Annotated in this window: 49 protein-coding genes and 2 tRNA genes (1 of these 51 cut by a window edge); 19 read left to right on the top strand and 32 right to left on the bottom strand. The window is 30.9% G+C overall.

The annotated features are described in order from the left end of the window. Nucleotides 1-151: the end of a metallophosphoesterase family protein gene (locus CHB67_RS06550; protein ID WP_089380953.1), read on the top strand. 344 nt of this gene lie to the left of the window's left edge; the window shows 151 of its 495 coding nt (coding positions 345-495); its start codon lies beyond the left edge, outside the window; it ends in the stop codon at nucleotides 149-151. Nucleotides 152-225: 74 nt separating this feature from the next. Here the strand turns inward: CHB67_RS06550 and CHB67_RS06555 are convergent, their stop codons facing one another. After that, nucleotides 226-660: a DUF4293 domain-containing protein gene (locus CHB67_RS06555; protein WP_089380954.1), complete on the bottom strand. Its 435-nt coding sequence runs from the start codon at nucleotides 658-660 to the stop codon at nucleotides 226-228. A gap of 221 nt (nucleotides 661-881) precedes the next feature. Here CHB67_RS06555 and rho point away from each other — a divergent pair, with 221 nt between their 5' ends. Further along, nucleotides 882-2606, top strand: coding sequence for a transcription termination factor Rho (gene rho, locus CHB67_RS06560; RefSeq protein ID WP_089380955.1), 1725 nt, complete (start codon nucleotides 882-884; stop codon nucleotides 2604-2606). Nucleotides 2607-2825: 219 nt separating this feature from the next. On the opposite strand, the gene CHB67_RS06570 is transcribed toward rho, so the two are convergent. The 7 genes from CHB67_RS06570 to CHB67_RS06600 form a co-directional block, all read right to left on the bottom strand. After that, entirely contained in the window at nucleotides 2826-4988 is a 2163-nt protein-coding gene (locus tag CHB67_RS06570) for a peptidylprolyl isomerase (protein WP_089380956.1), read from the bottom strand. 114 nt (nucleotides 4989-5102) lie between these two features. After that, on the bottom strand, nucleotides 5103-6368 hold the full coding sequence (locus CHB67_RS06575; protein WP_089380957.1) for a hemolysin family protein: 1266 nt from the start codon (nucleotides 6366-6368) through the stop codon (nucleotides 5103-5105). A gap of 3 nt (nucleotides 6369-6371) precedes the next feature. Then, on the bottom strand, nucleotides 6372-6560 hold the full coding sequence (locus CHB67_RS06580) for a hypothetical protein (RefSeq protein ID WP_089380958.1): 189 nt from the start codon (nucleotides 6558-6560) through the stop codon (nucleotides 6372-6374). A gap of 2 nt (nucleotides 6561-6562) precedes the next feature. After that, the gene (lptC, locus tag CHB67_RS06585; RefSeq protein WP_089380959.1) at nucleotides 6563-7123 is read right to left on the bottom strand and encodes an LPS export ABC transporter periplasmic protein LptC; all 561 of its coding nucleotides are present in this window, start codon (nucleotides 7121-7123) and stop codon (nucleotides 6563-6565) included. A gap of 91 nt (nucleotides 7124-7214) precedes the next feature. Next, a complete protein-coding gene (locus CHB67_RS06590) occupies nucleotides 7215-8501 on the bottom strand; it encodes a tetratricopeptide repeat protein (protein WP_141119687.1) in 1287 nt (428 codons plus the stop codon). A gap of 26 nt (nucleotides 8502-8527) precedes the next feature. Next, on the bottom strand, nucleotides 8528-9814 hold the full coding sequence (locus CHB67_RS06595) for a hypothetical protein (protein ID WP_089380961.1): 1287 nt from the start codon (nucleotides 9812-9814) through the stop codon (nucleotides 8528-8530). A 3-nt stretch (nucleotides 9815-9817) separates the two neighbouring features. Then, the gene (locus tag CHB67_RS06600; protein ID WP_089380962.1) at nucleotides 9818-10540 is read right to left on the bottom strand and encodes a type III pantothenate kinase; all 723 of its coding nucleotides are present in this window, start codon (nucleotides 10538-10540) and stop codon (nucleotides 9818-9820) included. Nucleotides 10541-10638: 98 nt separating this feature from the next. Between CHB67_RS06600 and CHB67_RS06605 the strand changes: the two genes are divergently transcribed. Then, a tRNA-Phe gene (locus CHB67_RS06605) sits at nucleotides 10639-10711 on the top strand. 289 nt (nucleotides 10712-11000) lie between these two features. Here CHB67_RS06605 and CHB67_RS06610 read toward each other — a convergent pair. The 8 genes from CHB67_RS06610 to CHB67_RS06645 all read right to left on the bottom strand — a co-directional run bounded on the left by CHB67_RS06610 (nucleotide 11001) and on the right by CHB67_RS06645 (nucleotide 19843). Then, nucleotides 11001-13277 (bottom strand): hybrid sensor histidine kinase/response regulator, encoded by a 2277-nt coding sequence (locus tag CHB67_RS06610; RefSeq protein ID WP_089380963.1) that lies wholly within the window; start codon nucleotides 13275-13277, stop codon nucleotides 11001-11003. Nucleotides 13278-13494: 217 nt separating this feature from the next. Continuing rightward, nucleotides 13495-13782 (bottom strand): hypothetical protein, encoded by a 288-nt coding sequence (locus tag CHB67_RS06615; protein WP_089380964.1) that lies wholly within the window; start codon nucleotides 13780-13782, stop codon nucleotides 13495-13497. Nucleotides 13783-13985: 203 nt separating this feature from the next. Continuing rightward, on the bottom strand, nucleotides 13986-14849 hold the full coding sequence (locus CHB67_RS06620; protein WP_089380965.1) for a pseudouridine synthase: 864 nt from the start codon (nucleotides 14847-14849) through the stop codon (nucleotides 13986-13988). Between the two features lie 58 nt (nucleotides 14850-14907). Then, entirely contained in the window at nucleotides 14908-15843 is a 936-nt protein-coding gene (locus CHB67_RS06625; protein ID WP_089380966.1) for a geranylgeranylglycerol-phosphate geranylgeranyltransferase, read from the bottom strand. 48 nt (nucleotides 15844-15891) lie between these two features. Further along, nucleotides 15892-16818, bottom strand: coding sequence for a mevalonate kinase family protein (locus tag CHB67_RS06630; RefSeq protein ID WP_089380967.1), 927 nt, complete (start codon nucleotides 16816-16818; stop codon nucleotides 15892-15894). Nucleotides 16819-16823: 5 nt separating this feature from the next. Further along, entirely contained in the window at nucleotides 16824-17978 is a 1155-nt protein-coding gene (locus CHB67_RS06635) for a diphosphomevalonate/mevalonate 3,5-bisphosphate decarboxylase family protein (protein WP_089381114.1), read from the bottom strand. A gap of 88 nt (nucleotides 17979-18066) precedes the next feature. Next, nucleotides 18067-18780, bottom strand: coding sequence for a LytR/AlgR family response regulator transcription factor (locus CHB67_RS06640; RefSeq protein ID WP_089380968.1), 714 nt, complete (start codon nucleotides 18778-18780; stop codon nucleotides 18067-18069). Then, on the bottom strand, nucleotides 18773-19843 hold the full coding sequence (locus CHB67_RS06645; protein ID WP_089380969.1) for a sensor histidine kinase: 1071 nt from the start codon (nucleotides 19841-19843) through the stop codon (nucleotides 18773-18775). Before CHB67_RS06645 ends, CHB67_RS06640 begins: the two co-directional genes overlap by 8 nt. A 209-nt stretch (nucleotides 19844-20052) precedes the next feature. Between CHB67_RS06645 and CHB67_RS06650 the strand changes: the two genes are divergently transcribed. The 3 genes from CHB67_RS06650 (at nucleotide 20053) to CHB67_RS06660 (ending at nucleotide 21361) form a co-directional block, all read left to right on the top strand. Further along, complete coding sequence (locus CHB67_RS06650; protein ID WP_141119688.1) at nucleotides 20053-20442, top strand: MotA/TolQ/ExbB proton channel family protein; 390 nt, start codon at nucleotides 20053-20055, stop codon at nucleotides 20440-20442. 65 nt (nucleotides 20443-20507) lie between these two features. After that, nucleotides 20508-21116, top strand: a complete 609-nt coding sequence (locus CHB67_RS06655; protein ID WP_089380970.1) for a thiamine diphosphokinase — start codon at nucleotides 20508-20510, stop codon at nucleotides 21114-21116. Between the two features lie 11 nt (nucleotides 21117-21127). Beyond that, nucleotides 21128-21361, top strand: a complete 234-nt coding sequence (locus tag CHB67_RS06660) for a hypothetical protein (RefSeq protein WP_089380971.1) — start codon at nucleotides 21128-21130, stop codon at nucleotides 21359-21361. On the opposite strand, the gene CHB67_RS06665 is transcribed toward CHB67_RS06660, so the two are convergent. The 4 genes from CHB67_RS06665 to CHB67_RS06680 form a co-directional block, all read right to left on the bottom strand. After that, nucleotides 21358-22569, bottom strand: coding sequence for a BaiN/RdsA family NAD(P)/FAD-dependent oxidoreductase (locus CHB67_RS06665; protein WP_089380972.1), 1212 nt, complete (start codon nucleotides 22567-22569; stop codon nucleotides 21358-21360). The two genes, CHB67_RS06660 and CHB67_RS06665, sit on opposite strands and share 4 nt — an antisense overlap. A gap of 119 nt (nucleotides 22570-22688) precedes the next feature. Continuing rightward, nucleotides 22689-23618 carry a GYDIA family GHMP kinase gene (locus CHB67_RS06670; protein ID WP_089380973.1) on the bottom strand — a complete coding sequence of 310 codons (930 nt, stop codon included), beginning with the start codon at nucleotides 23616-23618 and terminating at the stop codon, nucleotides 22689-22691. Nucleotides 23619-23620: 2 nt separating this feature from the next. Continuing rightward, nucleotides 23621-24307 carry an HAD family hydrolase gene (locus CHB67_RS06675; protein WP_089380974.1) on the bottom strand — a complete coding sequence of 229 codons (687 nt, stop codon included), beginning with the start codon at nucleotides 24305-24307 and terminating at the stop codon, nucleotides 23621-23623. Nucleotide 24308: 1 nt separating this feature from the next. Then, on the bottom strand, nucleotides 24309-25598 hold the full coding sequence (locus CHB67_RS06680) for a hydroxymethylglutaryl-CoA reductase, degradative (RefSeq protein ID WP_262494281.1): 1290 nt from the start codon (nucleotides 25596-25598) through the stop codon (nucleotides 24309-24311). A gap of 136 nt (nucleotides 25599-25734) precedes the next feature. On the opposite strand from CHB67_RS06680, the gene CHB67_RS06685 reads away from it, so the two are divergent. The 5 genes from CHB67_RS06685 (at nucleotide 25735) to CHB67_RS06705 (ending at nucleotide 33623) form a co-directional block, all read left to right on the top strand. Next, nucleotides 25735-27918 carry a S9 family peptidase gene (locus tag CHB67_RS06685; RefSeq protein WP_089380976.1) on the top strand — a complete coding sequence of 728 codons (2184 nt, stop codon included), beginning with the start codon at nucleotides 25735-25737 and terminating at the stop codon, nucleotides 27916-27918. A gap of 42 nt (nucleotides 27919-27960) precedes the next feature. Beyond that, on the top strand, nucleotides 27961-29451 hold the full coding sequence (locus tag CHB67_RS06690) for a peptide MFS transporter (protein WP_089380977.1): 1491 nt from the start codon (nucleotides 27961-27963) through the stop codon (nucleotides 29449-29451). Nucleotides 29452-29545: 94 nt separating this feature from the next. Further along, nucleotides 29546-31000 carry an MFS transporter gene (locus tag CHB67_RS06695; RefSeq protein WP_089380978.1) on the top strand — a complete coding sequence of 485 codons (1455 nt, stop codon included), beginning with the start codon at nucleotides 29546-29548 and terminating at the stop codon, nucleotides 30998-31000. Nucleotides 31001-31010: 10 nt separating this feature from the next. After that, on the top strand, nucleotides 31011-33026 hold the full coding sequence (locus CHB67_RS06700; RefSeq protein ID WP_089380979.1) for a peptide MFS transporter: 2016 nt from the start codon (nucleotides 31011-31013) through the stop codon (nucleotides 33024-33026). A gap of 54 nt (nucleotides 33027-33080) precedes the next feature. Then, complete coding sequence (locus tag CHB67_RS06705; RefSeq protein WP_089380980.1) at nucleotides 33081-33623, top strand: thioredoxin family protein; 543 nt, start codon at nucleotides 33081-33083, stop codon at nucleotides 33621-33623. A gap of 2 nt (nucleotides 33624-33625) precedes the next feature. Here CHB67_RS06705 and CHB67_RS06710 read toward each other — a convergent pair whose 3' ends face one another. Beyond that, nucleotides 33626-35671 (bottom strand): ComEC/Rec2 family competence protein, encoded by a 2046-nt coding sequence (locus CHB67_RS06710; protein ID WP_089380981.1) that lies wholly within the window; start codon nucleotides 35669-35671, stop codon nucleotides 33626-33628. A 194-nt stretch (nucleotides 35672-35865) separates the two neighbouring features. On the opposite strand from CHB67_RS06710, the gene CHB67_RS06715 reads away from it, so the two are divergent. Beyond that, nucleotides 35866-36753 carry a hypothetical protein gene (locus CHB67_RS06715; RefSeq protein WP_089380982.1) on the top strand — a complete coding sequence of 296 codons (888 nt, stop codon included), beginning with the start codon at nucleotides 35866-35868 and terminating at the stop codon, nucleotides 36751-36753. Between the two features lie 166 nt (nucleotides 36754-36919). On the opposite strand, the gene lpxB is transcribed toward CHB67_RS06715, so the two are convergent. The 3 genes from lpxB to surE are packed head-to-tail and all read right to left on the bottom strand — an operon-like array spanning nucleotide 36920 to nucleotide 39104. Then, entirely contained in the window at nucleotides 36920-38020 is a 1101-nt protein-coding gene (gene lpxB, locus CHB67_RS06720) for a lipid-A-disaccharide synthase (RefSeq protein ID WP_089380983.1), read from the bottom strand. A gap of 6 nt (nucleotides 38021-38026) precedes the next feature. Further along, complete coding sequence (locus CHB67_RS06725; RefSeq protein ID WP_089380984.1) at nucleotides 38027-38332, bottom strand: hypothetical protein; 306 nt, start codon at nucleotides 38330-38332, stop codon at nucleotides 38027-38029. Between the two features lie 7 nt (nucleotides 38333-38339). Beyond that, nucleotides 38340-39104: a 5'/3'-nucleotidase SurE gene (gene surE, locus CHB67_RS06730; protein WP_089380985.1), complete on the bottom strand. Its 765-nt coding sequence runs from the start codon at nucleotides 39102-39104 to the stop codon at nucleotides 38340-38342. 330 nt (nucleotides 39105-39434) lie between these two features. On the opposite strand from surE, the gene CHB67_RS06735 reads away from it, so the two are divergent. From CHB67_RS06735 to CHB67_RS06750, 4 genes are all read left to right on the top strand, one after another. Next, nucleotides 39435-41549: a carboxy terminal-processing peptidase gene (locus tag CHB67_RS06735; protein WP_317045694.1), complete on the top strand. Its 2115-nt coding sequence runs from the start codon at nucleotides 39435-39437 to the stop codon at nucleotides 41547-41549. A gap of 35 nt (nucleotides 41550-41584) precedes the next feature. Continuing rightward, nucleotides 41585-42679 carry an ABC transporter permease gene (locus CHB67_RS06740; RefSeq protein ID WP_089380987.1) on the top strand — a complete coding sequence of 365 codons (1095 nt, stop codon included), beginning with the start codon at nucleotides 41585-41587 and terminating at the stop codon, nucleotides 42677-42679. A gap of 71 nt (nucleotides 42680-42750) precedes the next feature. Continuing rightward, complete coding sequence (locus tag CHB67_RS06745) at nucleotides 42751-43200, top strand: acyl-CoA thioesterase (RefSeq protein ID WP_089380988.1); 450 nt, start codon at nucleotides 42751-42753, stop codon at nucleotides 43198-43200. Further along, on the top strand, nucleotides 43190-43987 hold the full coding sequence (locus CHB67_RS06750) for a DNA/RNA non-specific endonuclease (protein ID WP_089380989.1): 798 nt from the start codon (nucleotides 43190-43192) through the stop codon (nucleotides 43985-43987). Before CHB67_RS06745 ends, CHB67_RS06750 begins: the two co-directional genes overlap by 11 nt. Nucleotide 43988: 1 nt before the next feature. Here the strand turns inward: CHB67_RS06750 and CHB67_RS06755 are convergent, their stop codons facing one another. From CHB67_RS06755 to CHB67_RS06765, 3 genes are all read right to left on the bottom strand, one after another. Then, the gene (locus CHB67_RS06755) at nucleotides 43989-44897 is read right to left on the bottom strand and encodes a glycyl-radical enzyme activating protein (protein ID WP_089380990.1); all 909 of its coding nucleotides are present in this window, start codon (nucleotides 44895-44897) and stop codon (nucleotides 43989-43991) included. After that, the gene (hypD, locus tag CHB67_RS06760; protein WP_217900257.1) at nucleotides 44898-47351 is read right to left on the bottom strand and encodes a trans-4-hydroxy-L-proline dehydratase; all 2454 of its coding nucleotides are present in this window, start codon (nucleotides 47349-47351) and stop codon (nucleotides 44898-44900) included. It abuts the gene before it with no gap. Between the two features lie 223 nt (nucleotides 47352-47574). Further along, the gene (locus CHB67_RS06765; RefSeq protein ID WP_141119689.1) at nucleotides 47575-47991 is read right to left on the bottom strand and encodes a hypothetical protein; all 417 of its coding nucleotides are present in this window, start codon (nucleotides 47989-47991) and stop codon (nucleotides 47575-47577) included. Between the two features lie 256 nt (nucleotides 47992-48247). Between CHB67_RS06765 and CHB67_RS06770 the strand changes: the two genes are divergently transcribed. Further along, complete coding sequence (locus tag CHB67_RS06770; RefSeq protein WP_089380992.1) at nucleotides 48248-50410, top strand: S9 family peptidase; 2163 nt, start codon at nucleotides 48248-48250, stop codon at nucleotides 50408-50410. Between the two features lie 45 nt (nucleotides 50411-50455). Here CHB67_RS06770 and CHB67_RS06775 read toward each other — a convergent pair. Continuing rightward, a tRNA-Leu gene (locus CHB67_RS06775) sits at nucleotides 50456-50537 on the bottom strand. Between the two features lie 124 nt (nucleotides 50538-50661). Here CHB67_RS06775 and CHB67_RS06780 point away from each other — a divergent pair. Then, nucleotides 50662-52050 carry a dipeptidase gene (locus tag CHB67_RS06780; protein ID WP_089380993.1) on the top strand — a complete coding sequence of 463 codons (1389 nt, stop codon included), beginning with the start codon at nucleotides 50662-50664 and terminating at the stop codon, nucleotides 52048-52050. A gap of 75 nt (nucleotides 52051-52125) precedes the next feature. Here the strand turns inward: CHB67_RS06780 and CHB67_RS06785 are convergent, their stop codons facing one another. Then, nucleotides 52126-52704, bottom strand: coding sequence for a PhnA domain-containing protein (locus CHB67_RS06785; RefSeq protein WP_089380994.1), 579 nt, complete (start codon nucleotides 52702-52704; stop codon nucleotides 52126-52128). Between the two features lie 294 nt (nucleotides 52705-52998). On the opposite strand from CHB67_RS06785, the gene CHB67_RS06790 reads away from it, so the two are divergent. Beyond that, the gene (locus CHB67_RS06790; RefSeq protein WP_089380995.1) at nucleotides 52999-54102 is read left to right on the top strand and encodes a DUF4407 domain-containing protein; all 1104 of its coding nucleotides are present in this window, start codon (nucleotides 52999-53001) and stop codon (nucleotides 54100-54102) included. A gap of 2 nt (nucleotides 54103-54104) precedes the next feature. Here CHB67_RS06790 and CHB67_RS06795 read toward each other — a convergent pair whose 3' ends face one another. The 3 genes from CHB67_RS06795 to CHB67_RS06805 form a co-directional block, all read right to left on the bottom strand. After that, nucleotides 54105-54311 carry a DUF6500 family protein gene (locus tag CHB67_RS06795; RefSeq protein WP_317045695.1) on the bottom strand — a complete coding sequence of 69 codons (207 nt, stop codon included), beginning with the start codon at nucleotides 54309-54311 and terminating at the stop codon, nucleotides 54105-54107. An 18-nt stretch (nucleotides 54312-54329) separates the two neighbouring features. Continuing rightward, nucleotides 54330-55652 carry a S28 family serine protease gene (locus CHB67_RS06800; RefSeq protein ID WP_089380997.1) on the bottom strand — a complete coding sequence of 441 codons (1323 nt, stop codon included), beginning with the start codon at nucleotides 55650-55652 and terminating at the stop codon, nucleotides 54330-54332. 185 nt (nucleotides 55653-55837) lie between these two features. Further along, complete coding sequence (locus CHB67_RS06805) at nucleotides 55838-57418, bottom strand: aldehyde dehydrogenase (NADP(+)) (RefSeq protein ID WP_089380998.1); 1581 nt, start codon at nucleotides 57416-57418, stop codon at nucleotides 55838-55840. Nucleotides 57419-57671: the final 253 nt, after the last annotated feature.

The following is a 57671-nucleotide window of genomic DNA, read 5'->3' on the forward strand; positions in this document are numbered from 1 at the left end:
AGTTCAATTTGATAAAAAATTAAATTTACTTCATATGAATCCTGGAGCTGCAGGAAAACACGGTTTTCACAAAGTAAGAACTATGTTGCGTTTTGAAATAAATGAAGACAAAATTTCAAACTTAGAAATTATAGAACTAGCAAAAAGATAACCTTTGAAATGCAAAAAACCATTTTAAATTAATAAAATGGTTTTCCTTGCACTAAATATACTAAGATGTTAGGTCTATCGTAATCTATCCACAGATTTTACAAGTTCCTCATCCTTTTTAATTGCTTTGTTAGCTAATACTACCAAAACAATTGTAAAAACAGGAATAAGCAACCCAATACCTTTCTCAGAAACGTTAATTTCTCCAGATAAATTTTGCGTAAAATATACGAGTATACCTAATAAAATAAAATTGATCAAAACTGATAAGCGTCCCAACACAAATTGTAATTTTCTATTTTTATATTTAAAAATAGCAATCAATGTCCAAGCAGCCGAGACAAAAAATAATACAGACATTGTTTTTAGTAAAACATTATCTGTAACAAAAGCATCCATTGCAAAAAATTCAACTCCGGCATCATCAACCCATAAATTCAACACAAAAACCAACGCTGACGAAAGTAATGTGGCAATTAATAGGTAAAGTGTTTGTATTCTTTGAATCATATAATTATTGTAATGAATCGCAAAAATACATTTTATTTTTAAAGATATAAAGAGAACTTATCTAAAATAATTTTATATATTTGCAATGTACTACAATAGAGTGGTATACATATACTACAACATTTCAACTTAATCACCCTTAGATTAATTTACACTAAAAAACTTAGTATAGTCGTAAGAAAATATATAATATACATTAACAAATTTTACACAATAACATAATGTTTGAAATTTCCCAATTAAAGGAGAAGACTCTTGTTGAATTGCAAGAAATTGCAAAAAATATTGGCGCAAAAAAATACAGTCAATTAAAAAAATTAGATTTAGTTTATTTAATTTTAGATATCCAAGCAACAGCTCCTTCAAAGGTTACAAAACCTTCACCTTCCACAGGTGAGCAAAAACCTAAACCAAAGCGCAAACGTGTATCAAAGCCAAAAGTAGCCGAAAACACTCCCGATCCACAACAAACAACTACAGCAGCTCCTGAAGAAAAAAAACCACAGCCAAAACAGCCAGTTCAAAAAAAATCTGTACAGCCCGTTCAAAAAAAGCCAGTACAGCCGGTTGAAAAAAAGCCTGTTCAAACAAAATTAAATATCAGCACACCTGATAAAGCTACTGTTGAAGTTACCTCTAAAGGTAGTGAAGACAAAACTGCTACTGAAAATACACCGAAGAAACCTCAACCAAAGAGGCCTGAAAACAATAATAAGCAGCAACCACAACAGAATAAACAAAACCAACAAAATAAACAACGTAACCAACAAAGAGATAATAAAGGACAACGTACTAATAGCGGCAACCGTTATAGAGATCCTGATTATGAATTTGATGGAATTATTGAAAGTGAAGGTGTATTAGAAATGATGCCTGATGGATATGGTTTTTTACGTTCATCTGATTACAACTACCTTTCTTCTCCTGATGATATTTACTTATCACAATCACAAATTAAATTATTTGGATTAAAAACAGGAGACACTGTTAAAGGTGTTATAAGACCACCTAAAGAGGGTGAAAAATATTTTCCTTTAATACGTGTTTCAAAAATTAACGGATTGAATCCAAATGTTGTTAGAGACCGTGTTTCTTTTGAACATTTAACACCTTTATTTCCGCAGGAAAAATTCAATTTGGCAGGTAAATCAAGCACCCTTTCTACAAGAATAATTGATTTATTTAGCCCTATTGGAAAAGGACAAAGAGGTATGATTGTATCTCAGCCAAAAACAGGTAAAACAATGTTATTAAAAGACATTGCGAATTCAATAGCTTCTAACCACCCTGAGGTGTATCAAATTATTTTGTTAATTGATGAAAGACCTGAAGAGGTTACTGATATGCAACGTAATGTAAGAGGTGAAGTTGTAGCTTCAACATTTGATGAACCTGCAGATAAGCACGTTAGAGTAGCTAATATTGTATTAGAAAAAGCGAAACGTTTGGTTGAATGTGGACACGATGTAGTAATTTTATTAGATTCTATTACACGTTTGGCGAGAGCTTATAACACTGTTGCACCTGCATCAGGTAAAATATTATCGGGTGGTATTGATGCAAACGCTTTACATAAGCCAAAAAGATTTTTTGGAGCGGCTCGTAACATTGAAAATGGTGGGTCTTTATCTATTATTGCTACAGCTTTAACTGAAACTGGTTCAAAAATGGATGAAGTTATTTTTGAAGAGTTCAAAGGAACAGGTAATATGGAACTTCAATTAGAAAGAAACATAGCCAATCGTAGAATTTATCCTGCTATTGATTTAGTAAAATCAAGTACTCGTAGAGACGATTTATTATTAGATCCTAAAACCGTACAACGTTTATGGGTATTAAGAAAGTATTTAGCTGATATGAACCCTGTAGAAGCTATGGAGTTTATTAAAGATAAAATTCAATACACCACTTCAAACGAAGAGTTTTTAATCTCTATGAACGGATAATAATCCTTTCAAATAAGTTATAAACAAAAACCCAGCTCAATTAAATTGAGCTGGGTTTTTTGGCTTTTGGCTTTTGGCTTTTGGCTTTTGGCTTTTGGCTTTTGGCTTTTGGCTTTTGGCTTTTGGCTTTTGGCTTTTGGCTTTTGGCTTTTAAAACTAAGCACAAAAAAATCCGAACATAAATGTTCGGATTTTTTTATAATTTATATCGTAAGATTCTTAAAAGAAAGTGGCTCTATTATCATCAATATCAGCAGTTTCTTGTAATACTTGATACAATTGATAAGTTCGTCCTTTTACACCAGTTTCAATGGTATTTCTAAAGGTTTCATAATTTTCAATATCAACAGGAAGATCACGCTTTGTAACTTTCACAAAGAAGATACCTTTAACACCGTTAATCATTTCAGAAATTTTTTCTAATTCAATTGTAGACATTGCTCCAACAACAGCAGGCTCGTTACCTACACCTGTAATAATTGGACTTCCTAAATTAATAGATGAAGCATTTCTAACAGAAGTATTTCCGCTAGCAGCAATTTCTTCTAAAGTAGAACCTGATAATTTATCTTGAATAAGTTCGGCTTTTTTCTCGTTCATTAATAACGGACGAACTTCAGCAATAATTTCTGGGCTAATAGCAACTTCATCTTTACTCGTTTTTTCAGAAAGATATACAACTGCATACCCTCTATTTCCGTTAACATCAATATCAAAACGCTTGTAGTCTCCTACATTTCTTTCAGCATTAAATGCCCAAGTTACAATTTGACGTTGGCTAGTTAATCCTGGAACTTCCTCATCTAAAGCTTTTAAATTTAAAGCAGATTTTAAGTTGTAACCCTTTTCAGCAGCAACATCTTCTAAGGATTTTCCTTCAGCAATAGCAGCAGCTAAAGTTTCAGCTTGTTCAAAAATATTATTTTCTGTTTCTTCTGAAGCTTCAATTAAACGTGCATACGTTGCTAATTTAACCGCCTTTTCAGCTTTAGTTTGCTCTTCAATTTTAATAATATGAAATCCAAAAGCCGTTTCAACAACTTGAATGCTTCCTACTCTATTTTTATAAATAAAATCAGCAAAATCTTTATCGAAACCAGGGCTGAAAGCTTGGTCTTTACGAATCCAACCAATATCTCCACCTTTACCTTTTGTTCCGTCAGAATTAATTTCGTCAGCAACTTCAATAAACTTAGCTTTGTTATTTTTAACTAAGTTAAAAATACTATCGGCTGTTTTCTTAGCTTCTTCTTTTGTTTTTAATGAAGTAGATCTTGTAGAACCAGCATAAGGAACAATAATATGACTTGATTTTACAGAATCAGGTAATTGTAAAACTTCAACTAATTTTGAAATTTTATAATAACCATTTTCTTTATAAGCACCAATAACATCTCCTATTTCAGCGTTAAAAACAGCTTCAGAAATATTTGATGGAACTTGACTTCTGTATTTGTAACCGTTATCAATGGCTAAATCAGATTTGTTATCATTTAAAAACTCTTCGTAGTTAGTTGCATTTTTTAAACCTGCAATTTTTACGGTAGCTTTTGCTGCATTACTATATTCTTCTCTATCGTTAATATAGCTTTCAACAACAGCTTTTACAGCCTGATCATCTGCTAATGAAGGTACAATATCAAATTTCACATACTCTAAAGAACGTGTAGCTTCAGGTTTGTATTTTTTTGTGTTGCTAGCTACATATTTTTTAATATCACCAATAGTAACTTCTGCAATACTATCAGGAATTGAAACATAAGGTACATACACAAACTGACCTGTTATGCTTGTATTGTTGAATAAGTAATTTTCTTTACCTTCTTCTAATGAAGCTCCAAGACCAGCTGTTACCAAAGAAGTATATGCTTGGCGCTCTAGATTTTGTTTGATACTTTTTTCAGTATTTAACCAATTGTACCAAGCTTCAGGATTACCTGCTTCAGCTTCGTCTTTTAAATTTGCTATATATTCTTTCAATTTTTCTTCATCAAACAGGTTTGCTTGATTTTTGAACATAGGCGAATTTTGAATTTCTGGCAATGCTACCATAGCATCCCAAATATCTTTTTCACCTACAACAATTCCAGCTTCTTCAAGCTGAGTTTTAAATATTTTTTCACCAATAAATGTATTCCATACCGTATTTACCGCCTGAATTTGAGTTGCTCTACCACCACTTTGGGCTCTATAAGCTTCAACCTGACGAGCAAATTCTTCACGATCAATTTCTTCACCATTTACGGCTCCAATTGAATTTACTTTACTAGCACTAAAAAAATTTTGAATAGAGCTTGGATCCAATACAAACGCAAAAAGCGCTAAACCTACAATTAGGATTAAGAACATTGAACGATCTCTAATTTTTGATAAAATTGCCATTATTATATTTAGTTTAATTACAGTGTGCGAAAATACAATTTAGTATTCAATTATAAAAGTGAATTGATTAATATTAACTGTAATATTAGTGAGATTTTTATGGAATGAAAAGTATTAATCTTCGGTATCTAAAACTTTTAAATACACTTCCATTATTTTTGAAGAATCAACCTTTAACATTTTAAAATAAAGATTGTTAATTTCTATAATTTCATCTTCTTTTGGAATGTCTTCATTGTGATATACTATAAATCCGCCTAAGGTTTCGTAAGCTTCATTTTCTTCTAAATTTAGATCATAGGTTTCGTTTAAATAATCTACTTCTAAACGAGCTGAGAGTTCAAATTCTCTTTCATTTATAGATTTTTCTAATAACTCAACCGTATCATGTTCATCAATAATTTCACCAAAAAGTTCCTCTACAATATCTTCAATTGTAATAATTCCAGAAGTTCCTCCAAACTCGTCTAACACAACACTGATGCTTCTTTTTTTCTTAATTAAAATATTAAGCACATTATTAATTAGCATACTTTCAGGCACATATTCAACCGGCAATAACATAGATTTAATATTTTTAGGCCTTTTAAACATTTCAAAAGCGTGTGCATACCCCACAACATCATCTAAAGAACCTCGATATACCAAAATTTTTGAATAGCCAGTGTCAATAAATAATTTTTTTAAATTATAAATTCGTTCGTTAATTTCAACCGCAACAACCTCAGTTCTAGGAATCATAATTTCTCTAGATTTCAAATTATCAAACTCTAATGCATTTTGAAAAATTTGGATTTCACTGTCTACCTCTTCACTATCTTTTGCATTTTCAAGCTGTTGAATAATATAATTCCCTAACTCTGCTTTACTAAACTCGGTTTGCACCACATCAGTTGCTGAATTAAAAAAACGCTTTAAGAAAAAGTCTGATATTCCAGTAATAAAGTCGGAAATGAAGTGGAAAATAATATAAAAAAAATAGGCGAAAGGTGCAAAAATCACTAAGGTTTCATTTGCATAAACTCTAAATAATGCTTTTGGGAGAAACTCTGCAGTGACTAAAATTAATAGGGTTGAAATAATAGTTTGAATGAATAAAACAGTAAATTCATTTAATGTTTCAGTAGGTAAAAAATCAATTATTAATTTACCCATAAAAAAACTATAAACCACCAATGCAATATTATTACCAACCAGCATTGTTGTAATAAACTTAGATGATTTGGAAGTTAATTTGGTAAGAATTCTAGCTATAAACCCTTCTTTTTTTTTCTCTAATTCAATTTGAAATTTATTTGCAGATACATATGCAATTTCCATCCCTGAAAAAAAGGCTGACAATAGTATTGAAACGAATATAACTACAATTTGAATTTCCATTTACTAATTTTTGTTTTCCATTTTTTTCCTAAAACGCTTTCTGAAAAAATACATAAAAATTGCCAAAACTGCAAAAAGAAGCATCATATACGCAGACTCTCTTTTTTCACTCCAATTTAAAAAGGTTTCTACTAAAAATATTACTGCTACTATTAAGTATCCAAATTCAAATATTTTTGATGCTCTATTCATTCTTATTCTTTTATAGTTATAACTCCTGTTTGGTTTTTAACCCACCATTTATCTAAATCTTCTGAGGCTTCAAAACCTGTTCCGTAAATAGTATCGCTAGCTGTATAAAATGCAAATTTTTCTTCTGTGAAAAAATAATGTGTTTTTTGATCCCAATAAATTTGATTGGTAAGTAATTTATTTTTTTGTGAATGATTTATAATTACTACATTATTTTTTATTTCTGAAACTTCTGTTTTCTTATAACTTTTTGCATAATCACCTTGAATTGTGGTAGAATCACCATTTACTTCAATGGTAGTAATTTTAATTCCGTTAGGAAATTCTGTATAAGGATGATTTTCACGATTGCTAAAATCGAGCATTAATGGCGCCTTCATTTTAACATCTATTCTTCCTGAGTCGGTATGTTTATGCACAACATTGAAAGACTCACCTATAGGCAAATTTTTATCTGCCAAAAAATCTCTCACTTCTTTAGCACTATTTGTACATGAAAAAAACATTGCTATTGACAATACAACAACAATGTTTTTTATTTTATTAACAACTGATTTTGTCATTCAACAAATATATCAATTATAATATTTTAATTCTAATTTAAGGAACAGTAACTGTTTCATTAATCCAACATCCAATTTTATGTTTAGAACCTCAAGCAATCCCTGCTACAAATAAATCTTTTTTAGTTGGCACATTATCAGCATAAGCTTTTATATATTTATTAGCCATACTTGAAATACTAGGATCAACAGCTTTGGCTCTTTTTGCTTTATTAACTGCAGCAACATAAACCATTCTTTTTGAAACCACATCAGTTCCACAAGAGTTTGCACTTGATGCATACATACTTGCTATTAATAAATATGCTTTACCGTTACTTGGAGCGTACTTTAACGCTTCATAGCATAATGATCTTGCTTCAGATTTTGCTCCTTTTTTCATTCTATTTTGAGCCACCTTTAATAAATAACCCGATTTTTTATAAGGATCTTGTTCTTGCTCAACAGCTTGCTTAAAGTACTCTGTAGCTTTAGTCGTTTCGCCATTTTTCATTAAAATACCTGCATAGAAAACTGATGCTTGAGGTGATGGATCAGCTTTTACATAAGCTTCAACCAAAGTATCGTAAAAAGGATCATCTGTACATTCTTTATTAAACATTCTTGATACTGCTCTTCTTAACCAAACAGGATCATTTTTGTTACTATCAAAATTCTTTTTGTTTAAAGGAATTAAGTTTTCACAAGTTGAAATTGCAGATAATCTACTATCTAAACCAGATTCAATTTGCTCTAAAGCCGTTAAGTTTTGTTGATATATACCTCTGTTCTTCTTGTCTTTAGCACTTAATGTTAAAGAATCTTTAGCATTAATACCATCAATTCTTTTGAAATATGATGTTCTTTTTAATTCAACACCTTCAATTACTTCATCATAAGTATCAAAAACTAATTGAGGATTTGTTTCTTTATTTCTATCCATAACTCCATCAAAATATCTTAGAATGTTTTTTCCAGACATATCTGTAGGATTTATTTCAAAAGCTTGTTGTAATAAATTAAATATTTCTTCCTCAGGCGCACCATTACTTGCCATAAAAGTAGCTAAATCACTAAATACTTTCGCTTTATCTGAAGGGAAATGATCTAAACGCTGCATATACACCCTTTTTACAAGTTGCTTTCCTAGTTCTTTTTCTGCAGGTGATGCTTTACTAAATTTATTTTTAGCAATAACTGCTCCATATTTGTAAATATTTACAGAAAGTTTTGGGCAGTTGTCCATACACCACATCCAATTATCGAATGCTTGATCGTACTTCTTTGCTTTGTATTCTCCTTTAAATAAATTGTATTTAATATTACATTCATCAGCCGCTTGTGAAAAAACAATTGGAGCTGTTGCAATAAAAAATAAAAAAGTAAAAATTTGCTTCATGTTTTTCATCGTCCTATTTTGTTAGATTAATTAATTTGTCTTTTTTGAAACCATTTATCATTAAGAGATAAACTCATTCTAAAATTTATAAAATTCTCTTGTACTAAGTTACTTTCTGTTTTTCCTCTTTTTCCAAATTCAAATCCAAAATTCAAATTTGATAGTTGTTGTTTACCTACTGGTAAGCCTACACCAAAAGATATGCCAATATTGTTTACTTCCTCAAAATTATTTCCATTCTTTTCACCATCAATCATTAAACCTGAGTTTTCCATATAAAAACCAGCCCTATATGTAACTCTATTCCAGTAACTTAATATTGAATTGTATTTTGGCGTATAAAATCCTCCTACAGCAAATTTGCTATAATCTGAGAACTGCACATTTGGACTATTATATATACTTCCTCTAAATTCAGCTGCTTTTTGAAATGAATAATCTACACCTGCATACCACTTATTATCTCTTCCTACACCAACACCAACTGTAGATTTTAATGGATTTTTAAAATTACTGAAATTCGTATTATTTAAAATAGTGTCTTTAGCTATACTGGTAGATAATGGATTTACAGTGTATAAGTATTCCTTTTCTTTAGCTTCAATATCGTTTCCTAAAATAAAACTACCCCCAGCGTATACTTGCGTAAAATCGCTTATTTTAGTTGTATATTGAAAACCTGCATTTAATTTAAACCCCGAAATATTAGAAATGGTTTCATATTTAGTAGCAAGTGTAGCATCTACTACTTTATTTACTATACTATTTGTTATTTTCCCAAAAACATAATCTCCTTGCAAGCCTAAATTTAATCCTTTTACAGGTGAGTAACCAAAACCTAAAAACACTCTACTTGTTCCTCCTTCACCTTTAAAAGAACTTACATCAAGTATATTTCCATCATCATCATAGTTTATAGACAATAAATTATAACCAACTGAAGTATTTGGAAGTAATCCAAATGAAACACCTCCTTTTTCTCCTACATTAAATCCCATAGCCATATATGAAAGATAGGTTGCTGCAGCACTTTGAGTTTCTCCATTTTGCTTAGCCCACGAATTTTTACTTACCAAACCTAAAGTGTAGTTTGTGAATTGTAAAGCTGCATTTGCAGCTGGATTTGATAAATTTATTCGATGTGATTCTCCTAAAGCAACACCTACTCCTGCCATACTTAATTGCTCTGAGGTTGCCGAATTATTTTTATCGCCAATACCAAAAAAAGAGTAAACTGAAGTGTTATTTATTTGAGAAAAACTACTTGCAGATATAAATAGCGTTATAATTACAACTATTATTTTTTTAATCATTTATTATAAATTATAGGTCAAAATCCTGTTCAATCCATCCAATAAAAAATTTGGATTGGCAAATATGCTATTTTTTAATCTATTTGCCAAGAATTTAACGTCTCCACCTGTTAAAACTACTGTTAAATCTTGATTTTTTTCTTTATACTGATTTATTGTTCCATCAATTTCACTTATAACACCGTTTATTACACCCGAATGTATACTGTTAACTGTTGAATCTCCTATCAATTTAACTGGAAATTGAGGTTCTAGTATAGGTAATTTTTCAGTAAAAACATTCAAAGCCTTATAACGCATACGAATTCCAGGAGAAATTCCACCTCCAAAATATTCAGTTTTAGCATTTACATAATCATACGTAATACAAGTACCTGCATCAATAATTAAAACGTTTTTATTTGGATAGTTTTTTACAGCAGATGAAACCAATGCAATTCTGTCTACACCTAACGTTTTTGGACTAGCATATTCGTTTTTGAAAGGGATTTTTGTGTTAGAATTCAAGATTATTAGCTTAATTTTAGATTTCAACTCAATAATTTCACTTTTTTTTACTGCACCTACAAAAGAAATTATTGCAGCAACGCAGTTAAATTTTTCAGCAATACTTAGTGCATTACCAGCAATGTTTACGTGTGTAAATATTTCATTATGAATTAATTCACTATTTTTATAAACAGCCATTTTAACTCTCGTATTCCCAACATCAATAATTAAGTTCATTTCCTTTTTTTTTCAAGCTATAAAAATACAACAGATTTTTTTAAAATTGTTTGGATTAATCTAAAAAATGAATGTATATTTGCAACCGCTAAGGCAATGGTACCTTAGCTCAGTTGGTAGAGCAAAGGACTGAAAATCCTTGTGTCCCTGGTTCGATTCCTGGAGGTACCACTTAAAAACCCTATAAACGTAATTTTTATAGGGTTTTTTTATCTTAAAACATATAGCTAAAAAGCTGATTTAGAGAGTTAATTGAAATAATATTTAGATTTTTTAGAATAAAGAACCTTTAATAATAATTATTTAAAACTAATATAGTTAACCTTCCAAAATTGTTAATTAACCCCTTCGATTTAGTTAAGTGCTTTAAAAGAAGAAGTAATGCTTCTTTTTTTAAAGATCAAAAACTATAACCCAAAGAAAAATCTACGGGCTTAATCATTTTAGGCTTAACTTTATTTTAGGAATTTGGGTATTTCATTTTCAAATAACCATCTAACACCGTATTTAAACGCTCACTGCTTATTGGTTTTGAAATAAAATCATCACACCCAACTAATTTTGCATTATCTTTTTGCTCATTCGTAGAGTAAGCTGTTAAAGCTAGAACTGGAATCTCTGAATTTAACTCTTTTATTAGCTTTGTAGCTTCATAACCATCCATTATTGGCATTTTTAAATCCATTAACACCATATCAAAATCTGAGTTATTTTTAAATAACTGAACAGCTTCTTCTCCATTTTTCGCATGCTGTATAACACACCCTAAACTATACTTTTGCTCTAATAAAGCTTCTAAATACAATGCATTAACCTCTTCATCTTCTACCATTAAAAACATTGGTATATTCTTTGCATCAACTTCTACATCATTAATATATACAGGATTATATGGAAGAACCACAAAAAAAGTAGAGCCACTTTCTTTGCTTGAATTTAATTTTATTTGACCTCCTAATAATTCTACATTCTCTTTTACTATTGACAATCCAAGACCTAATCCTCCTGTTTTTTTAGTTAAATCTTTTTCAACCTGAGAGAAACGCTCAAAAATAGATTCATGGTTACATTCTTCAATCCCAATTCCAGTATCTTTTATATACATTTCAATTTTACCATCATTAACTTCGTAACCAAATTCTACAAAACCTTCGTTTGTATATTTTAAGGCGTTTTCAACCAGATTTGTTATTATTTTATTCAGTTTTGAAGTATCTGTATGCACTGTACTTTTTCTATCAGAAAGTCCTTTCTTTAAATAAATAGGTATTTTGTTTTCTTTTGCTTTCAATTCAAAAATTGAAAAGATTTCCATTAATAAGTCATTTAAACAAACTTCTTCTTTAAACACTTTTACTTGACGTGTATCTAAACTAGATATTTCAAGAATATCATCAATAATGTGCAATAATTGCTTACCACTATTTTGTATTATATTTACAAAACTATTTCTTTTTTCACTACTTAAATTGGGGTCACTTAACATATCTGAAAACCCTAAAATACCATTCATTGGGGTTCGAATTTCATGTGACATATTATTTAAAAACTCTGTTTTCAATAAGTTACTATATTCCGCTTGTTCTTTTGCTTTTTTAATTTCTTCAATAAAATTTAAACGCTCATTAACATTTCTCATAATACCAAGATTCCCAATCCACTCTCCTCTTGTATTTAAAAGTTTGGTTCCAAAAGTTTCACCAGCAAATATTTGATTGTTTTTATTTTTGTAATTAACTATATAAAACTCATTATTAGCCTTAAGAGCTTCAGAAAAAACCTTTTCTCCTTTCGATTTATAATCCTCAATGCTCGCATAAAATATAGAGGTGTTTTCCCCCATTACTTCACTTGGCAAATAACCAAATGTATTTTCAACACCCTTATTTGCTAAAACTATATTGCGATTCTTATCGGTTATCACTATAGCATCTGTTAGTGAGTTAAACATTACTTCAAACAATAGCTTTTGCTCACTCAGCATTTCTTCATTCATTTTTTTTGATGAAATATCCTCTTTAATTGCTAAATAACTTATAATTTTACATTCTTCATTTTTTACAGGTGAAATTGTGGCTTGCTCCCAAAATATTTTCCCTTCTTTACTTTTATTTATTAGCTCACCAGACCATACTCCACCATTAGAAATGGTTTCCCACATTTCTTTATAAAATGATGCATCTTGTCTACCGGAATTCAAAATTCTTGGGTTAACACCCAACGCTTCTTGTGCAGAATAGCCTGTTATTTCACTAAATTTAGGGTTAGTATATTCTATATTACCATCAGTATCAGTAATAACAATGGAGTTACCACTTTGCTCAACTGCTACTTTTAATTTATTAATTTCAAGCTCCTGAGAATCTACTCTTCCCTTTATTTTATTAATCTCATCAATTTCATAAACAAACCATTTTTTTACAATTAAAAATAATATCAACAAGACAACTATTAAATTAATAATTTTTGGGATAAAAACAATTTTTGGATCACCTAGAAAATTAAAAACACTTATTGGAAGAAGACCTGAATATGAAGTATACCAAGCACCAAAATACACACTCTCAAAAAAGGATCTAAAAGCGTCAATAGCTAAAATCACTAACAGTAATTTAAACAATTTACCATACTCTTTTAAGGCTCTAATTTTAACTATATAAAATATAAATACAGCCGCCCAAACAATTATTAAAACCCAATATACAACAGGGGTAGCATAATTAAAGAAATCTTTCATATTAGGAAAATAAACAACTTAAATTTAGTTAAATAATCTTATAAAAGGTAACATCTTTCATATTTATTTTATGATTAAACTTTATTTTGAAAGGAATGAACGTTTATTCTTCAAATAAACCTTCTTAAAACAACCGAGAATTTCATGTAGTAATTTCATTAAATTAAAAAAGCTGCAAGTAAAAATACTTGCAGCTTTTTTAATTTAGATGATAGAATTATTTATCATCATCATCTAAATCTACTTCACCTAAATCAATTTCTTCAACAATATCAGGTACAATTGAGTCTTCGTCATGACTTTCCATACTATCAACCAATTCATCACTAATTTTAACCAAATATATGGTATCCTCTGTTTTAACCTCTACTGCATCAACATACTGCCCTTTTGGGTTTGTAAAGTGAATAACATCCCGTATCCCGTACCCGTCAGGGAATTTTTCAACCAATAAATTTAATATTTCTGGTGTTAGCTTTTTATAATCAACTATTACTCGCTTCAAAATAAAACAGTTATAAATTATACAATTATCTTTAATTTCATCTCAATTTACTAGAAATGATTTTTTCAAATATATAAAAATAATTTTACCAAAAAATAAATTGTTGATTATAAATAACTTTTTTTTAACCACCTAAACAACAGTTGTTTAAAAATTTAAAGCCAAGATTTCTCTTGGCTTTAAATAAAATATTTTAAAAAATATTATAACATTTTTAAATTGTTTACTTCCATTTCAGTTAAATGCCTCCAGTGACCTCTTGGCAAGTCTTTTTTAGTTAAACCTGCAAAAACTACACGATCTAACTTTACAACACTATAATTAAAGTGTTCAAAAATTCTACGAACAATTCTATTTCTTCCTGAATGAATTTTTACTCCAACTTCGCTTTTAGGCTGATTAACAATATAAGAAATCTCATCTACCAACACACGTTTATCATCTAACATAAATCCTTCAGCAATTTTATTTAAATCGCTCATCGCTAATTTTTTATCTAAACTAGCATGATATAATTTTTGAATGTTATGTTTTGGATGGGTTAATTTTTTTGCCATTTCACCATCATTGGTAAACAACAATAAACCTGTTGTATTTCTATCTAACCTTCCTACTGGGTAAATACGTTCTTTTGAAGCAGCACCAACAAGTTCCATGACTGTTTTACGTCCACGATCATCATCCATTGTTGTAATAAAATTCTTTGGTTTATTCAACAATACGTATCGTTTTTTTTCAGGACTAATCAGCGAACCATCAAATCTAACCTCATCAGTTACTTTTACTTTATAACCCATTTCAGTTATAATTTTACCATTTACGGCAGCACTACCAGCAGCAATGTATACATCAGCTTCGCGACGTGAACATATTCCTGAATTTGAAATGTATTTGTTTAAACGGATTCCATCTACTTCTGGATCAGAAGTTTTTTGTGGTTTTGGTGAAGGTTTTTCACGCGTATCGCTTGAGAATTTCTTTTTATTATCAAACTTTCTTTTAAAAGTAGTTTGAGGTTTCTTTTTTCCTGGTTGTCGTCCTCCCGACGAGTTTCTATTTGAATTCATTATTCTTAATTTTTTGCAAAAGTAATTCTAATTCTTTTAACAATTGATAATTAAGACCTTATTTTAACAAAATTCTATTTATTATAATTGAATAATCTATTAACGCTAAGCTAAATACCCCTGCAACAATTAATAATTTTAGCAGTATGTGAAGCATTCCATAATTTCGTTTGTTTTTATAAAACCACAGCAATCCTAAAAAAATAAGCAACACAACAAATACGGTATAAAAGTAATATTTCATATCGCCAATTTCAGGATACTGCATTAAAAAGTAAATTGGATTTAAGGTTAAAACTACCAATACTGATATTAATATTTTTGTAAAATGTTCTCCATATTTTACTGCTATTGTTTGGTAATTTTGTGCAAAATTCCCTTTTAAATTCACCAAATCTTTTACCAACTCTCTAATTAATAAAATGAAGAATAAAAAGGCCGCATGTGTAAAAATAATTTCAGAAAAGTTTTTATAATACACAAATATGGCAAAAAATGGTAAAATAGCTAAAACAGCTGCAGATAATAGTCCGGCTAAAGGGTATCTTTTTAGTTTGTGTGAATACAACCAAATTAGAAAAATGTAAATTGCAAAAAAAAGTGCTGCTCTCCAAGAAACTAAAAAAGCAATAAGTACTCCTATAAAATTCAGTAAAAAATAAATTTTTAACTTCGTTTTTTGATCTACAATATTATCTATTTTAGATTTAATAGGCTTATTTATACTATCGGTTTCCGCATCATAAAAATTATTGATAATATAGCCCGAAGCTATTACACAAATAGTTGCCAATACAATAAAATACAAGTTAGGATCAAACAACACCTGTTTTAACGTTTGTTCAGGCGAAAAAATAAAAACAGCCGCTAAATATTGCGCAATAACAATCAACAAAATATTATAACCACGTACCACAGAAAACAAGCTCAATATTTTTATATAAAGAGGTTTTGGTTTCTTTGAGTTTTTTTTGGAAATTTCTAATAAATCCATTTAAAAGAGTGAAAGTTCTAAAGAAAATGAACCTTCTATTTTAGTAAGTTAAAACCTATAAACTAATTCTAGTTTATAATCTTTTAAAATAGTTTTTGTTTTATTAAAATCTTTTGTAAAACCTAAAATGTAACCACCACCACCCGAGCCGCAAAGCTTCAAGTAATAATCATTCGTCTCAATTCCATGTTGCCAAACTTTATGAAATGCTGAAGGAATCATTGGTTTAAAATTTTCTAAAACTACTTTTGATAATTGCTTTACATTTCCAAACAACGACTTTACATTTCCGTGTAAGAAATCTTCAATACAAGCATCAGTATGTTTTGCAAAATCTTCATTCAACATTTTTCTAAAACCTTCGTTTTTCATTTTATTCATAAAAAGAGAAACCATTGGTTCTGTTTCACCAATTATTTCAGAATCTAATAAAAACACAGCTCCTTTTCCTTCCTTTTGAGATGGAATTCCTGTTGGTTCTAAATTATCTTTCGAATTAATAAGTATGGGCAAACTTAAATACGAATTTAACGGATCTAAACCTGAACTTTTACCGTGAAAAAAAGATTCCATTAATGAAAAAACCTCTTTTAGTTTCAACAGTTTGGCTCTTGTTAAATTTTCTAATACAGTTATTTTATTACTGGCATATTTATCGTAAATAGATGCAACCAAAGCTCCTGAACTTCCAACGCCGTATCCTTGAGGAATACTTGAATCAAAATACATGCCTTCATCTAAATCTTTTCTAAATTCTTGCAAATTAAAAACAACCAAATCTGTTTTTAAATTAGACAAATACGCATAGTATTTATCTAATTTAAGGTTCGAGTCTTTAGCTATTTCTGAAATTTTATCTGACTTTATTAAAGCTCCTTGGTAACTGTTATACGGAATCGCTAAACCTTTGGAATCTTTTATAATTCCATACTCTCCAAAAAGTAAAATTTTTGCGTAAAAAAGTGGTCCTTTCATAGGTGTTAATTATTGGATAATTGTTTTGCCCCAATTCCAACTCTGTCGCAAATATAATGATTTTCTTGACAATACTGAATTAACTCATTAATTATAAAATTGTTAACTCGCTTTTTTTCATTCTCTGGAAACAACACATGAACATTTGCACCTGCATCTAATGTAAAACAAATATTAGAATTTGTTTGTTCTCTAAATGCCCATATTTTATGAATAATTTTTAAGGTGTTAGGTTTCATTAAAATAAAATACGGATTGCTGGTCATCATCATAGCGTGTAAACTCAATGCCTCACTTTCAACAATAGCAATAAACGCTTTTAAATCTCCATTTTGAAGTACTTCTGATATGTTGGAAATATTGTTATTGGCCTGTTGAAAACGTTGTTGTGCAAACGGATGATTGAACATTAATTTATGACCAACAGTACTAGAAACCTGTTTTTTACCTTCATCAACCAATAAAATGGTATCGTGGTAATTTCTAAAATTTTGATGTACTTTATTTGGATATTTCACCCCAAATAAATTAGAACTCCCTTCAATATCTGTATGTTTTCCCCAAACAATTAATTCACCTTCAATACTTCTACAAGCACTTCCTGAGCCCAAACGCGCCAAAAAAGATGCTTTTTTATTGAAATATTCGTCAGTCATTTCGACTCCGCTCAATGACCGTTCAACACTCATAATACACAATGCTAAAGCACTCATACCACTTGCTGAAGAAGCAATTCCGCTACTATGTGGAAATGAATTTCGAGATTCTATGGTAAAATCAAAGTCTTTTAAAAACGGAACATATTTTTCTATTCGTTTAAAAAAAGTAGCAATTTTAGGTTTAAAATCGTTTTTCTTTTCACCTTCAAAATAAATTTCAAAATTGTAACCGTTTTCGTCAACCTGAACTTGTTTCAGGTTCTCTTCATCAGATTCTGAAACAAGTTCAGAATGACGGTTTTCCTTCAATTTATATTTTAAAGTTGTTAGTGTAAAACAAGCATCAAGCGTAAAACTTATAGAGGTGTTTTCTGGAATTTGAGGCTCTTGTTTACCCCAATATTTCACCAAAGCAATATTACTTGGTGTTTTCCAGGTTACATTTCCTTCTGAAGTAGTTGCTGTATTATAATTAGATAAAATGAAGTCGATTTCAGTCAAAACAAAAATTTTGTACAAAGATACAATTTTAGAGATTAGAAAAAAGAGCAAAGAGCATAGACTTTTCTTACTATTCCTCTTAAATAAACTAAATTCTTTCTAATCTTTGGAGCACATCTTTTTTGTAGCTTCTGCTTATTGGCAACGCTTTTTTATGAATCTCAATAAACTCGTTGGTAAAGGATTCAATTTTTGAGATAGATACAATAAATGAACGGTGAATTCTTAAAAAATCAGCTTTAGGTAGTTTGGCTTCAATACTCGAAATAGTTTCGCGTGTAATAATTAATTTATCAGTTAAATGAAACTTAATATAATCGCTATAACTTTCAATATAATTTATTTCAGAAAAATTAATTTTCACCATTTTACGATCGGAACGCACAAAAATAAAATCGTTTTTTTCTTGAACTATTTCGGTTTTAATATTCGTTTCAACCACCGTGTTTTCACCTAAAAATTTATGAACCGCTTGCAATAAACGTTCAAACGAAATTGGTTTCAACAAATAATCTACTGCCTGTAAATTAAATCCGTCAATAGCATATTCTCGGTAAGCGGTTGTAAAAATTACCTTTATATTTTTATTGATTGATTTCGCAAAAGAGAGTCCAGAAATTTCTGGCATATTGATATCTAAAAAAATTAAATCTACCTTATTTGAATTAATTTCATTAAAAGCTTCAATAGCATTTTTACAGGTAGCAACAACATTAACAGTAGCTACTTTTTGCAAGTGATTTTCTAAAATATCACGAGCAACGGGTTCATCATCAACTATAAGACAATTTACTTTACTCATTTTTTAATTGTTTTAAATTACTAATAGTCAATTTCACTTTAAAATGTTTAGCTGTTTGATTGGTTTCTAATGTATAAGATTCTGTATACAACATTTCCAAACGCTTCGTAATATTCTCTAATCCTATTCCTGTATTGGTTTTATTTTCTTGGATTGATGTGTTTTCAATTTCAAAAAACAGGGTGTCATTTTCAGTTTTTATATGAATGGTCACATTTAAACTACCGTTAATTATATCTCCATGTTTAAAGGCATTTTCAACAAAAGGAATTAACAACATTGGTGCAATTTGAATGGTATTGTTAGCCACTTCAATAGTTGTCTCAACTTCCAACGTATCGTGAAAACGCATTCTTTCAAGCGACACATAATCTAGCAAGTGGTTAATTTCATCCAATAATAAAACCTGTGGCTTTTCTATTTGATATAAAATATAATCTAATAAATTAGATAATTTTAAAATCATTTCAGGCGCTTCATCTTTCTTTTTTAAAGCAAAACCATAAATAGTATTTAACGAATTGAATAAGAAATGAGGGTGAATTTGCATTTTTAAAAATCGTAATTCCTGATCTTTTATTTGCAACTGTGTTTGTAATATTTTATTTTTTAAATTTTCATTATTTACTATTGATTTGTAATTGTGCATTATTAAACTAAAAGACACAATAATTAATACTACAAAATAAACTCCTAAAATTATAAATGGCAGTGTTTTGGTTAATGGCGCTGTATCAACCTCTTTATACCCTTCAGAAAAAATTAATCCATAAAGAATAGATAAAATAATAACATACACTGAAATTATAAATGTGTACGCACTATATAATATAAAGTATTTATACTTTTTTGTCAGTAAATAATTAGGTATTAGATAGTAAATTAAAAAGTAGCTAACTAAAATTGTGGGAGGTAATAAAAAACCCGAAAACAAATTTACATACTTGGTGTTTGAACTTCCATAACCTAAAAAATATGCGTAAAAATAATAGATAACTACCCAAAAAAGTAGATGACTACCAATGGTAAATAGCTGTTTTATAATATTACTTTTTAAATTCATAAAGTGCAATATGCAAATAATGTTAAAGCTACTATTATTTTAGCGACAGAAATAGCAAATTAAACTTCATTTTACCAATTTTCAGCTTCATGCTACAAAATTCGCTTTTAATCCGTTGATTATCGTAACTTTCTTGTTAATTATCGCAATTAAAAATAATTGTTTAATTTAGAATATACTTTTGACGTATAAATTTTAAAAAATATATTATGTTATTAAATCTACAAGTAATTAAACCTCTTATGGGAAATCCTTTTATTGCACGTTTAAATGAAGGCGGACCTTTATTTATGTACACTACACTAACTTTACTAATTGTGATTATTGCACTTTTAATAAGAGGATATGTAAAACCAGCAACTCGAAAAAAAACAATTACACTAGTAAGTTCCGTAAGTTTATTTGTATTGGTTTGGGGATTTTTAGGTCAAATGATTGGGCTAATTGGAGCTTTTGACGCTATTGAAGCTGCAGGAGATGTAGCTCCTTCCATATTAGCTGGAGGTTTAAAAATCGCAATACTTTCTCCATTATTTGGAATGGTTGTATTTCTAATTGCTCGTTTAGGAATTATTAGCTTAAATATTTTAGAAAAATAAACATGTAATATCTAATTTATCAATACATTATAAATTATATTTCTTTTTTGTTATTTTTGCAGTCTATGAAAACGAAAAAGGCATTTATTTTACTTAATGGCTCAGAGCCAAATAGTTTCCCTGACTTAACTGAATACAATATTGTTTGCGCTATTGATGGTGCATATAACTATTTCAAAAATAATAATATTGAACCTGATTTAGTAACTGGTGACTTCGACTCAATCAACACAATACCTACATCAACTGAAGTAATTAACACGCCTAATCAAGATTTTACAGATTTTGAAAAAGCGTTGCAAATTTTAAAACATCGCGGTTATTACGATATTGATGTTTACGGTGGAAGTGGAAAAGAGCACGATCATTTTTTGGGAAATATTAGCACTGCTAAACAATGGAAAATAGGTTTAAACATTACTTTTTTTGATGATTTTGGTAAATATTTTTTCATCAATGATTTTTATTACGGCACAAATTTAAAAGACCGAAATGTTTCTTTAATTCCAATGCCAGTTGCAAATGGTATTATTACAAAAGGCCTATTATACCCTTTAAATAATGAAACGTTAACTTTTGGTGAACGTCTTGGAACTAGAAATAAAGCGAATGAAAACGACATACAAATAACCTATGATGACGGCGATTTGTTAGTATACATCAGCCATACTTAAAAGCTACTTTTTTGAATCGGAAATTAAAACTTATTTGGGATTTTAAAGGTCCGGCATCTCTAAAAACTGCCGAACATCACTGCATTCATTTAAAAGAATTTGCACTGATTGAAAAGTTACATTTTTACGAAATAGATTTTTTAACTATTTCTGAAATGCATACCATTGCTTTTATAACTGTTAATGAAAGTGATATGAAAATTTACCGCGATGCATTAAAACCTCATCGCGGTCAATTAGCTTAGTTATTTACCGAATTTGCTACAATCCAAGCACTCGTCCATGCATTTTGAAAGTTAAATCCGCCTGTAACGGCATCAATATTTAACACTTCACCTGCAAAAAATAAATTTTTATGGAGTTTACTTTCAAATGTTTTGAAATTAATTTCTTTTAAATCAACACCTCCTGCAGTAACAAATTCATCTTTAAACGTACTTTTACCTGTTACTTTAAACTTACATCTTGTTAATTGGATTGCTAAATCTTCTAGTTGTTTATTGCTTAATTGTGCCCATTGCCAATCGTTCTCAATTTCAGCAGACAATACCAATTTGACCCATAAACGCTTTGGAATATCTTCAAAAATAGAATAATTAACAACTTGTTTTTTTGAGTTTTTATTTTTGGTACTTTTTAAGAAATCTAGTACAAAGTCATATTTTTTAGACAACCAATTTACCTCAATTTCAAAACAATAATGCTTTTGATACATTTCCAAAGCTCCCCAAGCCGATAGTTTTAAAACACCCGGACCACTCAATCCCCAATGCGTAATTAACAACGGGCCGCTTTCAGCCAATTTTGAATTCAACACTTTTACCGAACCCCAAGGAACTGAAAGCCCTGGAATATCCTTTAAAATTTCATTTTCAATATTAAAGGTAAATAAAGACGGTACTGGCGGAACAATCGTATGTTCTAAGCCGCTTGTAATTTCCCAAACTTTAGCATTACTTCCTGCAGCAATTAAAACGTAATCTGCTTCAATTGTTTCTTTATTTGTTTGAATTAAAAAACGATCTTCAATTTTCTGAATTGAATCTACTCTCGAACTCATTTTAACCTCAACACCTGCATTATGAGCACTGTTTAAAAAACAATCAATAATTGTTTGTGATGAGTTAGATGCTGGAAAAATACGATTATCATCTTCTATTTTTAACGGAACACCTCTATTTTCAAACCATTCCATAGTATCGCCCGTCATAAATTTATGAAAAGGGCCTAATAATTCTTTTTTCCCTCTAGGATAAAACTCAACCAATTCATTTGGAATAAAACAAGCGTGTGTTACATTACATCTTCCACCTCCACTTACTTTTACCTTTTGAAGTACTTTATTACTTCCTTCTAAAATAACAACTATCATTTCAGGATTTAATTCAGCTGCATTTATGGCTGCAAAAAATCCTGCTGCTCCACCTCCTACTATTACAAATTTTTTCTTCATTATGTTTTGTTACAATTTAGCTGTTACGTCTCCCTGAACTTGAATCAGGGTATCATTTTATTGACTTGTTAAGCATTATGAGATTTTGAATCAAGTTCAGAATGACGACTCTAAATTTATTATAAAATTAAATCTTGATACCGAATTACGGTTTGAAAACCTTTATTGTTAAAATAATTAGGAGTATCCTTATTACCTGTGGCCAATATAAAATCGCCACCCCAAGCACCTAAACTTTTTGTTTGCCCAAAATAATCGGAAAAATAGTGTTCTTGAACTGTTTTTAGTTGAATTGTTTTTGAAACTATTTGTTCGTGCTGTTTTAGTATTTTTTCAAAATCAACTAAACTTGTACATTTTAAAAATGCAGTTGCTAATTCTGAAACATCTTTTATTTCTGAAGTTAAACTTCCTTTTAATTCTTTAAATCGTTGAATACCTTCTCTACTATTTTGCTTTTTATTTAAATACACAAAATACAATTGTTCTTTAAAAGAAGGATTGAAATCAACTTTTTCAACAATAGGATGTGTTCCATTTCTGGTATATAAAATAGGTGAATTATGCGCCGCACAAGCTAAATCATAACCACTTCCACCAAAGGTGTTTTCTAATAAAATATACGGATTTACTCGTACCCAATTTGCTAAATTATTAATTAAGGTTGAAGAGGTTCCCAAACCCCAATTTTTAGGAAAAGTTAAATGAGTTTCAACTAAAAATCCTTGATTGGAATTTAAAAAATCTGGATTTAAGTTCCTTACTTCCTTTAAAATTTTTAGTAGGTTTTCAGCCAATGTATCATTTCCACCATCTTCATCAGCCTCAAAATCTGCACTAAATAAGCGTAATTTTGGCAAATCAAAAACAACTTCTAACCAACAAGAACCTTCATTTGTAAAACTCTTCCAAATTAGTTGAGGCTCTTTTATTTTTTGAATGGTTAAATCTTGTCCGCAAGTAGTTGGCACTGCTAAAGATGTTGCTCCATCTAACACAAAATATTCACCAGTTAATAATAATTTTCCGTTGCTATAAAATTCTTTCATCTTTATTTCAATAGGTTAGCCACTTCAGAAATATTCTCAACAACTGGAAATGTTTGACGCTCATCTTTTTTTACTTCTTCATGAGCCCAAGTTGTATGAAAAGGAACATGCACTGCGTAACTTCCAATTTCTAGTACTGGCAATATATCTGACTTTACAGAATTTCCTACCATTAAAAAGTTTTCAGGCTTACAATCTAAATGTTTCAACAGTTTTTGATAATCCGATGGTTTTTTATCGCTCATTATTTCAATATGATGAAAATGTTTTTCTAAACCCGATTTAATTAATTTTCGCTCTTGATCTAACAAATCTCCTTTAGTAGCCAATACAACCCGATAATCGCCATTTAAACTTTTTAATACCTCACCAACACCTTCTAACAATTCAACTGGCTTATTCAGCATCTCTTTTCCAAAGGAAATAGCTTTAGACACTAATTCTAAATCGCCTTTTCCTTCTGTTATTTTTAAAATTGTTTCTACCATTGAAAGCACAAAACCCTTAATCCCGTAGCCATACAATTCTAAATTTCTCATTTGAATTGAAAACAATATCGTATTCACTTCCTCTTCTGGCAAATATGCTTTTAACAACTTAGAAAAAGCTTCTTCAGTTGCTCTAAAATAAGGTTCATTTACCCAAAGTGTATCGTCTGCATCAAATGCAATTACTTTAATGTTTTTCATGTTATTTATCCCCAACTAACTTATTATACGCTTCAACCACTGCATTATGTGTCACTGTTTTATTCTCAAAATAATTGATTAAAAACTGTTTTTCACTCTCAGTTGCACCCAATTGCTTTATAATATTTGTCAAGTGCATTTTCATATGTCCTTTCTGAATTCCTGTAGTTGTTAAAGCACGTAAAGCTGCAAAATTCTGCGCTAAACCTGCAACAGCAATAATTTCCATTAATTCTTTTGCTGAAGGGTTCCCTAACAACTGTAAAGACAGTTTGGATAAAGGATGTAATTTTGTTAATCCGCCAACAGTACCCAAAGCCAACGGAACTTCAATCCAAAATTTAAAAATCCCATTTTCAATAGTTGCATTGGTTAAACTTTTATATTGTCCATCTTTAGCTGCATATGCATGAGCACCAGCTTCAATAGCTCTAAAATCATTTCCTGTAGCTAAAACAACAGCGTCAACACCATTCATAATTCCTTTATTATGGGTTACAGCTCTATGAGGTTCAGCATTTGCTATTTGTACTGCTTGCACAAACTTTTGTGCAAACAACGCTGAATTTTCAGCATATAATTCATTTACCTTACAACTAACCTCAGCACGCACTAAACAATCAGGTACATAATTTGATAAAATGCTCATGACAATTTGAATACCTTCATTTTCAAATTCGTTGGCAATTGCTTCCAAACAAGAATTTATAAAATTAGCACCCATACTATCAGCCGTTTCAAAAGTAACGTGCAACTGGTAGTAATTATTTAATTCGGCAGTTTTATCTCTCAACTCGATATCTAAAATTCCACCGCCACGCTTTTTCATGTTTTTGGTAATTTCTTCGGTGACTTTAAACAATCCTTCTTTTTTTGAAGAAAAATAATTTTGAAGTGCTATTTTATTACCTTCAAACATAAAATGAACTTGGCCAATTTTCACAGTTGAAATTACTGTTGCTTTAAATCCGCCACGGGTACTCCAAAATTTAGCAACCAATGAAGCTGCTGCAACCACAGAACTTTCTTCAATAGTCATTGGAATGGTGTAATCCTTTCCATTAATTACAAAATTAGGCGCAATGGCAAAAGGCATATAAAAGTTTGAAATGGTGTTTTCAATAAAATCGTCATGTAAATCTTGAAGGATTTTGTTTGAATTCCAATATTGTGCTAAACATTTAGCTACCTTTTCATCATTATTGAAAAAATTAGAAATCAACCAATCTATTTTTTCTATTTTATTAAGTTTCGAAAATCCACTAACGGTTTTTGACATTGTGTTGCAAATTTTATATTTCGGCAAAGATAATTTAATAAAACCAAAAATAATTATCTAAATCAGATGCGCAATTTTATGATATATTTCAGGTTAAATTTGCTAAATTTTTCTTAAACTTGGCAATTATTTAAAGAATTAACAATTAATGAAGAAACTACTGCTACTTTTTATAGCTATAACTTCCTTAGCAACAGCTCAAAAAAAAGACATTTCACTTGATGAAATTTGGAACGGGACCTTTAGTACCGAACAAATGAACGCTTTAAATTCAATGAATGGTGATTTTTATACCTTATTAAACTTTAATAATAAAACACAAAGCACCTCTGTTGATAAATACAATTATGCGACTTTAGAGAAAATTGAAACAGTTGTTGACAGCAAAAATTTAACTGAATTAAACTATTTTGAAAGTTACGAATTCAACAACAATGAAACTAAATTAATTTTAGGTGTAAATTCTGAACCTATATACAGACACTCAAGCTTGGGTGTTTTTTACGTTTATGACCTTTCTTCAAAAACATTGCAATTAATTGACGCTGATAAAATTCAAGAACCTACTTTTTCACCAGACAGTAAAAAAGTAGCTTACGCAAAAAATAACAATATTTACATTAAAAATTTAGAAACCAACACGGTAACTCAGGTTACTGCTGATGGATTAAAAAATAGCATTATAAACGGTATTTGTGATTGGGTGTACGAAGAAGAATTTGCTTTTGTAAAGGCTTTTGAATGGAGTAACGATAGTAAAAATTTAGCTTTTTTACGTTTTGACGAAACAGAAGTCCCTACATTTTCAATGGATATTACAGGTACTGGTTTATACCCAACTCAACAAGTTTTTAAATATCCAAAAGCTGGTGAAAAAAATGCAGTGGTTACACTCCATATTTTTAATTTCGAGCTTAATAAAACTTCAAAAATTGATATTGGAGAATATGAGTATATTCCAAGAATAAAATGGACAAACAATGCTAATGTTTTATGTGCAACTACTTTAAATCGTCATCAAAACGACCTAAAATTGTATTTTGTGAATGTAACTGATTTTTCTACGGAAGTTGTATTGAATGAAACAGACGCTGCTTATGTTGATATTCATGATAATTTAACTTTTTTAAGCGATAATAGTTTTATTTGGACCAGTGAAAAAGATGGTTTTAACCATATTTACCATTATTCAAAAGAAGGTAAATTAGTAAAACAATTAACTTCTGGAAATTGGGAAGTTACTAATTTTTACGGCGTAAACGAAAAAACTAAAACTGCTTATTACCAATCGGTAGAAGATGGATCTATCAACAGAACAATTTATTCTGTTAGCTTTAATGGTAAAAATAAAAAACGATTAACCAATGCTTCAGGTACAAACAGTGCCTCGTTTAGTAAAAATAAAAACTACTTTATCAATACGTTTTCTGATGCAAATACGCCTCCTGTTTATACGCTTCATAATTCCAAAGGAACTCAATTAAAAGAAGTATTAAACAATAATAAGCTTACTGAAGCATTAAAGTCGTACAAACTTTCAAAAAAGGAGTTTTTTATGTTAAAAACTGAAACTGGAGAATTCAATGCCTGGATGTTAAAACCTTCATACTTTGATGAGACAAAAACATATCCATTATTTATGACTCAATATTCTGGACCTGGATCACAATCTGTTAGTAACAGTTGGAATAGTGCCAACGATTATTGGTTTCAACATTTAGCTGAAAAAGGATATATAATTGTGTGTATTGACGGAAGAGGAACAGGTTTTAAAGGTGCTGAATTTAAAAAAGCAACGTATTTAAACTTGGTAAAATATGAAACCATTGATCAAATTAACGCTGCTAAAGAATTAGCAAAGAGACCTTACATTAATAACTATGAAATAGGAATTTGGGGATGGAGTTTTGGTGGTCATATGAGTACAAACTGTTTATTGAAAGGAAGTGATACTTTTAAAATGGCCATTGCTGTCGCACCCGTTACAAGCTGGCGTTTTTACGATTCGATTTACACGGAACGTTTTATGCGTACACCTCAAGAAAATCAAGAAGGTTACGATAATAATTCTCCAATAAATTATGCTGACAAACTGCAAGGCAAGTTTTTATTGGTGCACGGAAGTGGTGACGACAATGTACATGTTCAAAATACGATGCGATTAACAAATGCTTTAATTGAAGCTAATAAGCCTTTTGATTTGGCTATTTACCCTGACAGAACGCACGGAATTTACAGAGGAAAAAACACTAGACTTCATCTTTACAATAAAATGACGACCTTTATCGAGGAAAATTTAGGTAAAACAGCAAAAAATCAACTTGAATTATAAAAAAATTAAATAAATTAACCCAATTAATTTCAACTTAAAATTATGACTGACAAAACGATACAAGAAGGACATCCAAGTGGACTTATGACCTTATTTTTCTCTGAAATGTGGGAAAGAGTTTGCTACTACGGAATGAGAGTTCTTTTAACACTTTATTTAGTAAAATCCTTAATGAAAGGTGATGCTGATGCTGCGTTAATTTATGGAGCCTATACTGCACTTGTTTATGCCGCCCCTATTTTAGGTGGAAAAATGGCTGATAAATATATGGGCTATAGAAATGCTGTAATTTTTGGAGCAATTTTAATGGCTATTGGTGAATTTTTAATTTTAGGTGGTTCCGAACATTTTTTAATGATTGGTATGGGAGCTCTAATTGTAGGTAATGGATATTTTAAAGCAAATATCTCTACAATTGTTGGTAAATTATATACAGATAATGATCCCCGTAGAGATTCTGGTTTTACAATATTTTATATTGGAATAAATATTGGTGCACTGTTAGCAACCACCGTAATTGCCTACGTAGGTGAAACCTATGGATTTAAATATGGTTTTGGACTTGCTGGTTTCGGTATGCTTTTAGGATTAATCATTTTTTATGGAGGAAGACATAATTATGCTGCTGCCGAAGGTTTAGGGTTTACTGAAGAAGGAAAGAAAAAAATAGCCGGACCTATTAATAAAGCACATTTGGTTGGAATTCTCTCATTTCTATTAATTCCATTGTGTTACTTTTTAATCATGCAAAACAGCTGGTTAGATTATATTCTTTTAGGTCTGTTTGTATTTATAGCTTATTCTTTGATTCAAGCAGGTATTAAAGCTGATGCAGAAGGAAAAGTTAAAATTTGGAAAGATCGAATGATTGCTTTAATCATTTTCATGTTAATTAATATTACTTTCTGGGCTTGTTTTGAACAAGCAGGAACATCTTTAACTTTATTTGCGGATAGAAATGTAGATAGAAGTATTTTTGGATGGGAAATGCCAGCCTCAATGACTCAGTTTTTCAATCCATTTTTTATCATTGTCTTCGGATCAATTTTCTCTATAATGTGGGTTAAACTTTCTAAAATTGGTAAAAACCCAAGTATTCCTTTAAAGTTTGCTTTTGGTATTATTCAATTGGCATTAGGATTCTTAGTTACTAAAGTAGGTTTACAATTTGTTAATGAAGCTTATCAAGTACCATTATTAACTTTAGTTGTTTTATACTTATTACACACAACAGGTGAATTATTCTTATCTCCTATCGGACTTTCAATGGTAACTAAATTATCTCCAAAAAGTATGGCAGGAACAGCAATGGGAGCTTGGTTCTTAAGTTTTGCCATAGCAAATTATGTTGGAGGTCAAATTGCAGCTCTAACTGGTGGACATAGCGATAGTGGTGAAGCAATGACTGCTGCAGAAGGACTAGATAAATACATTTATACATTCTCAACCATTGGTTTTGTATTGTTAGGAATTGCCGTTCTAATTATCTTGTTAAACAAACCATTACAAAAATTAATGCACGGAGTTGAGTAATTTCAATCTGCTAATGACTATAAATAAATTTAAAATACAATTAAAGGCTCGAGTATAGTATACTTGAGTTTTTAATATAAATACACTTCACATTATGAAATTTACACAAGTTTTTAAAAAGTTTCCAAAAGCATTTTGGGTAGCCAATGTAATGGAATTATTTGAGCGTTGGGCTTGGTATGGGTTATTTGCCGTTTTAGCATTATACCTAACAAACTCTACTGATGATGGCGCTTTAGGATTTACCCAAAGTCAAAAAGGTAGTATTATGGGTAATGTCACATTTATATTATATTTACTTCCTTTAATTACAGGAGCTATTGCTGATAGAGTTGGCTACAAAAAAATCTTAATTATTGCCTATCTTATATTAGGTTCTGGGTATTATTTTATGGGTGAAGTAACCTCTTACGGCTTAGTATACTTTGCTTTTATTTGGGTTGCAATAGGTGCTGCTTTATTCAAACCTGTAATTTCTGCAACCATTACTAAAACTACAGATGATGAAACTTCGTCTATAGGTTTTGGTATTTTTTATATGATTGTGAACGTTGGTGGATTTATTGGTCCAATTTTTTCTTCAAAATTAAGAGAAACTTACGGGTGGAAAATAGTTTTTATAATGGCAGCGTCTGCTATTGCTGTAAATTTAATTTTGGTAACATTCTTTTACAAAGAACCTGAAAGAGAAAAGTCTTCTGAAAATTTAGGGAGAACTATCATTAACTCATTAAAAAATATATGGACAGCCTTATCTGATAAAAAGTTAACCATGTTTTTATTAATAATGGTTGGTTTCTGGACGATGTTTAACCAGTTATTTTATACACTTCCTAACTTTATAGATCAGTGGGTAAACACAAGTATGATTTATGATTCAATTGCAAATATCTCACCCAAATTAGCTGCAGCTATTGGAACTAAGGAAGGGACTATTGCTCCTGAAATGATGGTAAACTTAGATGCTGGAGCAATTATTTTATTCCAAATAATTATTTCAACTTTAGTAATGAAACTGAAACCTTTAAATGGAATTATCTCTGGAATTATTGTAAACGCGATTGGTATTGGGATTGCATTTAGTACAGGAAACGGATTCTTTGTTATTTTAGGTATTTTCATTTTTGCTATAGGTGAAATGGCTAGTTCTCCAAAATTCACAGAATATGTGGGTAAAATTGCTCCTAAAGGAAAAGAAGCCTTGTATATGGGAACTTCATTTTTACCTGTTGCTGTAGGAAATTATATTACTGGTTTTTTATCGGGTGATGTATACCAAGCCTGGTCAGATAAAATAAGCCTTTTACAGTTAGAAGTTGCTAAAAGAGGACTTGAAATTCAAGAAATTGGAGAAGGATTTTCACAAAATGATTACACTGCAAAAGCTGAAGAATTAATGGGTATGAATAGCCAACAATTAACCGATTTTTTATGGACAAATTACAACCCTTCTAAAATTTGGATATTGTTTAGCGCTATAGGTATTGGAACCGTTATTTGTTTGTATTTATACGACAAGTTTATTATTGGAGAAACTTCAAAAGCATAACTTTTAAACTATGAGCAAGACGAATAACGAATTTTTTGAAACACAAGTATTAGGACACCCATCAGGTTTATTTGTATTATTTTTCACTGAAATGTGGGAGCGTTTTTCGTTCTACGGAATGCGTGCCTTATTGGTCTTATTTTTAGTAAGTGCCTTAGGAATTGGCGGCTGGGATTGGCCTCGAGAAAATGCCTTGGCCTTGTACGGAACTTATTTAGCATTGCTTTATTTAACACCTATTATTGGCGGAACACTCGCCGATAAATATTTAGGAAACAGACGTGCCATTATTATTGGAGCCATTATTATGACCTTAGGTCACGCAAGTATGGCTATTGAATCTAATCCGTTTTTCTTGTATTTAGGACTAGGTTTGTTGGTTGTTGGAACTGGTTTTTTCAAACCAAATATGAGCTCATTTATCTCCATTTTATACAAAGATTTTCCTGAGAAAAAAGATGGTGCTTACACCATTTTTTATATGGGCGTAAATGCAGGTGCCTTTTTAGGAATTATGTTGTGCGGTTATTTAGGTGAAATTTTAGGCTGGGGCTGGGGATTTGGATTGGCTGGTATTTTTATGTTGCTTGGCTTGTTACAATTTACGTTTGCACAAGGAATTTTTGGAGATGTGGGTAGCAAACCTAATAAAGAAGATAAAAAAATTGAAACGGACGATCATACCGAAATTGAAGATAAATTAAACCCGTTTACGCTGCTTGATAAACTATTGATTGTAATTATTTCAGTTGCAGGTTTAACTTGGGTAATCAACGATCCTTTATCTAAAATTGGAACGGTTAACTTTTTAGAATTTGGAGGAACCGATTATTCTAGTCATACCATTATTGTAACCCTTATCTTATTTATTTACTTGTTGGGTTCTAGAATTTTAAGATACAGTCCAATTACCAGAGACAAAATGCTTGCTGTGGTAATTTTTGCGTTCTTTATTATTTTCTTTTGGGCTTCATTTGAGCAAGCAGGTGGATCTATGAGTATTTTCGCCAAAGATTATACCAGTCGAATTTTATCGGGAAATTCGGCTTTAATTTTTAATATTATTGATATTATAATTACCGTTGTTCCTATTGCAATTATTACTTGGGTGTTATTTTTATTATTCAAACAAACCTTCAAAAAATACTTTTTATCGAATTTAATTTTAGCGTTTAGTTTTATATTGATTTGGGGAATTGTAATTTGGAAAATCTATAACAATTTCAACACTTATTCGTATGAAATCTCTTATCAAACGTATCAAATTCAAGAAGGAGATGCATTAAAAGAATACGCGATAACTTCAAAAACAATCGTTCCTGAGAATGCTTCTTTAGTTGAACATTCAACAGTGATAAGATCGGCAAATGATTTTGTAAACAACGATGAAATTTCGATTATTGATATAGATAAAAAAGGAGTGAATTATAAATATTTAGCTCCTGAAAAAGCTGAATTAATTGACACAAATATATCAGCTACAATTGTTCAGAAAAAGGACAATGAAATTGAAATTCCTGCAACTTGGTTTTTAATTTTAAACTCTTTATTTATTATTGCTTTTGCTCCGTTATTTTCAAAATGGTGGGAAAGTAAATACAACCCGAAACCGGCTAATAAATACGCAATTGGATTGTTCTTTTTAGGTATTGGTTTTGCATTTTTAGCCTATGGAGCGGCAGGAATTCCGCAGGGAGCAAAAACAGCCTCCGTAAGTATTGTGTGGTTAATATTGGCTTACTTATTTCACACCTTGGGTGAATTATGCGTTTCACCTGTAGGACTTTCTTATGTAAGTAAATTAGTACCGGCTCGAATGATTGCTTTTATGTTTGGAGTTTGGTATTTGGCCTTGGCAATTGGTAACAAAACATCAGGGCAAATGGGTGCTATGATTGATGATATTACAACAAAATATGACATTTCAACATTCTTTTTAATATTTACCTTTGTACCAATGATTATTGGAGTGATTGCAATTTTAATAAACCCAGTGCTAAAAAAATTAATGCACGGTGTAAAATAATTTGTAATTATTGAATGTTTTTTTCGTCAAAAACATAAAAATACATACTTCAAAATGAAAAAAATAACACTTATAGCTTTACTATTTATTGGCACAGCAATAAACGCGCAAGAAATTAATTGGTTAAGTTTTGAGGAAGCTGTTGAAGCTCAAAAAAACAATCCAAAAAAAATAATTATGGATGCATATACGTCTTGGTGTGGTTGGTGTAAAAAAATGGATAAAGAAACATTTAAAAATAAAGACGTTATAAATTACATTAATGAACATTTTTATGCTGTAAAATTTGATGCAGAAGGAAATGATAAAATTACATTTAAAGGCAATGAATTTACAAATCCAAATTACGACCCTAATAAAAGTAAAGGAAGAAATAGCAGCCACCAATTATCACAATATTTTAGCATTCGTTCATTCCCAACAATTGTTTATTTAGATGAAGAAGCCAATTTAATTAGTCCGATTCCTGGGTATAAAACACCACAACAATTGGAATTGTTTTTAAAAGCATTTAAAACAGATGTATACAAAACATTAACTGATAAAAAAACTTGGGAAACATATTATGCAAATTTCAAATTTGAATTTGCTGAATAATTTTAATCACTAAATTTATAAGCTCCGTTTTGCATAGTACTGTAAAACGGAGTTTTTGTTTGTACACAAGTTTGTTTCCACTGCTCCACATAACTTTTATAATTTGAACCATCTGCAATAATAATGTTCGGTTTTAAAAACAAAATCAATCTATTTAAATTCACCTTTGGAGATTGCCTTAAAACCACCATTGTTGGCTGAATTGAATTTAGTTGATACAAGCCTAAACTATCAACTATAAAAATACGTTCACCGTTAAATTCAATAAAATTGATTTTTTTCTTCTGAAGAACAATACTGTCAATTCCTGTTCCTACCAAAAAGGATTTGAGTGGGTTTTTAAAGGTTGAAATAACTTTCGAAGAACTTTGTATTTCAAGTTTATTTCCGTTTCTAACACCAACAATACTTTCCTTGCTTTTATTAAAAACAATAAAACTATGTGCGGATTCAAGTTTGTATTTTTCAAAAATAATTACTGTTTGTATGGCAATTATTGAAGAAACAACTAATAACAGTCTGTAAAAATTATTTTTCTCGAACCACTTAAATGTGAATAAAATAAAAGCATAAAAAGTTAACATTACTAAAATTGAAAATGTAATATGTTGAATAATGAAGAACTCCTGATTTGAAATCCATTCCACAAAAGCATTTAAGGATTGAATAATAAACGTATAAATCTTCATTAAAAATGAAGGTAAAATCCCTAAAACACTCAATACAATTATCAACACACCAGTTATTAGAATAATTCCTAAAAAAGGAATAATTACAAGATTCGATACTAAAAACAAGCCTGGAAATTGATGAAAATAATACAAACTCAACGGTAACACGCCAATTTGAGCCGCCATAGAAACGGTAAATAACTGCCACAACTTATTGAATAGCCAATTATCAATTTCAATTAATTGATACAATTTTGGTTGTATCCAAACGATGGAAAAAACGGCTAAATAACTCAATTGAAAACCAACATCAAAAATATAATTTGGGTGAAAAATCAATAAAAAGAACATAGAAATTAACAACGTATTGTACATATTTGTAGGTCTGTTTGAATACATTCCTATAGTAATTGCTGTAAACATAGTTACGGCACGTACCACAGAAGCAGACAAACCAGCTATTAATGCAAATATCCAGAGAGCAACAACTATAAGTATAGAAGCCACCAATTTTCCTTGTTTTATTTGATGCAATGGTTTTAGTAAAAAAGTAAGAATTAATAAAATAATCCCAACGTGTAAGCCCGAAACCGCTAAAATATGTATGGCACCTGCACCGGTATAACTTTGCATTAAATCGTATGAAATTTGCTGCCGTTGTCCTAAAAGCAATGCATTTATAACCGCCAACTGATTTCCTTTAAAACCATCTCTTTGTAACGATTCATTTATAACTTTACGAATATTTGATGCAACACCTTTTAAAGTACGTGTAGTTGTATCAACCAATAAAATTTCATTGCTTTTCAAATAAATTTGATATTCAATTTGTTGATTTTTTAAGTAATTTTTATAATTAAATTCATAAGGGTTTTTAGGTTCAGAAATCGCTTTAAAAACTGTAGTTGTTAAAAATTTGTAATCTACATCTAATACTTTTGACAAACTGTCTTTTTGAATATTCACCAAGACTTTACCAACAACCCTTTTTGAATTTAGTTGCACTACAACTGCTTCATGCTTATTAAGATAGGTAGTTGGTTTTAATACTTTTGTTACGGAAAGCACTATTTTTTGAACTTCAGAAGTAGAAAATTCAGACTGATTTTCAAAATACAATGGTTTGTTTACATGTTTATTTAAAGTAACGGTAGCAATACCTACATTTATAGTAAGTAGGTAAAAAAAAACAGAAAAAACTAGAGTGTTTTTAAATGGTTTGTTGGTATAAAAATATGCGCCAAAAAAAAGAAACACCAAAAATACAAGACAGTAAATAACTACCTCAGGTTTTAGTAAGTAATAGTTTCCTAGTAAAATTCCAATCAACAAAAACAACGTCAATTGAAATGGAATAAATTTCCAAAATTTTCTCATAGCAGTATAAAATTACAAAAAAAGTTTTACTTACGCTTCAACCTTAATCATTTCAACTTCAATATAGTTTGCTTTTTAAATCGTTAGATTCACTTCTTAACGCTATAATTGGTAACAATAGTTACAGAATGATTAATATCACTAAAGCGGTTATTTTTAAGAGCTAAATTTGGTAAAACCTTAAACCAACCATTATGAAAAAACTGATATTCAGCATTATAACAATACTTATTATTCACTTAAATACCGTAGCGCAAGACCTTTCGCCTTATATAAAAGTTGGGGAAACTACTAAAAGCATGCAAGCTATAACTGATGAAATTATAAGCACACTTAAAAGCAATGCATTTAGTGTTTTAGGAAATTACAGTCCGGGAAATAACGCAAAATTAAAAGTGATTGTGTTTACAAATGAAGCGTTAAAAAATACTGTTGTAAAAGTTTCAGACCGCGGTGCTTTAGCTGCAGCATTTAAAGTTGGTTTGGTTGAAAAAGATGGAAAAATAACCATTTCGTACACCAATCCTGATTACATTTTAAGAGCTTATTTAAGAGATAATTACAATTCTTTTAAAGCCGTTTTTGAAAAATTCAACAAAGATGTAAAAACTACTTTTGCAAGTATTGGGAATGAATTTACACCTTTTGGCGGTAGTGAAGATGCTGAAGGATTAAAAAAATATCATTACAAAATGATGATGCCTTATTTTTCAGACCCTGAAGAATTAAATGAATATACTTCTTTTGAAGAAGGTTTAAAAATTATTGATGCGAATTTAAAAGCTAAAAAAGGTGAAACTGTTGAAGTTTATAGAATTGTATATCCTGATAAAAAAGTAGCAGTTTTTGGAATTGGCTTGTTAAATAAAGAAGATGGCGAAGCTGCTTTTTTACCAATTATTGGAGAAGATCACGTAGCTGCAATGCCTTATGAAATTATTTTACAAGGAACTCAAGTTACTATGTTACACGGAAAATATAGAATTGCTTTACACTGGCCAGAATTAACTATGGGAACTTTTATGAAAATTATGAGTACCCCTGGAGATATTGAAGATACACTTGAAGAAGTGTGTAAATAAACTTAATTTAAAAACAACTGTTCTTTTTAAAGAGGTTATCTAAAAATAAATAGAAACCCGTCATTCTGAATTTATTTCAGAATCTCATTATACCAATAATTAATCATTATGAGAACCTGAATCAAGTTTAGGTTGACGAAAAGTGTACTTTTTAGATAGCCTTTTTTTATTTTACAATAAGTGCTGCCACCTTTTCAGAAGCACCTACGCCTCCTAATTTTTGTTCCAATTCAGCATACTCCTGTAATAACTTTTCACGTTGTTTGCCTTCTAAAATTTTGTGAAGTTCTTCTTCAAGCTTCACTTCATTAAAATCGTCCTGAATTAATTCTTTTACAACTTCTTTGTTCATAATTAAATTCACCAATGAAATAAATTTCAAATTAATCAATCGTTTACCAATATGGTACGAAATATAACTTGTTTTATAACACACAATTTCTGGCACTTTAAACAAAGCGGCTTCTAATGTTGCGGTACCTGAAGTTACCAATGCAGCATAAGAAACGGACAGTAAATCGTAGGTTTTATTGGTAACGAACGTAACATTTTCTTTATTGATAAATTGCTGGTAAAATTCAAAATCTTGACTAGGAGCACCTGCTATTACAAACTGGTATTCTTTAAATTTATCGGTCATTCTTAGCATTACTGAAAGTATCTTTTTAATTTCCTGCTTTCTACTTCCTGGTAATAATGCTATAATTGGCTTGTTTGATAATTGATGTTTTTTTCTGAAATCGGCAGCATTAATTTTTGTTCGGTTTGAAATAGCATCTAACAAAGGGTGCCCGACAAAAGTAACCTTGTAATCGTATTTTTTGTAAAAATCTTCAACAAAGGGAAGAATTACATACATTTCATCAATATCACGTTTAATATCTTTTACCCTACCAGATCTACTTGCCCAAACCTGAGGAGAAATATAATAAACAGTTCTAAAATTATTAGTTTTAGCCCATTTTGCAATACGCAGATTAAACCCTGAATTGTCTATAAAAATAATTTTATCAGGATTAAAACTTAAAATATCTTCTTTACAAAACTTTATAAAACCTAAAATAGTTGAAAGATTGGTGATAACTTCCGCAAAACCCATAAAAGCCCTTTCTTTAAAATGCTTTACTAAAGTTCCTCCAACTGCTTCCATTAAATCTCCTCCCCAAAATCGAATATCAGCTTCTTTGTCTTTTTCAAATATAGCCTTCATTAAATTGGATCCGTGTAAATCTCCTGAAGCTTCTCCTGCAATAATATAGTATTTCATATAAATTTACCCTGAAAAAAACGTTAATAACAATACCAAAAAAGCAATAAAAAAGGTTTCCATTAAAACACCTCTAGCTCTGTATAGTTGTTTCTTTTTTAAAAAAACAAAAAAAACAAAAAAGTTAGCAATGGCTCCTAACACCAATATTTTTCCTTCTAAATTTCCTTCTTTTATCAATTCTAAACTTCTAGAAAAACTATATTTAGAAAAAAATTCAATAAACAAAAAGCAACCAAATGCCGTTGCTATTAAGGCTACTACAAAGCCAATTATAATTTCCTTTTTTATATTTAATTTAGTTGTATTCATTCAACTTTTATAAGTTCCAATTATTTAATTTTTGAATAAAGTAGTGCGCTGTTAAATCGAATTGAACTGGGACCAAAGATATATAATTATGAGCCAACGCCCACTCATCAGTATCTTCACCTTTATCCATATTTGTAAATTCTCCTGTTAACCAATAGTACACTTTTCCTTGCGGATTTGTTCTTTTATCAAACTCTTCAACCCAATTGGCACGTGCTTGCCTGCAAACTTTAATTCCTTCAAAAGTTGTGCTTTTTGGGAAATTAACATTTAAAACTACACCATCAGGCAATCCGTTTTCTAATACATTACGGGTAATTTTTTCAATATATTCTTTTAAAGGTTCAAAATCAGCATTCCAAGAATAATCTAACAATGAAAAACCTATCGCCGGAATTCCTTCAACACCTGCTTCAACAGCTGCGCTCATAGTTCCTGAATAAATAACATTGATGGATGAATTTGATCCGTGGTTAATTCCTGAAACACATAAATCAGGTCTTCTACCTAAAATTTCACTGACGGCTAATTTCACACAATCTGCTGGAGTTCCAGACGACTGATACTCTTCCTGAGGCCCTTTATCTATGGTTATTTTCTTACAATACAGCGTGTCATCAATGGTCACTGCATGTCCCATTCCACTTTGTGGACTGTCAGGCGCAACAACTACAACATCTCCAATTTCATTCATTACAGAAATTAATGTTCTAATTCCTGGGGCAGTTATACCATCATCATTTGTAACTAAAATTAAAGGTCTTTTACGCATACATATTAATTTAGAAAACAAAACTACTATATTTTATTTGGTTTCATAAGGTTAAACTTTAACATTTTGTAAACTATATTGCACAAATATTTCAGTAATATTGTGAATATATAGTACCATAAAATGATTGTTAAAAGCGCTCTTAAATTTACTAGATATTTAGTACAGTTGCCTACTTATACAAGTTTTTGATACCAAAAGTAAAAATAACCTAAATTGTAAATAAGATTTTAAATCAATTTATAAAAAAACGTTAATTTAGACATGTTCAAAATAAATGGCACTGTTTTAGTAGTAAAACATTTATAACATAAAAACTAGCACCGAAAGATGATGATTAGAAAATTTAAATTTTTGTTACCCGTAATTTTTGTTTTTAGCTTATTTACAAGCTTTAATTCTGTAGCAAATTCAGATCCAAAAGATAAAGTATTATTAACAATATTAAGATATGTTTTAACAGAAGGACATTATCATCCTCAAGAAATTAATGATGAATTTTCTAAAAAAGTATATGCTAACTTTTTAAAAAACTTAGATCCTTCAAAACGTTATTTTTTACAATCAGATATTGATGAGTTTTCAGCCTATGAAACATTGATTGATGATCAAATTAAAAGTGAAGATTTATCATTCTTCTATTTAGCTTATAACCGTTTTAAAGAAAGAACTGCTGAAGCTGAACAATTTTACCCTGAAATTCTTGAACATGCGTTTGATTTTTCTAAAGATGAAACATTAGATATTGACTATGAAAATACTTCGTATGCATTAAACAAAGACGAGTTAAAAAACAAATGGCATCAACAATTAAAAACAAGTACCTTATCAAGGCTTTACGCAAAAGTTAAGGAAGAAGAAGATACTAAAAAAGAAGATGCTTCTTATACAATTAAACCTATTGATGCATTAGAGAAAGAAGCAAGAACTAAAATTTCAGAAAATATGAAAGAGTTTTTTGAGCGTTTTGATGAACTTACTCATGAAGATTGGTTTTCAACTTATATCAATTGCATTTCTGAACAATTTGACCCACACACAAACTATTTTGATCCTAAAGTAAAAAAAGGATTCGACCAAAGAATGTCTGGAAAACTTGAAGGTATTGGTGCTAGACTTCAACAACAAAATGATTATACTAAAGTAATTGAATTGGTATATGGTGGACCGGCTTGGAAACAAGGAGATTTAGAAGTAGGAGATCTTATTATTAAAGTTGCACAGGCTGATGGCGAACCTCTTGATATTGTTGGAATGCGTTTAGACAAAGCCATTGAATTTATTAAAGGTGAAAAAGGTTCTGAAGTTAATTTAACAGTTAAAAAAATTGACGGCTCAACAAAAATAATAACCATTATTAGAGATGTTGTTGAACTTGAAGAAACTTTTGTAAAATCGAGCGTTATTGAAAAAGACAACCGAAAATTTGGAGTAATCCATTTGCCTAGTTTCTATATTGATTTTAGCGAAAAAAACAGTAGAAATTCTGCTACAGATATGGCACAAGAAATTGAACGCTTGAAAGAAGAAAATGTTGAAGGTTTAGTGCTAGATTTAAGAAATAACGGCGGTGGATCATTACAAACTGCCATTGATATTTCTGGCTTATTTATTAAAAACGGACCTGTTGTTCAAGTAAAATACCGCAATACTGAAGCCGAAGTTCGTAAAGATAAAAACAATCAAATTCAATGGGACGGACCGTTAGTTGTGTTGGTAAATGAACTGTCTGCTTCAGCTTCTGAAATTTTTGCTGCAGCTATGCAAGATTATGGTAGAGCTGTAATTATTGGAGGAAAACAAACTTACGGTAAAGGAACTGTTCAAAGTGTATTAGACCTAAACAGGTACCATAATTTAAATGAAGATATTGGAGCTTTAAAAATGACAATCCAAAAATTTTATAGAATTAATGGAGACTCTAATCAGTTAGAAGGTGTACATTCTGACATTATGCTGCCAAGCAGATATACTTATTTAGAAATTGGAGAACGCGATTTAGAAAACGCTTTAAAATACGACAAGGTTCCTGCGGCAACGTATACGCTTTGGAATAATTACGATAATTTTAATGAAGTTGTGAATAACAGTAAAAAACGTATTGCTTCAAATTCAACCTTTAAATTAATTGATGAAAATGCAAAATGGATCAAAAAATCTCAAGATGAAACCTTGATTTATCTAAACCTGAATGCTTATAAAGAAGACATTGAAAGTCATGAAACAGCTTCTAAAAAATACAAATCAATTAGTGACTATACGAGTACCTACACGTTTACTTCGCCTTTATACGAACAAACGCTAGCTGCTTCCGACGAAAATTTAGCCGAAAAAAGAGAAGTTTGGCATAAAAATTTGAATAAAGATATTTATCTAGAAGAAGCTTTAAACGTTGTAAGCGAATTAAAATTAAAACCTAATTACCTTTTAGTGAAAAAATATTAGTTAAAGTTGTAACTTTACTTTTTTAAGTTGAACTATTGAAAACTACACATAACTCATTAAGCGCATTAGCACTCCAGAAGTTTAAAAAAAACACTACTGGAGTGCTTAGTTTTTGGTTCATAGTTATTTGTGGCTTAGTCGCTATTTTTGCTTACGCACTAGCGCCAGACAATAGCAGTAATGCAAACCAAATGCATTTAGAAATCCATTCAAAAAAACCAGGATTTCAAGTACTTACACTTACGATTCCTTCCAAAGAAAAGACAACACAAACCACATATAATAAACTTTTAAACGGCATAAAAAATCAGAAAACAGTAATTCCAATCGCTAATTATTTCCTTTCTAAAGATGAATTAACCATTGAAACTTATTCTGAAAACAACATTCCAAGTTTAACAAAATCATTCCCTATAGCTCTTTTTGAAGATAAAGATATTTCAGAATACATTACATTAAAAACCTTTTATTTAGGAACTGATAAATACGGAAGAGATCTATTAAGCCGAATGCTCATAGGCACACGAATTTCATTCTTTATAGGATTTATAGCCGTATTTATTTCATTAGTTATAGGTATTTCAATAGGTGCAATTGCTGGTTATTTTGGCGGTAAAGTTGATACATTTATCATGTGGCTTATCAATATTACATGGTCAATTCCAACGTTATTATTGGTAATTGCAATTACATTAGCTTTAGGTAAAGGTTTTTGGCAAGTATTTATTGCTGTAGGTTTAACTATGTGGGTTGAAGTTGCAAGAGTGGTGCGCGGACAAATTATGAGCACCAAAGAGATGCAATATGTTGAAGCTACTAAAGCCTTAGGTTATTCAAATTTCCGAATTATTTTTAAACATATATTGCCCAACATTATGGCACCTGTAATTGTAATTTCAGCAGCCAATTTTGCAGGAGCTATTTTAATTGAAAGTGGTTTAAGTTTTTTAGGAATTGGTGCACAACCACCTACTCCATCTTGGGGTGCAATGATTAAAGATCACTACAGTTATATTATTTTAGGAAAAGCCTATTTAGCAATTATTCCTGGGTTAGCAATTATGAGTTTAGTAATGGCTTTTATGCTAATTGGAAATGCACTTCGTGATGCATTAGATGTTAAAAATTAGGAGTTATTTTAACTGTTAACTTCTTATTCAAAATAAAACAATTAGTTAAATTAGCAGCTTAAAAATTTAATATGAAATTTCAAGTTACCTTTAATACAAAATGGTCAGATTTTGACCCAAACAGGCATATGCGTCACACTGCATACAACGATTATGCTGCAGAAGTACGCGTGCGTTTTTTTCAAGAACACGGTTTATCAATCAATGAATTTGCCAAACTAAATATTGGCCCTATTTTATTTAAAGAAGAAACTACTTTTTTAAAGGAAATTCATATTGGAGAAAATATCACCGTTTATATGGAGTTAGAAGGTGTTTCAAAAGGCATTGAACGTTGGAGATTTAGTCACCAAATTTTTAATAAAGACGGTATTCTTTCTGCTGAAATTAAAGTATATGGTGCCTGGATAGATTTAGTAAAACGAAAATTAACGGCACCTCCACCAGAATTTTTAAAAATATTTGAAGAACTACCTAAAACTGAAAACTTCATAGAAATACCTTTAAAAAGTGAGAAATAGGAAGTTTATTTACACTTTAATCTCAATTTTATTTGCTGTAGGTTTTTATGTGTACGACAATTATGATACTGAAGAAATTTCAGTTAGTAACAACACTAAAAACACCTCAGTAACCAACTTTTTACCAACTTCAACAACGGGTGAAATAGCGCATCACAATTTTTATTCAGTATCTTACAATGAAGCTTTTGAACAAGCTGAATGGGTTGCTTATGAATTAGAAAATTCACATATAAAAAGTGCTAATTTTAAACGCCCTTATTTTGTTGAAGACCCTAAAATAAGCACCAAAAGTGCTTCGTACAGAAATTACAAAAACTCGGGTTACAATAAAGGTCATTTGTGCCCTGCAGGTGATCGAAAATTTTCTAAAGAAGCCTTTGATGAAACTTTTTTAATGAGCAATGTTACGCCTCAAACCTATGAATTTAATAGTGGCGTTTGGAACCGACTAGAGCAAAAAGTACGCTATTGGGCAAAAAAGCATAGAAAATTATATGTGGTTACTGGCGGAATATTAACTCAAAATTTAAAACGTATTGGAAACGAAAAAGTTGCAGTTCCAAAGTACTTTTATAAAATAGTTTTAGATTACCAAGAACCTGAAATTAAAGCCGTTGCTTTTTTGATGCCACATAAAAAATCAGAAAAAGGATTGCACCAATTTGTGGTTTCTATTGATGAAATAGAACAAAAAACGGGCATCGATTTTTTCCCTGAATTGGAAGATTCTTTAGAAACTAAATTAGAAAGTTCTATGAGTTACACCAAATGGAATTTTAGGTAAACTAACCACCAACTGTAGCTGTTATACCTTTGTTTTTAAACAGTTTAATAATTTCTTTAATCTTAGCTTCCGAAGGTGTTTCAAAAACCTCAAAATGAGTTGAGTGTCCTAATTTTAGATGCTTATTTTCAGCAATATTATGATAAGGGAGTAAATTAACAACGGTTCTATTCCCTTCCAAAGAATTCATAAAATCAGCGGTTTTTAAAATATTTTCTTCTGAAGTATTTACACCTTCAATTAAAGGAATTCTAAAAATAATTTCACAATTTGTTTTCGCTAGTTCGGTAATATTGGATAAGATTTTTTCGTTACTAACTCCTGTAAACTCTTTATGTTTTTCAGAATTCATTACTTTTAAATCTATCAAAAATAACTCAGTATGTTTGGCTACTTCTAATAGTGTTTCTTGTGATGAAAAAGCGGTAGTATCAACCACTCTATGATACATTCTTTCCCCACAAGCTTTTAATGCTTCTAATAAATAATTAGCATGCATTAAAGGTTCTCCTCCAGAAAATGTAACGCCGCCACCCGACTGATCAAAAAAAACTGCTTCATTGTCAATCTCTTTCATTAAATCTGAAATTAAAATAGAGGAGCCAAGCATTTCAAATGCTTTTGTTGGACAAACCTCAGCGCATTTTCCGCACAAATTACATGTATTGAAATCTGTTACTATTCCTTCTGAAGTCATTATCAATGCATCATTTGGACAATTCGAAATGCAACTCAATGCGCCTATACATTTAGACGCATTGTACATTTTTTGCACTTTTGGCGACATACTTTCAGGATTGTGACACCATTTACACGATAAATTACAGCCTTTAAAAAAAACGGTTAAACGTATTCCCGGACCATCATTTATGGCGTATTTTTTTATATCAAAAATTAAACCTGTAGCCATTTAAAACGAATCATTTTCAGTTCTATCAATTACTTCTTGTTGCAAATCGGCATTCATATCGTTAAAATAATCGCTATAACCTGCTATTCTCACTAACAAATCTTTGTAATCTTCTGGATTTTCTTGTGCTGCGTATAATGTTGCGGTATCTACAATATTGAACTGAATATGATGTCCGCCCAATGCAAAATAACTGCGCACCAAACTTCCTAATTTTAGAATATCTTCATCTCGCTTTAACAAGCTTGGCAAAAACCGTTGGTTTAATAAAGTACCACCCGATTTGGTTTGATCTAACTTTGTTAATGATTTAATAACAGCCGACGGTCCATTGGTATCGGCACCGTGCGAAGGTGAAGTTCCGTCTGAAATAGATTTATGTGCCAATCGACCATTTGGAGTTGCTTCCAACACTTTACCAAAATATACGTGGCAGGTGGTAGACAACATATTTAAATGAAATGTTTCGCCTTTTGTATTTGGTTTTCCATCAATTGCTTCAAACAAATCGTTATACACTTGTAAGGCTATAGCATCGGCATAATAATCATCATTTCCATAAAAAGGTGTTTTATTTAAAATAGTTTGACGCAAAATTTCTTCGCCTTCAAAATTCTTTGAAACGGCATTTAAAATGGTTTCCATAGAAAAGTTTTGCTCTTCAAACACATGTTTTTTTAAGGTTGATAAACTGTCGGTAACCGTACCTAAACCGGTACATTGAATGTAATTTGTATTGTAACGTGGCCCACCGTTGTAATAATCTTTTCCTTTTGAAATACAATCTTCAATAACCACCGATAAAAATGTAGCCGGGCTGTATTTTGCGAACATGCTATCAATATAATTACTCACTAAAATCTTTTGATTTACAATATAATTCAATTGCTTTTTAAAAGCATTGTACAACTCTTCATACGTTTTAAAATTTCTAGGATCTCCAGTTTCAATACTTGCTCTTTTTCCTGTTAACGGGTTAATTCCGTTATTTAACGTGATTTCAATAATTTTTGGAACATTCAAATAACCCGTTAAAATATAAGCTTCTTTACCAAAAGCCCCCACTTCAATACAACCACTACAACCGCCTTCACGGGCATCTTCTAACGATTTTCCTTGTCGTAACATTTCAGGAATATAAATATCAGGATTGAAAATAGATGGATATCCGTGTCCTTGGCGGATAACTTTACAAGCTGCTGTTAAAAACCGATTGGGAGTTCTTGAACTTATATGTACCGAATTCCCTGGTTGTAACACATGTAATTCTTCAACAATTTCTAACATGATGTATGAAACTTCACTTACACCATCTGAACCATCACGTTCTACTCCTCCAATATTTATATTGGTAAAATCGTTGTAAGTACCACTTTCTTTTGCGGTAATTCCCACTTTTGGAGGCGCTGGATGATTGTTTACTTTAATCCAAAAACAGCTTAATAATTCCTTTGCTTCTTCTCTTGTTAACGTACCTTCTGCAATTTCTTTCTCGTAAAAAGGCGTTAAATGTTGATCAAAATGACCAGGATTCATAGCGTCCCAACCATTTAATTCGGTAATAGTTCCTAAGTGCACAAACCAATACATTTGAATGGCTTCGTGAAAATTTCTTGGTGCATTTGCAGGAACCCAACAGCAAACCTCAGCTATTTTTAACAGTTCAGCTTTTCTTTGTGGATTTAACTCTTTTTTTGCCTGCTCTTCAGCCAACTCAGCATGACGTTGAGCAAATACAATTACGGCATCACAAGAAATTTTCATTCCTTCTAACTGCTCTTTTTTATCTGTAGCTTCAGGATCGTTTAGGAAATCGAGTTTATCCAATTCCTTCTGAATTTTTTCTTTATAATTCAGCATTCCTGTTTTATAAATAGCTCCATCTAAGGCTGTATGCCCTGGTGCGCGTTGCTCCATAAACTCGGTAAATAAACCTGCTTCATAGGCTCTGCTCCATTCCTTAGGTACATGATTAAAAATACGTTCGCGCATTGTTTTACCTGCCCAATACGGAATTACTTCTTGTTCATAGGTGTCAATATCTTCTTGTGAAATGGTATAACGTTGCATTTCGCGTGTGTTTAATACGTGAAAATCTTCAACACTATGACAGGTCAATTCTGGAAAAGTTGGAACAGATTTTGGCTTTGGTCCACGTTCGCCAACAATTAACTCACCTTCACCTAAATAAATAGTTTTTTGTTTACATATTTCTAAAAAATTTAAACCTCTTAACACTGGAATGGCATATTTTCCGAAGTTTTTCTTGTAAAATTTGGTTTGAATTAATGCTCTTTCAATGGACAATGATGGCTGGGTTTCAAAACTTAATTTTCGAAGCTTTTGAATGCGTTCATTCATTCCTGGACCAATAGCGCTTGTTATTGGTTGATAAAAATTTCCTTCAGCAGAAGCTGGTCTTTCTGGATTTATTGCTGTATGTACTGTTTTCATAATTAAATAAATACGTTAATCATCAGAAAAATTCTGATCAAATAATTTAAAATGTAGTAATGTGGAATTATGAAACTGAGGCAAAGAACATTAAACATTCAAACAGCTGTCTGTATGTTTTTGTAAGGCTTGTGATGTTCTTATTTCTTGACATTAAATATAAAGATTAAACCATCTCAAATATAAGAAAATGAATTCAATTTAAACAAAAAATTTTATCTCCTTATTTTGTATATTCAACAAATTTTGAATCGATTAACGTGTAAATAACCTTCTTAGAATTTTTGGTGTTTTCAAAAACAATCAACTGATTTTCAGCCTCTAAAAACTGTAAATCAGTCGCTTCAACAAAATCAATAAAATGATACGATTGGTTGTTTTCATTTTTAAACAGTACTGCATAATAATTAGTGTAATTCCCTTCATCAACTGGAGCAGCATTAAATTCAATCAACATATTATTCACCCCGTCATTATCATAATCAAATTTGTGATAGGCTGTTATTTCATTCAAGCCAAAAATCCAATCGCCTTTTACACCTTGGTATTTAATTTCATTATTAAAAAACAACTGAAACGCTTCATAAATAGTAACATCTGTAAGATTTTTTTCTTGTGAAAAAACCGTATGATAACTCATAGTTAAAAACAACATAAAAAAGATTTTTCTCGAAATCACCATTTAGAAATTTGTTAAAAAATAAAGATATACAAAAACAAAAAACCTCCCAAAATTAAACTTCTATTTTATGCTTTCAGTTTTGAAAAGTAAACGAAGATTTATAGGAAATTGAGCAACAACAATTCATTTAAAACAACTATCAATATTCACTTTATATAATATTATTTGTTAAATTAGCTCGTTTTCACTAATCAATCATTTAAATTAACAACTTATGAAACCTATTATTTATATGTTTCTTTTTACATTGTTACTATTTTCTGCGTGTAATAATAAAGAAACAACATCAAAAAAAATTATTGCTGAAGCACCAATCGCAAAAAAATTACCTAAAGAACTTGTAATTCATGACGATACACGAATTGATGATTATTTTTGGATGCGTTTAAGCGATGCACAAAAAAATGCCGAAACTCCAGATGCGCAAACCCAAGATGTATTGGATTATTTAAATGCTGAAAATGAGTATTTAACTAAAGTAATGAAACACACTGAAGATCTTCAAGAAAAGTTATACAATGAGATTGTTGGACGCATAAAAAAAGACGATCAATCTGTTCCTGTGAATGATAACGGTTACTCTTATTATACCCGTTACGAAGAAGGCGACGATTATGCTTTGTATTGTAGAAAAAAAATTGAGGAAGATGCCACGGAAGAAATTATGCTAGACGGACCAGAAATGGCTAAAGGATTTTCATATTATGGAATTGGTGGTAGATCTGTAAGTCCTAACAATACATTAATATCGTATGGAATTGACACCGTTTCAAGACGTAGCTATACCATTTATTTTAAAAATTTAGAAACTGGTGAAGTTTTAGACGACCAATTAAGTAATACTGGTGGTAGCGCTACTTGGGCTAATGATAATAAAACCATTTTTTATACTACAAAAGATCCTGAAACACTTCGACAAAATAAAATTTACAAACACACTTTAGGCACTAGTCAATCTGAAGATGAATTAGTATTTGAAGAAACCGATGTTACGTTTAGTTGCGGTGTATATAAATCAAAATCTAAAGACTATTTGATGATTTATAGTTCACAAACACTATCTACAGAAACTCATTATTTAGATGCAAATACCCCTAACGGTAATTGGAAAGTTATGCAACCAAGAGCAGCAAATTTAGAATATCAAGCCGATCATTATGGAGATTCATTTTATATTTTAACAAATTTAGATGCTAAAAATTTCCGTTTGGTAAAAACACCCATTAGTGCTACTTCAAAAGAAAATTGGAAAGATGTAATTCCGCATAGAGCAGATGTATTATTACAAGGATTTGATGTATTTAAAAACTTTTTAGTGATTAGCGAACGGTTAAATGGATTGAGCACTATTAGAATTAAAGAATGGAATGGAGATGATAGTTATATTGAATTTAACGACCCAGCATATATGGCTTCCCCTACTTCAAACTTAGATTTTGATACCGATATTTTACGTTACAGCTACTCTTCACTTACAACACCTAGTAGTACTTATGAAATTAATATGCGTACAAAGGAGCAAGTGCTGTTAAAACAACAAGAAATACTTGATCCTGATTTCTCTCCAGAAAATTATACATCAGAACGCTTATACGCCACTGCTGAAGATGGCACAAAAATACCTGTTTCATTAGTGTATAAAAATGGAACTGAAAAAAGCAGTAGTACGCCAGTTTTATTATATGCTTATGGTTCTTATGGAAATTCAACTGAACCAACATTTAATTCGAGCAGATTAAGTTTATTAGATCGTGGTTTTATATATGCAATAGCACACGTACGTGGCGGACAAGAAATGGGTAGAAATTGGTACGAAAATGGAAAACTATTGAAAAAGAAAAACACCTTTACCGATTTTATTGATGTTGGAGAGTTTTTAATTGATGAAGGTTTTACAAGTAATTATCATTTATACGCTTACGGTGGAAGTGCTGGTGGTTTATTAATGGGAGCTATTGTAAATATGCAACCTCATTTATGGAATGGTGTTATTGCTGCCGTACCTTTTGTTGATGTGATTTCAACTATGTTAGACGAAACTATTCCGCTAACTACTTTTGAATTTGACGAGTGGGGAAATCCAAAAAATAAAGAATATTACGAGTATATAAAATCATATTCTCCTTATGATAATGTTGAAGCTAAAGCATATCCAAATATGCTAATTACAACCGGATATTGGGACAGTCAGGTACAATATTGGGAACCTGCAAAATGGATTGCAAAATTAAGAGCGCTTAAAACTGACGATCATCTTTTAATTATGGATTGTAATATGGATACTGGTCACGGAGGTGCTTCTGGTCGATTTAAACGTCATAAACGTACCGCCTTAAATTATGCTTTCTTACTAGATTTGGAACATATTTCAGAATAAAAAATCAAAAAGCCTATAAACAATTGTTTATAGGCTTTTTTTAAGTGCGGGCGGAGAGACTCGAACTCTCACACCTTGCGGCACCAGATCCTAAGTCTGGCGTGTCTACCAATTCCACCACGCCCGCGTGATTTAATTGTGGGTGCAAATATACACAATAGTTTAAAATTGCAAAGCAGTTATTGAATAATTTTTAAGGAATTTAAATTCGAATAAAATTATGTATTTTTGAATAAAAGAAAATCAATTTAATGGAAAACATAAAATCATACGTTAGTCAACATAAAGACCGATTTATCAATGAACTTATTGAATTATTAAAAATACCATCTGTAAGCGCAGACTCTGCTTTTAGCCAAGATGTATTAAACACAGCCGATGCTGTTAAAGATGCTCTTTCAAAAGCTGGTTGCGAGGTTGTAGAAATTTGTGAAACTCCTGGATACCCTATTGTTTATGGAGAAAAAATGATAGATCCAAATTTACCAACAGTGTTGGTATACGGACATTATGATGTGCAACCCGCCGATCCTATTGAACTTTGGGATTCACCACCTTTTGACCCTGTTATAAAAACTACCGATAAACATCCTGACGGTGCTATTTTTGCTCGTGGAGCTTGTGACGATAAAGGTCAAATGTATATGCACGTAAAAGCCTTAGAATATATGACATCACAAGGTGAATTACCTTGTAATGTTAAATTTATGGTTGAAGGTGAAGAAGAAATTGGATCTTCTAGCTTGGCTTGGTTTGTAGAGCGCAACCAAGAAAAATTAAGCAACAATGTAATTTTAATTTCAGATACAGGAATGATTTCAAACACACAACCATCTATAACTACAGGTTTACGTGGTTTAAGTTATGTTGAAGTTGAAGTTACCGGTCCTAACAGAGATTTACATTCAGGTTTGTATGGAGGTGCAGTAGCCAACCCAATAAATATTTTATCTAAAATGATTGCTTCTCTACACGATGAAAACAATCATATCACAATTCCTGGTTTTTACGATGCTGTTGAAGAATTGTCACTTGAAGAAAGAGCTGAGATGGCAAAAGCTCCATTTTCTCTAGAGGCTTATAAAAATGCCTTAGATATAGACGAAGAATATGGTGAAAAAGGGTATACAACTAACGAGCGTAACTCTATTCGTCCAACATTAGATGTTAACGGAATTTGGGGAGGTTATACCGGTGAAGGTGCAAAAACTGTAATTGCAAGTAAAGCTTATGCTAAAATTTCAATGCGATTGGTTCCTCACCAAGAATCAGAAAAAATAACCGCATTATTTACCAAGCATTTTGAAAGTATTGCGCCAAAATCTGTAAAAGTAAAAGTAACGCCACACCACGGAGGTGAAGGTTATGTAACACCAATTGACAATATTGGATACAAAGCAGCCAACAAAGCGTATACTGAAACATTTGGAGTTCCTGCAATACCACAACGTTCTGGAGGTAGTATTCCAATTGTAGCGTTGTTTGAGAAAGAACTAAAAAGTAAAACTATTTTAATGGGATTTGGATTAGACAGTGATGCCATTCACTCTCCAAACGAACATTTTGGAATTTTCAATTATTTAAAAGGAATTGAAACCATTCCATTATTTTACAAGTATTTTGTAGAAATGTCTAAATAATAAAAAAGCTCCAATTTAAAATTGGAGCTTTTTACTTTTTAGCTTTCTAACTTTCAAAACCTTAAGACTTGTTACTTATAGTTTCTTCACGTAATCTGTAATAATTACAATTTGCGTAGGCCCAACTTTACCTTCAATATATTTTTCATTTTCACGATCTAAGCTAATTCTACGCACAGCCGTTCCCTGTTTTGCCACCATACTTGACCCTTTTACTTTCAAATCTTTAATCAAAACTACAGAATCTCCTGCTTGCAAAATCACACCGTTCACATCTCTATGAATCACAGTATCTTCTGCTTCTTCACCTTCACCTGTTGCCTTTGCCCATTTTAAATTCTCCTCATCTAAATACAACATATCCAGTAAATCTTGAGGCCAACCTTCAGCACGCAATCGTGTTAACATACGCCAAGCAACAACCTGAACAGCTGGCACTTCACTCCACATACTATCGTTTAAACAACGCCAATGATTTGCATCAACATTGTCAGGATTTTCAATTTGGTCAATACATGTTCCACAAGCCAAAATACTATCATCTACAGTTCCAACAGGCATTGGAGGCAATTTATAGATACTTAAATTTTCATCAGAAGTACACAATTCACATTTAGACCCACTACGTTCTTGTAATTTATTTAAAATACTCATTCATTTATTTTTAGAATTACAAAAATACACTTATTAAATAGCAATCACAATTATTTGGGCGTTCCCTTTCAGGTCGGGCTGTACGTTGCAAGTCCTCGCTATCGCTGTGGGCTTTTCACTGCCATCCCTAACGCAAAAAGTTGTAACCTTTAAACCTAACAGGTTTTCAAAACCTGTTAGGTTTGTTTTTACGCGCTTTAAAATAAGTTAAAAGCACAATATTAATATTTTAACATATCTATAAGATAATAATTTATCGCACATTACGTTATTTGTATAACCAACTACTATGTTATGATTAAAAATTTCTTTTGGATGTGCGCTGGTGCAGATACCGACCTATTAAAAAATTGCTCAAAAGCCGAACAACATAAATTTATTGGCATTGGCGGAACCGTATTTTTTACCGCTGTTATGGCTTTTATTGCTGCTAGCTATGCCTTATATACCATTTTTGATAATTATTATTCCGCAATCTTTTTTGGATTGGTGTGGGGATTATTAATCTTTAATTTAGATCGTTTTATTGTTTCAACCATAAAAAAAAGTGAAAATAAGTGGAGTGAAGTGTTACAAGCAACACCTCGTCTTATTTTGGCAGTAATTATAGCTATTGTTATTTCAAAACCGTTAGAATTAAAAATTTTCGAAAAGGAAATCAATCAAGTTTTATTGACACAAAAAAACGAATTAACTTTAGCGAATAAAACTCAAATAGCCGAGCAATTTACACCCGAAATTGAAAAACTTCAAACTGAAATAAATGTACTTAAACAAGAAATTGTTACGAAAGAACTAGCAACAAATTCCTTATACGATACTTATATTTCAGAAGCCGAAGGTACTGCAGGAACAAAATTATTAGGCAAAGGACCTGTTTATAAAGAAAAACGAGAAAAACACGATGCTGCTTTAGCTGAATTACAACAATTAAAAACAGACAATAAAACAACGATTTTAGACAAAGAAACTCAAATTTCAAACTTAACAGCACTTCAAAAACAACAAGAAACAACTACACAACCAATAATTGAAGGTTTTGACGGATTAATGGCGCGTATCAATGCCTTAGATAAACTTCCTTGGCTACCTTCATTCTTTATCTTTTTATTGTTTTTATCCATTGAAACTTCCCCTATAATTGCAAAATTAATTGCTCCAAAAGGTGAATACGATTTTAAATTACAAGATATTGAAAGTGCCGTTAAAACATGGCTAACACAAAAAGAGAAACAACGTAGCCTCGTTTTAAAAACCGACAATTTACTGAATGAAACTATTTACAATGAACTTGCTGATGAGACTGAACTGTATGCTTATAAAAAACAAAAAGCACGTGAAATATTACAATTACAAGCCGATGCTTTTTACAAAAGTCAGAAAAATATAATAAGCTAAAATTAATGAATACTAGAAACTAGCTCTTTTATTTTCAAAGCTTTTTCAAAATGATTGAGTTTGTGGGTTTGTATCCACCAAGTTGCAACTTCCATTAACAACTCTGGATTGTCATTTTTATTTGCAAAAAAAGCGTAGAATGATAATCCTACATTGGTTCCTTTCTTTGCAATTTTATCGTTACAAACCGTTATTATTTTTTGTTTCATTTCCTCATTCATCTGAAACTAATCTTCTAAAGGATAAATAGTAGTACTGTAGCCCATCCATTTTTGCAATTTATCATAAATTAACTGCTGATCTTCTTTTGAAAAATCTTTAATTCGTGTTTTATGCGAACCTGCTTTTAATACCATTTTTAAAGCATCTACATGTGGTTTTGGATTAGGAGCACAAGCACCCCAAGGATCATATTCACCGTAAATATATAAAATTTGCTTCCCTTTATTTTCAGCAAAATCGCGCACTTCTTTTATATAATTTGGATTGTAAGTTAAATCTGTATCTTTAGGTGCAAATCGTTTATTAGTTGGGTTATGAACTACTTTCAATAAATCTTTTACAGGTGCTGTATCAAAACCATAATACCCCAATTCAATCATATGCTGGTAGTAAGAAGGCAATAAATCTTCATACGTTTTATCATTGTAAAAGTTGATCCCAACAACACTATTAATATAATCAAACAATTCTTTTGCAGTTGCATTACCGTTTGGAATATTATCACATTCGCCTCTCCATTGCCAAAATGAAAACGGAAATTCTAACACCGCATATTCCAACGCTTCTTCTCTAGAAAGTTGCGTAAAACTCATATTTTTTAAGGTTGCATAACTTGTGATTTCCTGTAAAACTGAATCTCTATTTTCTAAAACTTGTCGTTGATATTCTATAATTTTGGTTCTACAAGCATCACTACCAACAGTGTTAATTAATTCTTGAGTTCTAGGATCTTCTTGAGTGTTTATTAATGGCGCTACATACGGAACTGCAACTCTTACATCCCAAGGATATTTTGCTTTATAAATTAAAACCGTTTCACCGCCTTTACTTATCCCTGTTGAAACCCATTTCCCTGTATACAAATATCTTAATTTGGTCACTAATTTATGATAATCTTCAACCGCCTGATCATTTGTTAAATATTCCCAAGGAATGGTATCTGGTCGTGATTTTCCATAAAAACGATATTCAACCTGCACCTGATTTCCTTTTAAAATTTTACTCATTTCATACGTTCTAGGTCGCGCATTATAACCTTCGGTTACTAACACCACAGGAGCATCTTCATCAATATGTGAAATATAAACATAATGTTTAAAAGTACCTGCTTCCAGATTTTTATGATCTAACGGTTGATTTAACACCAATTGATAGGCTTTGCTAAAATGGTCTTTTGCTTCCATTTTTGTAATTTCAGCGTCTGGAAATAATTTTTCTAATTCCTGTTGAAAGGTTAAAATTTCTACAGGATCTAATTTTATAGTTCTACAACTTATAATACTAACACTTATAGCTACAAATAACAGAATGGACTTATACAATTTCATATATTATTTTTAAAAACTTTAATTTAAGACAACTGATAAGAAACAACCAACTTTATTAACTTCGTCTTATGAGATATCAACAAAAATAATGATAAATAATACATTGGTTATATTTGTGATTACATTTATGAAAATATTAAGTTTTTCTGATTGAGACTTCAGTATTCCTAACAATGAATTGCATTTTACAATTTACTTTTAGTGCTTACTCCATTTACCAAGCGAGAAATCCCTAACGAGTTTTCATTTTTTAATTCGTTTGGCAATAATTCATTGGGCCAATTTTGATAACTAAACGGTCGTACCCAACGTTTGATAGATTCAGTACCAACTGCTGTAAATCTGCTATCGGTTGAAGCAGGATAAGGACCGCCGTGTACCATTGCTGGACACACTTCAACACCTGTAGGAACTCCGTTAAAAATTATTCTTCCCACTCTATTTTTAAGTGCATTCACAATTGAGGTATAATCTTCAATTTCATTTTCAGCCAAAATTGTTCCAGTTAATTGTCCTTCTAAATTTGAAATAATCATTGCTAGCTCTTCTTTATTTTTGCATTGAACAACCATTGAAAACGGTCCAAAAACTTCTTGATGTAACTTGGTGTTTTCTAAAAAAGTAGCTCCTTCAACAGTTGTAATTAATTGCCTTCCATAATTGGGTGCAACTTCACCGGTGAATTCTGAGCTAATTTTCAATCCTTTCTGCACAAGCATTGTTGCTTTGTTACTTTCATAAGCGCCAATAATAGTTGGATGCAACATACAATTTGGTTCATGCTGCACAATCTCTTCAGATAAAACTTGTATGAAATTAGATAAATCGTTGCCTTTAATTCCTAAAATTAAACCCGGATTGGTACAAAATTGTCCTGAGCCTAAAGTAATTGAACTGGCATAAGTTTTTGCCCAATCAGCCCCTTTTAGTTTAGCCGCCTTTGGTAAAAGTATTACAGGATTTATGCTTCCCATTTCTGCAAATACAGGAATTGGCTCATCTCGTTGTGTAGCCAGATTATACAAAGCCCTACCTCCTTGAATACTACCTGTAAAACCTACCGCTTTTACTTTTGGGTTTTTAACCAACGAAATGCCTACTTGAATACCGCTACTATTTAAATTTGAAAATACGCCGTTTGGCATTCCTGTTATTTCTGCAGCTTTTATAATTGCTGAAGCTACTAATTCACCCGTTCCAGCGTGCATTGGATGTGATTTTACAATTACCGGACAACCAGCCGCAAAAGCTGCCGCAGTATCTCCTCCTGCAGTTGAATAAGCCAACGGAAAGTTACTTGCACCAAAAACAACCACAGGACCTAAAGCCACTAACATTTTACGAAGATCAACTTTTGGAATTGGAGTACGGTTTGGATTTGCCGTTTCTATAACAGCTTCAACCCAAGAGCCTTCTTTTACCAAATTTGCAAATGAATACAGTTGAAAAATTGTTCTTCCTCTTTCAGTAATGGCTCTACTTTCTGGAAAACCTGATTCTAAACAATAGGTTTTTAGTAATGTATCTCCCAAATTCTCAATTTGATTTGCTATTTCGTTCAAAAATTCACTTTTTTTATGTCCTGAAACTTTTTGAAATAATTTATATGCCTCAGCTGCTAATTCGGTTGCTTGTAGAATTTCTACTTCGGAGGCTTCAACGAATAAAGTATCATTTTCTTTATTAGCTATCGGGTTAAAAGTTTTAAATGTTTTATTACCTACTGAAGATAATAAGTTTCCAATATAATTTTTACCTGTAATCATTGTTGAAATGCGTTATAAAGTTACCTGCCTTACTTGAAAGTGTGTTATTTGTTATATCAAATATATTAATAATTCTTTTGTGTTAGCGATAGCAGTGGTATCCTTATTTGTAATGTGAAGCTTTGTGAAGCTTCACATTACAAATAAGATTTAACGAATAGCGCGACCGCTTGCGGAAACACCCAAATAGTTATTTAAATACACAGTTAAACTTCTAATAAGTTATCATTTATTAATATTATTTTACCTTATA

This window comes from Lutibacter agarilyticus (genome assembly GCF_900188235.1).
In the GTDB taxonomy this organism is placed as follows: Bacteria; Bacteroidota; Bacteroidia; order Flavobacteriales; family Flavobacteriaceae; genus Lutibacter; species Lutibacter agarilyticus.

What these genes read in the sequence shown, in the direction of transcription:
- CHB67_RS06755 (WP_089380990.1), bottom strand. Translation starts at nt 44,897, where the DNA reads ATGGCTACAGGTTTAATTTTTGATATAAAAAAATACGCCATAAATGAT.
- CHB67_RS06770 (WP_089380992.1), top strand. Translation starts at nt 48,248, where the DNA reads ATGAAACCTATTATTTATATGTTTCTTTTTACATTGTTACTATTTTCT.
- CHB67_RS06690 (WP_089380977.1), top strand. Translation starts at nt 27,961, where the DNA reads ATGACTGACAAAACGATACAAGAAGGACATCCAAGTGGACTTATGACC.
- CHB67_RS06695 (WP_089380978.1), top strand. Translation starts at nt 29,546, where the DNA reads ATGAAATTTACACAAGTTTTTAAAAAGTTTCCAAAAGCATTTTGGGTA.
- CHB67_RS06570 (WP_089380956.1), bottom strand. Translation starts at nt 4,988, where the DNA reads ATGGCAATTTTATCAAAAATTAGAGATCGTTCAATGTTCTTAATCCTA.
- CHB67_RS06670 (WP_089380973.1), bottom strand. Translation starts at nt 23,618, where the DNA reads ATGAAAGAATTTTATAGCAACGGAAAATTATTATTAACTGGTGAATAT.
- CHB67_RS06710 (WP_089380981.1), bottom strand. Translation starts at nt 35,671, where the DNA reads ATGAGAAAATTTTGGAAATTTATTCCATTTCAATTGACGTTGTTTTTG.
- CHB67_RS06575 (WP_089380957.1), bottom strand. Translation starts at nt 6,368, where the DNA reads ATGGAAATTCAAATTGTAGTTATATTCGTTTCAATACTATTGTCAGCC.
- CHB67_RS06805 (WP_089380998.1), bottom strand. Translation starts at nt 57,418, where the DNA reads ATGATTACAGGTAAAAATTATATTGGAAACTTATTATCTTCAGTAGGT.
- CHB67_RS06650 (WP_141119688.1), top strand. Translation starts at nt 20,053, where the DNA reads ATGTTATTAAATCTACAAGTAATTAAACCTCTTATGGGAAATCCTTTT.
- CHB67_RS06630 (WP_089380967.1), bottom strand. Translation starts at nt 16,818, where the DNA reads ATGAAAGGACCACTTTTTTACGCAAAAATTTTACTTTTTGGAGAGTAT.
- CHB67_RS06655 (WP_089380970.1), top strand. Translation starts at nt 20,508, where the DNA reads ATGAAAACGAAAAAGGCATTTATTTTACTTAATGGCTCAGAGCCAAAT.
- CHB67_RS06790 (WP_089380995.1), top strand. Translation starts at nt 52,999, where the DNA reads ATGATTAAAAATTTCTTTTGGATGTGCGCTGGTGCAGATACCGACCTA.
- CHB67_RS06785 (WP_089380994.1), bottom strand. Translation starts at nt 52,704, where the DNA reads ATGAGTATTTTAAATAAATTACAAGAACGTAGTGGGTCTAAATGTGAA.
- CHB67_RS06780 (WP_089380993.1), top strand. Translation starts at nt 50,662, where the DNA reads ATGGAAAACATAAAATCATACGTTAGTCAACATAAAGACCGATTTATC.
- lptC (WP_089380959.1), bottom strand. Translation starts at nt 7,123, where the DNA reads ATGACAAAATCAGTTGTTAATAAAATAAAAAACATTGTTGTTGTATTG.
- CHB67_RS06725 (WP_089380984.1), bottom strand. Translation starts at nt 38,332, where the DNA reads ATGAATACAACTAAATTAAATATAAAAAAGGAAATTATAATTGGCTTT.
- CHB67_RS06645 (WP_089380969.1), bottom strand. Translation starts at nt 19,843, where the DNA reads ATGAATTTAAAAAGTAATATTATAAAACAGCTATTTACCATTGGTAGT.
- CHB67_RS06580 (WP_089380958.1), bottom strand. Translation starts at nt 6,560, where the DNA reads ATGAATAGAGCATCAAAAATATTTGAATTTGGATACTTAATAGTAGCA.
- CHB67_RS06735 (WP_317045694.1), top strand. Translation starts at nt 39,435, where the DNA reads ATGATGATTAGAAAATTTAAATTTTTGTTACCCGTAATTTTTGTTTTT.
- lpxB (WP_089380983.1), bottom strand. Translation starts at nt 38,020, where the DNA reads ATGAAATACTATATTATTGCAGGAGAAGCTTCAGGAGATTTACACGGA.
- CHB67_RS06705 (WP_089380980.1), top strand. Translation starts at nt 33,081, where the DNA reads ATGAAAAAAATAACACTTATAGCTTTACTATTTATTGGCACAGCAATA.
- CHB67_RS06590 (WP_141119687.1), bottom strand. Translation starts at nt 8,501, where the DNA reads ATGAAGCAAATTTTTACTTTTTTATTTTTTATTGCAACAGCTCCAATT.
- CHB67_RS06555 (WP_089380954.1), bottom strand. Translation starts at nt 660, where the DNA reads ATGATTCAAAGAATACAAACACTTTACCTATTAATTGCCACATTACTT.
- CHB67_RS06685 (WP_089380976.1), top strand. Translation starts at nt 25,735, where the DNA reads ATGAAGAAACTACTGCTACTTTTTATAGCTATAACTTCCTTAGCAACA.
- surE (WP_089380985.1), bottom strand. Translation starts at nt 39,104, where the DNA reads ATGCGTAAAAGACCTTTAATTTTAGTTACAAATGATGATGGTATAACT.
- CHB67_RS06800 (WP_089380997.1), bottom strand. Translation starts at nt 55,652, where the DNA reads ATGAAATTGTATAAGTCCATTCTGTTATTTGTAGCTATAAGTGTTAGT.
- CHB67_RS06675 (WP_089380974.1), bottom strand. Translation starts at nt 24,307, where the DNA reads ATGAAAAACATTAAAGTAATTGCATTTGATGCAGACGATACACTTTGG.
- CHB67_RS06795 (WP_317045695.1), bottom strand. Translation starts at nt 54,311, where the DNA reads ATGAAACAAAAAATAATAACGGTTTGTAACGATAAAATTGCAAAGAAA.
- CHB67_RS06715 (WP_089380982.1), top strand. Translation starts at nt 35,866, where the DNA reads ATGAAAAAACTGATATTCAGCATTATAACAATACTTATTATTCACTTA.
- CHB67_RS06640 (WP_089380968.1), bottom strand. Translation starts at nt 18,780, where the DNA reads ATGAGTAAAGTAAATTGTCTTATAGTTGATGATGAACCCGTTGCTCGT.
- CHB67_RS06610 (WP_089380963.1), bottom strand. Translation starts at nt 13,277, where the DNA reads ATGAAAGATTTCTTTAATTATGCTACCCCTGTTGTATATTGGGTTTTA.
- CHB67_RS06620 (WP_089380965.1), bottom strand. Translation starts at nt 14,849, where the DNA reads ATGAATTCAAATAGAAACTCGTCGGGAGGACGACAACCAGGAAAAAAG.
- CHB67_RS06765 (WP_141119689.1), bottom strand. Translation starts at nt 47,991, where the DNA reads ATGAGTTATCATACGGTTTTTTCACAAGAAAAAAATCTTACAGATGTT.
- rho (WP_089380955.1), top strand. Translation starts at nt 882, where the DNA reads ATGTTTGAAATTTCCCAATTAAAGGAGAAGACTCTTGTTGAATTGCAA.
- CHB67_RS06600 (WP_089380962.1), bottom strand. Translation starts at nt 10,540, where the DNA reads ATGAACTTAATTATTGATGTTGGGAATACGAGAGTTAAAATGGCTGTT.
- CHB67_RS06625 (WP_089380966.1), bottom strand. Translation starts at nt 15,843, where the DNA reads ATGGATTTATTAGAAATTTCCAAAAAAAACTCAAAGAAACCAAAACCT.
- CHB67_RS06745 (WP_089380988.1), top strand. Translation starts at nt 42,751, where the DNA reads ATGAAATTTCAAGTTACCTTTAATACAAAATGGTCAGATTTTGACCCA.
- hypD (WP_217900257.1), bottom strand. Translation starts at nt 47,351, where the DNA reads ATGAAAACAGTACATACAGCAATAAATCCAGAAAGACCAGCTTCTGCT.
- CHB67_RS06665 (WP_089380972.1), bottom strand. Translation starts at nt 22,569, where the DNA reads ATGAAGAAAAAATTTGTAATAGTAGGAGGTGGAGCAGCAGGATTTTTT.
- CHB67_RS06595 (WP_089380961.1), bottom strand. Translation starts at nt 9,814, where the DNA reads ATGATTAAAAAAATAATAGTTGTAATTATAACGCTATTTATATCTGCA.
- CHB67_RS06700 (WP_089380979.1), top strand. Translation starts at nt 31,011, where the DNA reads ATGAGCAAGACGAATAACGAATTTTTTGAAACACAAGTATTAGGACAC.